The organism is Bacillota bacterium (assembly GCA_012839765.1).
Lineage (GTDB): Bacteria > Bacillota > Limnochordia > DUMW01 > DUMW01 > DUMW01.
The window spans coordinates 1-56,499 of record DUMW01000063.1; the positions used below are offsets into that span (position 1 = coordinate 1).

Sequence of the window (56,499 nt, forward strand, 5' to 3'; positions counted from 1 at the left end):
CCAGGATCAAACTCTCCGTTAAAATCTATCCTAAAGTGCCTTAGCACTTTAGCTCCAACTTCGAGTAAATCCTGCAAACTTGAATCTCAAGGCTTCTCGCTTTTCGTATACTGTTTAGTTGTCAAAGAACGTGTCGCCAGCGCCAACAGGCGCATCGGAGCGACGTTGTATAATCTATCACGTTTGCCTTGCTCATTCAAATCCAGTATTCCCGCGAAGACCATTGCTTATGTGCGCGTAACTCCATAATGCTCACTTTTCCTCCGGATAACTTTTGAAATCATTTATGATGAAGGGGTCTCTTCCCGGAGTCAATGGACGTCATGACCACTCGAAAGGTCTTAGGCTGTGCTGGGTTTCCCCACAGCTAGTATCCGGATGCAAGCTAGAGAATCCCATCGAGTAATAATATGGTGAAACCCATTTGCTCGGGCAAGGAACCAATGGCTAAACGAAAGTTCCCACTGGGCAATATTGATCTATGAAGGAAAACCTACTCGTAGGCAGGTTCTGCATTATTTGCTATAATAAATCTACCAAATAAAGCGGGTGATACCTTTGTTATTAATCAGCGCCTGTTTGGTGGGACTCAATTCCCGATATGACGGTACGAGCAAATGTTATGAGCAGGCACGTCAGCTCGTCTTGGAAGGGAAGGCAATTCCCGTTTGTCCTGAACAGTTGGGAGGCCTGCCCACACCCCGTCCCCCGGCAGAGATTCAACGGTTAGACGGCGATGCAGTCCTCCGGGGCATGGCGAAAGTGCTCACGAAGGCTGGACATGATGTAACCGACTCCTTCGTGCGAGGTGCTCTGGAGACCTTGAAACTGGCAAGACTGGCCGGGGTAACCCAGGCCATCCTCAAGGACGGCAGTCCTTCTTGCGGTTCTAGACTAATCTATGATGGTACCTTCAGCGGTACCAAAAAGCCAGGCAAAGGTGTCACCGCAGCCTTGCTGGCCAGCAGTGGGATCTTAGTTCTGACTGAATACGATGGATTTTGAGGGGTGCAAGCATTGGGTAAGTTCGACTGGTCCAGTATAGACTTGAAGAAGCTTGGAATCGTTCTGCTCATCCTGTTGGGCCTGATGGTCTCTTTATATCTTTTCGCTCGGCTGGTCAGTGCGGTGACCACAGAGATCGTCCCCGTGATTGTCACCCTGTTTCGCTATGTACTCGTTGCCATCACCCCCTTTGTCATCGCGTTAATCCTCGCAGAACTGTTGGATCCAGTCGTGGGGTTTTTCCAGACCAAACTGAGAATACCTCGCCCCCTTGCAGTCCTCGTGACTTTAGGTGCCGTGATCATAATCTTCGGCTGGCTTTTGGTCATGATGTTCAGCAAGTTGATGGCTGAACTCTGGGAATTGGTCAATCTCTTACCCCAATACCGGGTGGAAATTAGCAACTTCATCAACGACTTACTCATTCAATATGAAGAGTTCAGCAGCAACCTCCCCGGGCCTGTCAGTGCGAAGATCCAGGAAACGGTGGAAAGCTTCGGCCGCACCTTGGAAGGTACCGCCGCCCAATTGGTAAACAGTATCCTAAACGCCCTTTCTGGCCTGCCCTACTCCCTGTTCTTACTGGTGGTTGTCTGCCTGGGCACGTATATCATCAGCCGCGACAAAGACCACATTATTAACACCATCAGCGAGTTTACCCCAAGAAGATGGCGCAAGCCCATCAACCTGTTAAGGGACCGCATCACCATCGATATTATCGGTCTCATCAAGTCCCAACTGCTCTTTGTGACCATCTCCGTAGTCATCGCGGCAGTAGGGTATCTAGTCATCGGTAACCGCTATTGGCTCCTTTTGGCCTTAGTAACCGGTATCCTAGACATCATCCCTGTGGTGGGACCAGGCACCATCATGCTCCCTTGGGCCTTGTTTTCTTTTCTCATGGGACATCCCAAGGTAACCGTCATCCTTTTGCTAGTGTATGTCACCATCCTCATCGTCAGACAGGTACTACAACCCTACGTGATGGGCGATTCCATCGGCGTACACCCTTTGACTATGCTCTTTTCCATATATGTAGGAATTGTACTGGTGGGTGCTTGGGGCATCTTCGTAGGCCCGATCCTCGTGATCATTATCAAGGCTATCCTGAAAACCTGTGTGGCCTTAAGAAGCGGTGAGCTATAGACAAGAAGCTTTGACTCAAATATTTTGAAGGCGTCCGGCTGTGAAGAAAAGTCACGGGCCTGAAGTCTCGCCCTTCGCAGAAGCATTCCGCTCCTACGAAGGGGGAAAAGACCTTCGTTGCCGGCGTTTTCCCATTGACATACTAAGATAACGCTTTAGACACGTTCCGAGACATTTCACAAAAACAGGTTAAGCCACCACTGAATCAGGTTATCCCCCCAAAGGAGCACCACCAGGCCCCCTAAAGCAAGGAACGGACCAAAGGCAAGACGAGTGGTCAAAGTCTTCCTTCCTCCCCGGATTAACCTGGGTAGATTACTCAGCAAACCTAACAAAGAGGCCAAAAACAGGGCCAAGAGCGCATGTCCGGCACCGCTTATGATGCCAATGTACCCCAGCAACTTCGCATCACCCATCCCAATGGAGTGGGGATAGACCATGAGAACTAGGAAGATCACCCCAAAACCGACGAGCCCTCCGAGGAGGGCCAGGGGCAGTCGTTGGGGTTGCCGCAGAGCAAAGTAGAGCAACCCAAAAAAAGCCCCGCTGTAGGTTACTTTATTGGGAATTAGCCCCGTCTCCAGATCGATGGCCGCGGCTAACATCAGAAAAAAGCCATTGATGCCCAACCATAGGAAGACACTGAATTCACCGGTTAGCCACCAAGCAAGACACAGCCAGCCTGCGGAAAGCAGTTCCACAAGCAGATACCGGCGATGAATCGCAGCCCGGCAATATCGACACCGCCCCCGAAGGGCCAGGTAACTTAGGATGGGGATTAGATCAAATGGCCCCAGACGATGGTTGCAATGGGGACACGAGGAGGGTGGGAACACCAGCGAGATTCCCCGGGACAGCCGATAAATACAGGCATTAAGGAAACTACCGATGATCCCACCCAGGAAGAACAACAATACATATTCCATTGCCCTAGAACTCCATTCCCACATTAAACCCAAGACCGGTGGTCCGCTCTTTTTCTAAGGAAGTGGCAAGGGGATAGGACACATACCCCTCAAGGATTAGTCTGTCAGAAACAAAGCGCATCCCGGAACTGGTTAGAAGGGAGTAACCCTCTTCTTGTCCTTCGGAGAGATAATAGAGACTGAGTTCCGCCCAGACCGGTTCATAGGTCCGGCGGACACCGGCTCCTAGACCCCAACCGGACTCGTTGACATGGCCCAACAGAGCATAGGTCCAGGGATTAATCCGCTTTTCGACCCGCAGGTTGACATTCCCTGCCAACAGGTCACCCACTTCCACTAAGACCGCAGAGGTAGGCTCCGGCTGCGGAGGGACGATGGAGATCTCCTGTGGCGGGCTTTCCAAAAGGTCCCCATCGGTGACAATATGCGGCACCAAAAAGATTAGCATTTCTGTCTGCTGCACCTTATTGGTCCTTGTACGAAATAGCTCGCCGATCAAGGGCAGCTGGGACAACACAGGCACTCCCGAGCCCTCTAGGGTCTCTTCATCCTTGATGAGCCCGCCGATCATCAGAGGTTGTCCATCCTTCACCCGCACTTGGGTCTGGGCTTCCCGGGTCCGGGTCTGGGGAAAGCCTTGGGCGGTGGAACCGGTGATACTGCTGATTTGCGTATCCACCTGCAGAGTAATCGTGCCTTCGCTACTAATCCGGGGGGTAATCTCCAGCAACACACCGGACTGGAAGTATTCGATGGTCTCCCGCACCACTCCTTCATCCTCATCCTTGAGGACAACGGGTACCCGGTCACCAATAAAGATCCTAGCCTGCTCACCGTCTACCGCGGCAATCTTGGGATGAGCTAGCAACCGGGAATTCCCATGGGTCAGTAAAGCATCTAGGGCCACCTCCAAGCTAGGCCAATCAATACTCAACGCCAAGGGCTTGCCTCCCTCGTTGGTGTCAATCCGGGGAAGGGTCCAACTTAAGCCCAGCTTTGCCAGGTCTTCCCTGGTGACCTCTTGGATCCTCGCTTCCACCAGCACCTGGGCCCGGGGCTGATCCAACTGGGACAAGACGGCAGCCACTTCCTCCACCAAAGGTGCTGCTCCCCTGAGGAGCAAATAGCGATCTCCCAAGGTCTCCACCGCGATCTCCTCCGGGTACATGCTGCTCAACATCTCCCGGGCCATTCCCGCAGAGATTTCGTTGAGGAATACCACCCGATTGCTAGTTTCCTCCTCTGCCACCGGCCGGGGTCTGATGACCAGAATCTGATCCTCAAGGGTGTAATTGAACTGGAAAAATTCAGCCAACAGTTCTAAGGCCTTTTCGGGAGGCAGCTTGCTGAAGTCGGTGGTGATGCTCCCTTCGAGCTCCCCTACCATAAACAGAGTCCACCCCGCCTGTTCCGCCACCGCTTCCAAAGCACTCCGCACCGACACATTGTCCAGCAGTGCCCCAGCCCTTTGATCCACCTGTGCCCACAGCTCATCGATGGTAGAGATCTCCGCGGCCGACGCGTAAAGGATTAGTTTTCCTTCCACCTGTTGCACGTTGGTCTCACCAACCACAAGCTGTGCCAAAGCTTTGGCATCGGCCAGGGACAGATACTGGGGAGTACGTACATAATAGGTTTTGGCTACAAACTGCTCTGCTAGCCGCTCGGGACTGGCGATCACCAAAGTACCGTTTACCACCGCATATTCATATCCCGCAGTACGGGCCACCAGATCGATGGCCTCCAAGACCGGTACACCGGCCAGCTCCACGGTGACCGTGCCGGTGACGCTATGATCGGTAACCACATTGAGCTGGCCAATAGTCGCAAGGCTTTTGAATACCTGAAGCAGGTCAGCATCTTGAAAGGATAGGTTAATCACAGGCTCTTCGGCCAAGGCCGGAAACACACAGCTGACCAGGATAACAAGACAAAGTAATCCATGAAAAAGCGATTTCCTTTTCATTTAGAAACTACTCCCCCAGACGCTGTAACCCAAGCAGGTTTCACCGTCACAAAGTTTGACGTAGTCACTGGTAATCTCAACCACTGTATAATTGCCCACGGTCACCCCCGGCCACAGCAAAGTTTGCTTCCCTGCAATGTTGGCAATGGCAATACTGCCAGTCTCCGATGTAATGACTCCGGTAACCAGCAACTGAGGACGGTCGTACTGGCGGATAAACTGCCCGAGGCGCTCTATTTCGTTTTTTGGCCCCCTCACCACCAAAAGCCCCAGGTCGTCGTCAAAGACAGCGGTCAGGCGGGGTGCCAGCACCTCCAAAAAGGCCCGAAACTGGCTTACCTTGGCAAAGTTGAACTGGAAGGTTTCCACCCCTTCCGGAGCGGTAATGAGATCACCGGTATCCTGGGGATATACAAAAAGGATCTGATCGAGAATCTGATACTCCAACCCCACCCGTTGGGTCACCAACTTGATACCCTGGACAGGGTCCACATTAGCCAAATACATGGAAACCGTGCCGTCCACTCCACTATCCATTACCAGACTTAACCCTGCCTCCTTGGCCAGTGAATACAGTACCGCGAAGATGTTTTCATTCTCCCAGGTGAATTCACGACCCCGGGAATGATCGATCTCTTTCAGAACCGCCCGGATCAGAGCGATTTGGGACGGCTCTCCCCGGACAAGCAAGCTATTATTCTTGTCATCGGGATAAACCAACGCATCGATATTCAAATTCCGGAGGACTTCCACGGCCCTAGCGGGGTCGATATGTTCCAACGGCAGGGCAATCAGTTCTTCTGACGTAAATTCCTCCTGAATTCGGTTGGGACTGGCTACCACTAAAGTATTGTTCACCATCCGATAACTCAATCCATTGGTACGGGCAATGAGATCCACCGCCTCCAGCACATCCAGGCCGTTCAAGGAAAAAGAGACCGTTCCCCGAACCGATTCGTCCGCGATAATGTTAAACCCACCGATCTTGCCTAGGGCTTGGAATACATCCAGAAGATCCGCAGACTCAAAGTTCATGTTCACCAAAGTGGTCCCCAAAGCTATAGGACTTGCGATAAGTACCAAAACGAGGCCCAGTAAGAATACCTTCTTCTTCACGAGAAAAGCTCCTTTCACCTAATTCTTGTTATTACTTTGAATGAATATTACGGGTTCAGAGTCAATATGACCCAACCCGATATAATCCGGACCAATGGTGTGCACCACCAGTTCGCCCCAATAATCGCCCTCGCTGAGCATTTCAACCTTGTCTCTAGTTTCCACCAGGGCATACTTCTGGTCTTGACCGATGACCACCCCCACCAACCGAATGTTCTCACTCATTAATCTCTCCTCCATCTGCCCCAAAGACATCTTGGCTGCTAAACGCCCATCGGGGACAAAGGGATCGGAAACCTCCAGTTTCGGTAGATCGGACGTGGGAAACTGCCAATCAGACTCTTTATTGGAAACAGAGTATAAATCCAAGGTCAAACGACTATATATCCCGTCGGAAACACCTTCTATCCCCAGCTGCCAGGCTTCCATCCGCAAACTGGGAAACAGGTGGAACAGCTCCTGCACCACCTGCACACAGGAAGAAAAGTCGGTAATGTATTCCACGGTAATCTGGGTGCGGCTGTAGTTCTCTAGGTCCTCCCTGACACCGGAACGGAAATCGATCAGTTCAATCCCTGTTCCCTTCAGCCAGTATTCCATCCATCGGATCAAGACGGGGATTTCCTCCTCCTTGGGAAAAAGCTCGATCAACTCGTTGGCCTGCGCCTCAAGGAGCTGGAGCTCCTCCTGGAGCCTTGCCACCTGTTGCTTGGCCACCAAACGCATCGCCAACAGCTGCTCTTCCTGTTGCACCCTGGCCTCCAACTCCCGCAACTGGTTCCGCTGGATTACGGCCAGCACGGAGGAGAGCACCAACAAGCCCGTACAAAGGAGCAGGACCAACATCCAACCAAAACCTTCTGGAATGGTCAACTCCCGTTTTGCCAGTTCAATTCTCATGGCGACTACCCCTCCGTTTCTACGCTGTACCCGAATCGAAAGATGGTCTGTTGACCGATGGTCAGTTCCCTAATCTCTTCCAGCTTCACCTTGAACCCGCCAAAGGTAGTGGTCAGCGTCCTCCCCAGGGAGGTAACACTCTCAAAATCCAGGGAGACGCCCTCCAACAGGATTCTCCCGGGTCCCAGGGAAACATGCTGCAACCAGGTGCCCTCAGCACCAATGGGCAACCGCAACAAGAGTTCCTCCACCTGGGGGAAAGAAGTTCTGGTAGGATCTGAAAGCAACGAGCTGAGAACGGTAATGGTACCTTTCAATTCCTGATGCTGTGCTTGTAAGCTACTCAATTGTAGACCCACGTCCAACTGCCGGGACTGACTCTGGGTGACCTCCAACCTCGACCGCATCGTCTCCAGACTCCTGTTTAGCACCACCGTGTAGATGGTCATCCATAATACCAAGGGAATGGAAATGAGAGCAACAATCTTCACCCAGTTGACCTTTGGTTGTCCCGACACCCGTTCCTGCTCCGGCAATAGGTTGTTGGAAATGTTCATCTTTCTTTCACCCCCCGGTACGCCAAAGCTAAAGCTGGCACCAACATCGGCCCCCAGGAGTTTAGTTGTGCCTCTTGTCTAATCGAAATAAGCCCAAAGGGATCAAAGGGTCTCACCGGTAAACCCAGTTCGTTCTTAAGTAGCTGCGTGATTTCGGCAAAGAGAGCACCGCCACCGCAGACCAGAATTTCCTCCACTACGTCATTGATGGAATTGTGGCGCTGTTGCACCCTTTCATATTCCAGACTCTGCATGATCCCACTGATCATTTGGGAGATGACCTGTTGCATCTCCCCTCCATATATCCGTTCCGTATCCCACCCGTGGGACAACATCTGCATCGCCTCTTCGTAGCTAAGGCCCTCATCCTGGGCCAAGGCCTCAATCAGATGGCGACAACCCACAGGAATCAGGCGCCCTAGGCGATACCCTTCGGCATTGCAAACCAAAAGCTGCAGCGATTCGGAGCCAAGAATAATGTGACACAGGGGTCCGGGATTCTCAATAAGATAGGGCAGGGACAAAAGCCCCAGGTCAATGATCTCCAGGGCCAACCCCACCTGCTTACAAACGTTGATGTAACCGTAGATCTGGGATTTTCTCGCGGAGACCACCAAGATCTTCACCAGATCGCCGGTTTTGCCCTTGGTCAGGGGATGGAAATCAAAGACGATCTCTTCCAGGGGCAAATGTTCGTAAATTGCTAGATCCTTCAGCTCCCAGGCGATAGCTTGTCGTAACTCGTTCTTCCCCATCATCGGCAACTCTATCTGCCGCAAATCCAAACCCATTCCGCTAATGGCTACACAGACAAAATCCCGGCGAGCCTGACTCTTTTCAAATAATTCTGTGATGGCAACGCCTAAAGAATGGGGATCCGCCACCAGCCCCCTGTCCAAGGCACCGGGCGGCGTGGGATGCACAGCGCAGCTTGTCAACTCTGGCGGTCCTAGACGCTTTTTCTGCAACTGAACAAGTTTAAGGTAAGAATGTCCGATATCCAATCCCACTGCGGTACGAAGCATTTGTAACCTCCTCAGATCGCGGAAGTAATCTGGAACATGGGCAAAACCACCGAAACCGCGATGATCGCCACCACCACCGCCATCACCGCCAACATAATCGGTTCGATCATCGCGGAGATGTTCGTAGCCATGTGGTCCAATTCTTCTTCATAGAATTCCGCAACATACCCCAAAACTTCCCCCAAGGAACCACTTTCTTCCCCAATCTCAATCATTTCTTTCAACAATGGCGGAAAGGTCACCGCGGTACGCAAGGGAACCGCCAATCCCTGTCCCCGCTCGATGCCCTGTTTGGCCATGCGCACGTCCTTGGCTACGGCTTCGTTGGCAATAACCTTGATACTCGACTCCAGAGAGCTTACCATGGGGACGCCACTGTTGAGCATTAGCCCCAGGGTACGACAAAATCTACTAAAGATCATCCGGCTTAACATGTAGCCAAGAATGGGGATACGCAACAGGAAACCATGGATGCGTAGTCTCCCCGTGGGGGTCTTACTGTACCGCCAGAGGGCCAGCCAGAGCAGTACAAGACCAGCCACGATCACCAACGCCCACCGGGTCATCCAATCCCTAAAGGCCAGCACAAATCGGGTTAAGGCCGGCAACTGAACACCCATGCCGGCATAGATGGAGGCAAATCGCGGCAACACCACGAACAGGACGATGAAGATCATCACCACCGCAAAGATCGACACTACGGTAGGATACATCAACGCCTGCTGAATCTGATTGCGCATCTTGTTCTGGCTTTCAAAGTACCGGGACATGGTATCCAGAACTTCATCTAAAGTTCCGGCAATCTCGCCGGTCTCCAACATGCTGACGAAGATCGGAGGAAAAATGGTCTCTTCCCGGAAGGCATCGGCCAAGCCGGAGCCTGCACTAACCGCCCGCCGGGCCCGGATCAAGGCCTCCTTCAGGTGCTTGTCCATAGATAGATTCGCCAATAGCTCCAAAGTATCCACCATAGGGACGCCGGTCCTGACCAAAACCGCAAACTGCCGGCAAAACAAAGACAGAGCCTTGATCTTCAACCGTCGGGGACCACCAATTTCCCTGCTTAAGAAGGAACTCTTCAGCGGCGTTTCCTTAAGCTCGAGGATCAGATTCCCTTCACTTCTCAGGATACGGGCGGCCGCAGCCTGGTCATCGGCCTCGATGGTCCCAGTAAAGGTCCGCCCCTGCTGATTCCGCACCTTGTAGTTGAATACCTTAGGCATCAACCATCTCTCCCAACTGTAAAAGCTCCCTAGGGTCGATTAGTTGACGATCGATCAGGCTTTTGACGCTGCTGCGCAGCGTATGCATTCCATAGCGACTGCTGGTCTCAATCATCTGCTCCAATTGGTGGGTCTTGCCTTCCCTAATGAGATTTCGCACTGCCGGTATCCCGGTCATCACCTCGGTGGCCAACACTCGGCCCTGGCCGTCCTTCCGCAACAGCAGACGTTGGGAAATCACCGCCTGCAAAGAGGCCGCCAGTTGCACCCGGATCTGCTGCTGTCCATGGGGAGGGAAAGCGTCCACAATCCGGTCGATAGTCTGGGCACTACTTCTGGTATGTAGGGTAGACAGGACTAAATGGCCTGTTTCCGCGGCCTGCACCGCAATGGCCATGGTCTCCGGATCCCGCATCTCCCCCACCAGAATCACATCGGGATCACTTCGCAAGGCGGAACGCAGTCCTTCCGCAAAGGACCGGGTGTCGCTGCCAATCTCCCGCTGGTTGATCACGCACTTACCGTGGGTGTGGAGAAACTCGATGGGATCCTCCAAGGTCACCACCACTCCCTGGCGGGTCTGGTTGATCTCGTTGATCATCGCCGCCAAGGTGGTGGACTTACCGCTACCCGCTGGCCCCGTCACAAGGATCAGCCCTTCTTTCTTGGTGCACAGGCCTTTGACCACCTCGGGCAGTCCCAACTCCTCCAAGGACAGAATTTCAGGGGGAATCACCCGCACGGCAATGGCAACGGAACTCCTTTGCCGGTACATGTTAATTCGAAATCTCCCCAGTTCCGGGATTCCAAAGGAAAGATCAATCTCTCCCCGCTCTTTGAAGACTTCCTTCTGTTCGGGATTTAGGATGGTCTCCGCCACACCCGCGGTGTGGGCAGGACTCAGGGTAGGTTCATGGGGCATTACCCGAAGCCTACCATCAATCCGAACACAGGGAGGCATGCCCACTGTCAAATGTAAATCCGATGCACGCATTTCCACGGCTCTTTCCAGCAATCTATGGATCATAACCCTGCTCCTCCAAAAACCTTATCTCCTGAAACCAGTTCATCTAAGGTATAAACCGACCGGGCCGCTTCCAGCACTGTGGTTTCACCCTTCAACACTCGTTCAATGGCATTTTCCTTAATGGTCTTCATCCCTTGGGCCTTAGCCAACTTGGCGATCACTTGCTCATCGAGCCCCTTCTTAATCTGTTGGCGCAGCTCCTTGGTCATAATCAGCACTTCCTCGATGGGGATCCGCCCCGTAAATCCTGTATGGTTACAGGCGGGGCAGCCCACACTCTGGTATACCGTGGCCTCCTCCATCCCCAAGAAAAGCCGATCCGCCGGTTCCAGGTTCCTCGTGGCACGCTTACAGCGGTTACACAATTTGCGCACCAGCCGCTGGGACACTACCCCGATCAGGGTGGCAGACAACAAATAGGGTTCTATACCTAGATCCAAGAGTCGCACCACCGTTTGGGCGGCATCGTTGGTGTGTAGAGTGGAAAGGACCAAGTGACCGGTCAGGGAGGCCCGTACCGCCACACTGGCGGTCTCCGCATCCCGAATCTCCCCCACCATGACAATATCCGGGTCTTGGCGCAGTACCGCCCGTAAGCCATCGGCGAAATCGATGCCCCCTCGCCGGCGCACCTGCACTTGAGTAATTCCCGGCATCCGGTATTCCACCGGATCTTCCACCGTCACGATATTCACATCTGGCACATTGAGGCGTCGGATAAAGGAATACAGGGTAGTGGTCTTACCACTGCCCGTGGGTCCGGTGACCAGGATCAGCCCCTGGTTCTGACTAAGCATCTGCTCGATCCTGTACACCGAATCCTCTAGAAAACCAATCTCTTCCAGGGACACAGTGGCTAGATTGCGGTTTGGCAACCGCAGGACCACCTTTTCTCCGTTCACCGTGGGCAAGGTGGACACCCGCACGTCGATGGTGTTATTCTCCACCAGCACCCGCAGCCGTCCGTCCTGGGGCATCCGGCGATTAGTAATGTCCAGATTGGCCATCACCTTTAATCTGGAAACCAGGTCCGGATGCAGACGTTTGGGCAAGGTCATCACCTTCCGCAGTACTCCGTCAATCCGGAACCGGACTACCACCTCAGACTCCTCGGGCTGTAGGTGCACATCACTGGCGTTACTGGTCACCGCTTGGTGGATAATTAAATTGACGATTCTCACCCCGGGGACATGGCCTACGTCCATATCCGCCAGGTTCTGCTCAAAAAGTAGATCGGAGTCTTCCTCCTCGGACAGGTCCCCAATTACCTGATCCGCGGAATCCTGGAGATCTAAGTGTCGTTGGTAAGCCGCGTTAATGTCCGAGGGAGTACTGAGCAGTGGCTTCACCTCAAGACCGGTGAGCCTACGAACATCATCGATGACCTGCACGTCAAAGGGATCTACCATGGCCAGGTGCAGAACACGTCCCTCCACCTTGACGGGCAGCACCCTAAACCGTTTGAAAAACTGCTCCGGCAACAGGGATAGCAAAGTGGGATCCAAGGGTTCCTCGTTCAGGTTGGCAATGGGCAGACCGCTTTGCCGCGACAGTTCAAAGGCCAGTTGCTCCTCGGTGATGTAGCCCAGTTCCACCAGGGTTTCACCCAACCGCTTCCCCGTTTTCCGCTGGAGTTGAAGTGCTTCTGTCAGTTGTTCCTGGGTTACCAATCCCTTTGTCACTAACAAATCTCCAAGCCTGGTTACAGACCGCATAGCAACACCCCTGGGAAAAAATAAACCGACCAGAAGATTACCTTCGGCCGGTTTCACTACTAGCTCCCCCATGGTTTATCCAGTGACCACAGCTTACCTTGGGTTCATCGCTCCGAAGCAGCAACATCTCGGTTAGTTTATCTACCATTGTTCTCAGCGGTTGATGAGAATACAACATTGTATATTTAGATTTCGACCTGGAGTACGGATTTCCTTCATATTCCGCGATTTTCTTAGTCCAATTCCACCCGCCAGGATTCAGCATCCATCTCAAATCGGGCCCGCAGTTCCTCCCGCTTTTGCCGCCGCCGTTCGATCTCCTCCCAGGCTTTGTCCAGTTCCTCGGGAGGAACCACCTGCTCTAGGATTTCCTCCGCGGCCTTCAAAATGCTCTTCTGTAGCAGATTCCGGGTGGGATCGGTGAGGATATCCCTAATCACCGGATAGACCACGTCCCTGCCGCGGACTTTCAGGAAGTGCAGCGCCGCGATACGCACTGCCGCCACCTGGTCCCCGTTGGCCATGTTCTGGGCCCGCTGTACAATATCAGACCCCAGTCCGGGCAACAGGCAGAGGAAATAGAGGGCGATCTCTCGAATCACCGCGTTATCCTCCCGGAGGAAGGACATAAGAAGCTTGAGCAAAGGTTCCCGTTTGGCCTTCGTAAGGACGCTTGCCACCTCTTTACTGTTGTCGGAGGTAGGTTCAAACTCCACCACCCCATAGGCTGCAAAGCCCAACAAGGCCGTAGCTGCCTCCGTCCGAGTATGGTGATCCACCAGCACCAACCGGACCAGATCTCCTACGAACTTCTCGTTCCGGAGGTGCAGGGCCGCCTTCACGCCCAAAAGACGCATCTTTGGATCTTTGTCCCTCATCCAGCCCATGACCAAAGTCTCAGAATCGGCGCCCAAAGTCTCCAAAATGGCCCGGCGCGCCATATGACTGAGTTTTTCTGCCCGGTTTTCCTCCGCTTGCAGGTAAAACTTCACAAGCCTTGGCAGTAAGGGCTCATGCTTTAAACGCCGGCACAGGTGCAATGCAAATACCTGCAGGTTCTCGTCGGGTTGTTTTAGCGCATGCAGAATCGGCTCTTTCAGATCCTCCACTGAAAACTGACGAATATGGGCAATTAGTTCCCGGGCTAGGACGGTGTGATCCGTAAAGGATACAATCCGGAAAAAGGCCGTAAGGGCCCGGGGATCCCTTATCCCCCTTAAGACCTCACGGGTTGTTTTTCGGTCCTGGTCCATACACCACTTCAAATGCCTTTCAATGGCGCGCAAAGACCCCACCGCATTCCGTCTGCGGATCAGGATAATCTCATAGAAGCGGGATCGAATTTCCGGAGTCTGATCGGCCAACAATCGCAGAAAGATCTTCAGATTTCCTGGAAATAGGGCAATGTCTTCCAGTTCAGCGACACAATTATGGAAAACTTCGGTGTCTTCACCCCACTCCATCTGCAAGGTATTAAATAGGTCGATGATCCGACCCGTCACTTCATCCCTATTTAGTTCCACAGTCCTAACTCCTTTCGTAATAGGATACACGAATGCCCATAGAACACTTTCCAAAGCGCATTCAAAAAAGACACTTCGGCAATAAAAAAGCAGCCGGCTTCAGGTGCAGAAACCGGCTGCTTGAAGGTCGTTTTTAGTTCCTATCCACCGGTTCTCGCCTGAGCGATTACTTTTATAAACTCCCGCGCCCGTTCGGTGATCACCTGATAATTCCCCGAACTGATCGCTTTCTTATCTAATAATGAACCACCGACACCTACCGCTGCTGCCCCCGCCTTGATAAATGCCGCCGCATTATCCAGATCGATTCCCCCGGTGGGAATCACAGGGATCTGGGACAATGGTCCCTTTACGGCTTTAATATACTCAGGTCCTAAGACGTCTGCGGGAAATACCTTCACCATCATCGCACCAGCTTTGTAGGCCGTAAGCATCTCCGTAGGTGTCATAACCCCCGGAATCACCAACTTGTCATAGGTGTTTGCGATCTCAATTACTTCTAGATCCAAAGTAGGCGTAAAAATGAACTCCGCCCCCGCCAAGATGGCATTTCTAGCAGTTTGGGCATCCAGCACCGTCCCTGCCCCGATGACTGCACCGCTAGTATCCTGTGCCCGCACTTGTTCGATCATATGCATAATTCCCGGGCTATCTGCTGTAATCTCCAAGACTTTTACTCCCGCCGCCGTCAATGCCTGGGCTACCTGACAAACCTGGTTCACATCCAGCCCGCGCATGACAGCGACAACTCCGCTTTCTAGTATTTGGTTCATCTGCGCAAATCTATTCATCGTTTGAAAACCCACAGCTCCCTAATCGTGGTCTTTGGTCCATAATATCAATATCTGGGTATCAATGCAATATCTGGTTCTTAATACCAAAACTTATAAAGTAACAACAGATGGGGCTTAGCAATATAGCTGAATAATCGCAAGGGGAAGGGAAACTCTAGACTATGACTACAATAGAATTATACCATAATGCACCCCATTGTACAAACATCACTTTAAAGCAGCAAAGGCCGCCTCCGGAGTAGCAAGGATGCTCATCTTGTTCAAGGGCCAATAACGCCAGATGGCCCGGCCCACAATCAGGTCCTGGGGCACAAATCCCACATCCGCCGACCGACTATCTTTGCTATTGTTCCGATTGTCCCCCAAAACAAAGTAAGCATCGGCGGGAACCTCCGTTGGCGGCAGTTGCCCCCACATCCTTTCGGCTATATAAGGCTCATCAATGGGCTGTCCGTTCACCACCAGACGACCGTTTTCAATAGCCACCACATCACCGGGGATTCCAATGATACGTTTGACAAAATAATGATCCGGTGATGCTGGGTATCGAAAGACAACAATCTCTCCCCTCCGGGGAGGGCGAAATCGGTATGTAACCTGATCGATCAATAATCTTTCCCCGTCAGCCAAGGTGGGCAACATCGAAGGCCCATCCACGGTAAAGGCCCGGGCGATAAAGGTAATACACAAAAAGGCCAGGATACTCGCGGAAAGCAGGGTCTCCAAGACCTCTTGCCAAAGGGGTTTTGTCTGGTTGCTCTTTGCTCTTCCCACAGGTATTTTCACCTTACAGGCGCCACCTTCATTGCCAAGTTGGAAAAAACATAATAGAATGTAATTTGACATATTCGAGTCTCCGCAAACAGATTCCTGCTTGGGCAGCTTTTGTCAGCGCTGGAGGTACGAAGATGCTAAAGATCTTGTTTTTGGGAACAGGCACTTCCCACGGAATCCCCGTTATTGGCTGCAACTGTGCCGTATGTCAGTCACCGGACCCGAGAAATAAGCGGAACCGCTCCTCGGTCCTGCTCACCACGGACCACGCTAACATCCTCATCGACACCGCCACGGAACTCCGCCTACAAGCCCTTCGGTTCAACATAACCAAAGTAGATGCGGTGCTGTACACCCATTTTCACGCGGACCATGTCTTCGGTTTCGATGATCTGCGCCGGTTCAACGACGAGGGCACCAAAGCTATCCCGGTCTATGGCAATGCGGCCACCATCGCGGAACTGCGGGAATGCTTCTCCTATGCCTTCCGCAAAACCCAGGAGGGAGGAAAAAAGCCCGTAGTAACCACCCACATCATCGGGCCTACACCCACGGTCATTAACGGTCTACAGATCCAGCCTATCCCCATTCTCCACGGAAAATTGGAGATCTACGGCTACCGTTTCGGAAAGGTGGCTTATATCACCGACTGCAGCCATATCCCTTCTGAAAGTGAAGCACTGCTTCAGGGACTGGAGCTGCTCATCCTAGGGGTCCTGCGCTATCGTCCCCATCCCACCCACTTCAATTTGAGCCAGGCCCTGGAGGTCATCGCCCGGTTGAAACCCCAGCGCACCTTTTTTACCCACATCTGCCATGATTTCGATCACGAACAGGTGCAAAGGGAGCTGCCCCCCAACTGTTATCTGAGCTACGACGGATTGGAGCTCACCATTATCTAACAGGCTTGGCAGCAATCCCCACCGGAGAGTCAATTGACATCTTCCCCGGGGGTTAATATACTGTTTTAGGGGAACATATGTTTCCCAGAACATCTATTCGGAGGGTGGGAATGGTGAGATTCATCGCCTACGTCCAGGGAGTGCGTGAAATCCAAGGTACTGCCCCGTGGGATCTGTTTTATTCCTTTACCCCTCAGATTGAAGTGGTGGGAAGCCAGGCTGCCTTTTTGGATCTGACCGGGTGTGGGGTGTTGGCCAAGCTGCTGCAGCGGATCGATCCGCTACTTGCGGAACCTTGGGCCATGGGCATTGCCTCCACAAAGCTATTGGCCAAAGCTGTTCTCATGGCGCCCAGAGCCCCTTCCCACTCGGTGGATCTGGCCAAACAGCTGCAGCTGTCCAACCTGAGGCCCTGTACCTATCTGCTTCCTGCCCAGGAAGAAGCTTTCCTGGCCACCTTACCCGTCCAATGGTTGAATCTGTCCTCTGCTTTGCAGGAAGATTTGACCAAACTAGGCCTGTTTTGGGTTGCGGACATTCTGAAACTGACCAAACAGCAATTGATCTATCGCTTGGGGACCGATGGCGCAATAGTGTATCAACGGGCTTGCGGCCTGGACCGGGATCAGGTGAGGGGGAATTATCCGCCCCGCAGGATCACGGTGGAACGCAATATTGAGGAGATCTCCCAGCGGGAAGCCCTGGAAGAAATCCTTAGAGCGTGTGCTTGGGAGCTGGCCGCCACCCTGAAGCAAAGGGAAATGGCTGCCACCCGCTGTCAACTCAAGCTCACCACTGAAACAGGTCAGTGTTTGACCGCAGAACGGAAGCTTCCCTCCCCCAGTAATGAACCGGAGAGACTGCGAACACTGGTTCAAACCATGTTGGGCACTTTGTCCCTGGTGGAACCCCTAAACACTTTGGAGCTAATCGCACCGGAACCAGTACCGGTGGTCTACCGGCAGCTGAGTCTGTGGGAAAGGCCCAAGCCCAACCATAACAGGCTAGGCAAGCTCCTTTCCACTCTACAATACCGGTTTGCCGATGCTAAAACCTACCTGGGCTCCCAGATCCAGTTAGACCGTTATGAACAGATGCTAGCCCTTCATCGCCATGACTAGGATCCTAAAACAAAAAGTTCAGTTAAAAAGCAAGCCCTGGCGCATGATTTGGCGGAACACCACCTATTTGATCAAAGGCATTCAGGAAATCTGGGTCTACCGCGGTCGCTGGTGGCAAGGGGAGCCTGAGCGGATCTTTTACCTGGTGGAGCTAAAGGACGGTACTTTGTGCGAAATCTGCCGGGAATACCCCGGTGATGACTGGTTTTTGTATCGCCTTTACGATTAGGGAAGCATATCCTACTACAGCTCATGAAGGCAATGTTGGCACTAACTTTAGTTCAAGGGGATAAAGACGGTCCAAGACCGCGGCCCTTATGATTTCATCAAGGATTGAGGGGTCTGTGATGTTTGTCCACCTGCACGTACATAGCCCCTACTCCTTCTTGGATGGGGCATCCACCATCGAAAGCCTGCTTGCCCGGGCCACGCTCTTGGGGATGCGGGCCCTCGCGCTTACGGATCATAACAATGTCAGTGCCGCGGTGCAGTTTCATCGACTGGCGGAAAAGTATCAGCTGCAAGCCATCCAGGGGGCGGAAGTGACCATGGAAGACGGTTCCCACCTGGTCTTACTTGCCCAAAACCCCCAAGGATACGCCAACCTATGCCGGTTGCTGACCGCGGCCCATTTGCACGAACAGCGCCTGCCCTGGCAGATGTTGGAACGATTCACCCAGTCCTTGATTTGTCTATCGGGATGCAGCCAGGGCCTGATTCCCCGGTTGCTGTTGGCACATCGTTACGCGGAGGCAGAAAGGATCGCAATACGCCTCAGGGAGATCTTCGGGCCAGAGCGGTTTTTCATTGAACTGCAGAACCTGTTACTACCGAAAAACAAAATGTTGAACCGCCTTTTGGCGGAGCTGGCCGAAAAAAACCACATCCCCCTTGTGGCCACCAACAACGTCCACTTTACCACAAAGGAGGAATTCCCCTTACACGATGTCCTCACCTGTGTACGCCACAAATGTCAGCTGGAGGCTGTAAACCCCCACCGGCGATTCAATGCAGAGAATTACCTCAAGTCTCCGGAAGAAATGCAAGAATTGTTTAGGGAGTATCCCACAGCGCTGACAAACACCCTGAAAATCGCGGACCAATGTGAGCCGGCGCTAAAACTGGGGGTCGATCATCTACCGAAATACGGTGGGGCCACGGAGCCCATCAGGCTTTTGCGCTCTTTGACCTATCAAGGTGCAAGGCGGCGCTACCCCAAGATCACATCCCAGATAAAAGAACGCCTGGAGCACGAACTGACAATCATCCACAAACTTCAGGTAGCCGACTATTTCCTCATCGTTTGGGACATCGTCTGCTTTGCCCAGCGCAAGCAAATCCGCTTTTCGGGGCGGGGATCAGCCGCGGACAGTGCCGTTGCCTATTGCCTTGGCTTTACCAATGTGGACCCCATCAAACGGGGTCTGATGTTTGAACGGTTCCTTTCTTTGGAACGGGCAGAAAAACCGGACATCGATCTGGATTTCGATGCCCGCTACAAGGATCTCGTTGTGCAATACGTGAAGGAAAAGTACGGCAAGGAGCACACTGCAGCGGTCTGCACCTTTGCCACCTACCGGGCCCGCATGGCCATCAGGGACTTTGGCAAGGTCCTGGGCATCTCCCCGGAGGAAATCGACGATCTCACCCAGCGCATACCCCACATTCCCGCCGATGGTATCCACAAAGCCATCGCGCAGGTTCCGGAACTAAGGGACAGTGGGATTTACTTTCCCAAGTATGACCTGCTCTTTGCCCTCTGCGCCCAAGTGGCCGGGTTCCCCCGCCACATGGGGACCCACTTGGGGGGCATTGTCGTCTCCGATGTACCCCTGTACCAGCTGAGTCCTCTACAGCAAGCGGCCAAGGGAGAGCAAATCATCCAGTTTGACAAGGAAGATATTACGGATCTGGGGCTAATCAAAATCGATCTTCTGCCCCTGCGCACCTTGAGCGTCATCGAGGACACCATCCGCCTTGCCCGCAGGGAGAGAATTGAAATCAACTACGAAAGCATCCCCCACGACGATCCTTCCACCTATCGGCTGTTGCAATCGGGGAACACCGTAGGGGTCTTCCAATTGGAGAGTGCAGCCCAGCGTGCACTACAGCCAAGGCTCAAACCTACTTCCTTTGAAGATCTAGTGGCAAGTGTAGCCCTGATTCGACCCGGTCCCATCAAGGGGGATATGGTAGAACCCTTCTTAGAACGCCGCCATGGCAAAAGTCCCATCACTTACCTGCATCCAAAACTGAAGGAGATCCTGGACAAAACCTATGGTGTGGTGCTCTTCCAGGAGCAAGTCATTGAAATTGCCGTCAAGATCGCGGCTTTCACCCCGGGGGAGGCGGACCGCTTACGGAGGACCATCACCCATTATCGCTCCGAGCGGGAAATGGAGGAGTTGGGAAAACATTTCATAGAAAAGGCCATACAAAACGGAGTTTCCCTAAAAGATGCCAAGACCATTTTTTCGTACATCGCCGGATATGCAGGCTATGGTTTTTGTGAAGCCCATGCGGCCTCCTTCGCGGATATTGCCTATCGCAGTGCCTATCTGCTTTGCCACTATCCTGCGTATTACCTAGCCGGGATGTTGAATCACCAGCCCATGGGATATTATCCTCCCCACACTTTGTGTGTAGTAGCCCGCAACAAAGGCATCCAGATTTTAGGACCAGACATCAACCAAAGCCGGAGGGAATATACCGTGGAAGGGGGGCATATTCGGGTAGGGTTGAAGCAGATCAAAGGGATTTCTTCAAAGGAACTAACACGGATCGAACAATGCCAAGGGATTGCTCCCTTCACATCGGTACTTGATTTCCAAAGACGGGTAGCCCCATCACGGGAGACCCTGGAAAACCTCATCTTGGCCGGAGCCTTCGATAGACTCGCCCCCAACCGGCGAAGGCTGCTGTGGCAGGTCCCCAACATCTTGCACCTGAAGGCTACTCCGGAAGGCTTTACCGAGGAAATCGAAGATTTTCCCCTGCCACAGAAAATCTACCACGAATACCGGGTGCTGGGATTCAGCACTACCGGTCATCTGTTAACCCCCCTCCGCAAGACCCTCCAGGCCCAAGGAATGGTCACCAGCCAGCAGCTGGCCAGACTCCCCGAAGGGGAACGGGTAAAGGTGGCCGGCATCGTAGTAAGACCCCACCGTCCGCCCACCAAAAGCGGCAAAGTGGTAGTCTTTTTGACCATGGAGGATGAATTTGGCCTCATCGACGTGGTGGTCTTTGAGGAGGTTTATCAGAAGTATGGGGGGCTGATCTTCCTGCGTCCCGCCTTGATCGTGGCCGGCTCCATCCAAAGGACAAAGCATAGCTTGTCCCTCATCGCCACCCACATCCGGAAACTGAATCTTTCTACCCAAGAGTCCTAGGAAAAGTCAATCCCGCTTCACCGCCAGCTCCCGTCCGGTCTCCCCGTCAATGTAGATCAGATAACGCTGCTCTCCCAGCTTACCCCAAAACTCATAGGCTACCCTGGGGACCCCGTCCACAGGGAAGAAAACCTGTTTGTAGCCTTCGGGGACAAAAGCCGGATGGAGTCTTTCCCGGGCCGCAGTAAGGCCAATAAGGGTCGTTGTAGCCAGTTGTCCGGGGACCGAGGATAAATAGGCACTGGCATCATAACCGATAACCAGCCCCCGCTCCAATTCGATCCGGAGCTTGACCTGCCGTCCATAATCCACCACGCCCTCTATAACAGGGGCAAAACTGGCGATAAGATAATTTGCGGAGACATGGTCCACTGTCACATTCACCATGGGGGCCAGACCTTGTTCCCGGAGAAACTGTTGCCCCCGCTCCAAGGCTTCCTCTGGGGAAAGATTAGCTCGGGTGGGTACAAAATCACTGAGCATCCACAGGATCTGGCCACTGGACTTGGTCACCGCCACCGTCATCCTCTCTCCTGCGGTGCCTAGGGCGGGTACCATTTCAACTGTGTAGGTCTGTTCTGTATCTTTACTGCTTGGGGTAACGGTAATCAAGTGATCCTGTAACCGCCCGGCGCAAAAGGCCATGGCCACCCGGCGGGCAGTGGCAGGATCGATGGCCGCTTCCCCTGGAGATCGTGCTTCCACCGGGGAGGACAGTTCCCGGAGCAATTCCTCGATGGCCAGCAGACTGGTAGCCGCAGGATGGGCCTCAGCAGGGGTTTCCAGGGCAACGGTAAAGCCCCGCGCCCAGGAGGTATGGGGGTCCATGCTCTGTACCGCCAGTTGGGTCTCTTGTAGTTTGCGGTTCATCTCCCGCAGGTACTTCAAGAAGTTCGGGAGTTCACTGAAATCGGCATCTTGCGCCGGTTCCAAGATCCCCTGCCGGGCGTAGTCGGCACAGGTGCGCAAAAAAAGGGTAGTCTTCGTCAAGTTCAAGGGCAAAGTGGGTAAATGCTCCAGATGCAACCGGGCTGCAACGGCATGGTGATAGGCATTAAACAGATACTCAGTCCGGTTGGCGGGATCCATGGCCACCAGGACCTTGTCCAGTTCCGCTTCTAACCCGGCCAAATGATCCGCAAGCTCATAGAAGGCACAATAATAGTGGTCTTCAATCGGCTGCTCCTGGCCGGCAAGATATCGCTGACCCCCCCAGACCAAAAGGCCAACGGCTACAAGGAAGACCAAAAACCGAATCCCTTTCATTGCCCTCACCTATTTCGTAAACACATGTCGTCCGATGGTCTTGGTTTGCGGCCTTTGTTCCAGCCAGCGGCTCTTAGCAATGGCTGGATTGTAGAAGTACAGGGCCCCTTCCGAAGGATCCCAGCCGTTCATGGCATCGATCGCCGCCCTTCTTGCTTCTTCATTGGGTTCCAGGTTAATCTGCCCATCGGCCACCACACTGAAGGCCCCAGGTTGATAAATCACTCCGGAGATGGTATCGGGAAAGAGTGGGCTTTGCAGCCGGTTCAAAACAACGGCGGCCACCGCCACTTGTCCGACGTAAGGTTCCGCCCGCGCCTCCGCATAGACCAAGCGACTCAACAGGGCCAAGTCCGCCTCATCTATGGTCAATTTTTCTTCCTCCAACGGAGGCTCTTCCCGGGTAAGCTCCCGAAAAACACCAATCCCCACCAGACAACCGATTAGCAGAAGCAATAGCAAATTGGAGTGAAAAATCCTCTGCCACAGTGACCTCGTCATTGATCCGGTACAACCCTTCCAGTGAACTACTAACAGATAGTATGATCTTCTCCAAATCGATCCATGCACATGCGGCTACGGATACCGGTGAAACTGGCAGTAAAGGAAGGAGATCCCCGGTATAACGACGAATGTTGAGATGGTTATGATGCACAGTCAAAGGAGGACACACTGTTGAAGCCAATTTTGCACATATGCTCATTAATGTTAATCATAATTATGCTGACGATCACCACCATAGCTGCTTCCCCCTTTATCGATGGACCCGAAGAAGCAGCCGATTGTGATATATCTACCTTGTTGGATCGGGTGATCAACGCCTATACAGAGATCAATGAACTGCGGGCCACCATTCGGATCGAGATCATGGATCCCAATGCAGCCGGTTCCTTTTCAGACTACATCGTCGGTGAGGTGTTGTATCGCAAACCTGACATCCTCCGCTTGACCTACTTGGAACCAATGGAATGGGCTGATTACTTTATCCTCATCGATCGCAAGCAGGATACCATGAAGACTTATCAGCCGGTCACGGATCGGCTCTTTGTGGAGTCCCTCTCCGGTGCGGCCAAAAGCAACATCGGACTTTCCCTGGACAGTCTGCTGGTGCCCCCGGGGGAAGAGGATGTCATCCGTGTTACCCAGATGACCGACGTAAATACCCAGCAAAACCATTATGTAATCTACAACAAGACGGATCAGTATACCGATCTGGGCCTTCAGAAGTTCTGGCTAGATCCGGAAACCTATTTGATCAAGCAAGTGCATCTGTATGATCTGGAAGGCAAACTGTTGTTGCGGGGGATCATCCTGAAGATGGAGATCGATCCCAATATCAAGGATAGCGAACTGTTCTACATTCCACTGGAAGCAGAGATCTCATATCGATAACAAACAGGATGAGGGATTTGGATGGGATTACCTGAGTTAGCAGTTTCGAGGAAGGTCACGATGACAATGTTCATCGTGGCCGCACTTATCTTCGGTGTCATAGGCTTAAATCGGTTAGGGCTAGAGCTGTTACCGGACCTGAATATCCCAATGATGACCATCGCCACAGTCTATCCTCTGGCCAATCCCGAGACCGTAGAGATACAGATCACCAATCCCATTGAGCAAGCCATGGCTAAGATACCTAATGTTCGCAAGCTGGAGTCCATCAGCACCGAGAATATCTCGGTGGTCATGGTCCAGTTCAATTGGGGAACAGATCTAATAAAAATGGTGGATCAGGTGCGCATCAGCCTCGATCAACTGTCTTACCAATTGCCGGAGGAAAGTTCTAAGCCTGTCATCATGTTGGTGGACCCTAACCAGACTCCCTTAATGCTTTTGGGTGTCAGTGCCAATGTGGAACCCGGAGAACTGGCCCGACTGGTGGAAGAGTTCTTACCAGCCCTGGAACGGATTCCGGGAGTGGCCGCTGTATCCGTAAGTGGAGGTCTCCAGGAAGAGATAAAGGTTACCTATTATCCCGAGAAACTGCAGCAATATGGACTGACGGTAGATCAACTGAAGCTCCTTTTGCAGGCCCAGAATGTGGTCTTGCCCATTGGCGCCATTGAAAGGGACGATACCCGCTATCTGGCCACGGTAGGTAACCGTTACAAGACCATTGATGACTTACAGAACATGATCCTTGGAGAGCTAGATGCGGATCCGGCCCTGAACCAAGGCATTGGCCTTCTGGTGCCCAAGATGTTGCGCCTGCACCATGTGGCCGATGTAGAACTGGGCTATAAACCAGTGACCGGTTTCAGCCGGGTCGATAATCATCCGGCGATGATCATCAGCATCTACAAGCAGGCGGGCAGCAACACGGTGGAAGTAGCTACGGCCATCCATGAGGCGTTAGAAAGGATCCAACAGGCATCGGAAGAGCAACTAAGTTTTGCGGTATTACAAGATCAATCCTTCTTTATCCGGGAATCCATGTCCTGGTTGAGCTCCTCTTTGGTGGAGGGTGCCCTTTTGGCAGTGATAGTTCTGTTGGTATTCTTGCGGAGCATTGCCAGTATCGCCTGCATTGCCGTAGCCATCCCCCTTTCCATCCTGATCACCTTTTTCCTCATGTATTTGTCCGGTTATACGTTGAATCTCATGACCCTAGGGGGAATTGCCCTCGGGGTGGGGATGCTGGTGGACAATGCCATCGTGGTATTGGAGAATATCTATCGTCACCTACAACTGGGTAAAGGGCTAAAAGAGGCAGTAGTGCAAGGCACCACCCAAGTGGCCAGTGCGATCACCTCATCCACCCTCACCACTTTGGTAATCTTTGTTCCCGTGGTGTTCCTGGGCGGTCTCACTGGAGAGCTTTTTAGGGAACTGGGGATTACCATCTCCTATGCTCTGCTAGCATCTTTGCTGGTGGCCCTCACCATTATCCCTATGTTGGCCTCACAGTTTATTAGAGCCAACAAAAGAGGACAGCGGTATACCCGCAAACAATTGGATAAACTTAACGACTTGTATCGTTCTGCTTTGCAGTGGACCTTAAACCACAAGTCTTTGATCATTGGGCTTGTTATCGTACTCCTTTTGGGTAGCTCCCTGGTCCTGCTGTATCTGGATGTGGAGTTCCTGCCACCAATGGATCAGAGCATGATCAATGTCAATATCGAGTTACCACCGGGACACACTCTGGCCGACACCAATGAGTTGGTCCTTCAGGTGGAAGAAGCCCTTCGTACCATTCCGGAGGTGGAAAGCATCGCCTCTTTGGTCGGTTCCTGGGCCGATGATCTGTTGGCTGCGGCCCGGGGAGCGTCCATCAACACCGCGAAACTGACGGTGATCCTCAAAGAGAAGGAACAACGGACACGAAGCGCAGCACAGATTGCGGAGGAGATGAAGGCAGTCCTTGCTCCCTTTACAACGGCCCGGTTCGAAGTGATCCATGACATCGTGGGGGCCAGCATGGGTACAAAACAGGCCATCACCTTGAACATTTCCGGACCGGACTTTTCCCTGTTGACAGAACTGACAAGGGAAATACAACAGCGGCTGAAAGCCACACCGGGCTTTGGAAATATCGTCTCGTCCTTGGATAAAGCCCAGCCGGAGTTATTCTTTGAGGTGAATCCCTTCCGGGCCCTCTCCGGAGGTCTTACCGCCACCCATATCGCTCTGGCTATGCGGGATGCGGTGGGTGGAGCCGAAACCACCACCCTCCAAGTGGGTGGTCGGTCCTTGCCGGTGGTCCTGCGACCCAATTATGACCCCACGACAGACTTTGACGCCTTTACAAAACACCGCATCCCCTCGGCGCTTGATCTAGGGAACGGACAATCCTATGTATACTTTGATCGGGTGACAACCCTTACGGAAACCACGTCCACCCTGGATATTCACCATACGGACCGGGTGCGCGCAGCCACGATCACCACGGCCTTGGAGGGAATCGGGATGCGCCAGGCCCTCAAACTAGTGGATGAAGTGGTAGCTGACCTCAACTTACCACCGGGCTATGCCATCGAATACGGTGGTTCCTGGGAAATGATCCGTGAATCCCTAGATGAGCTGTTCTTGGCCCTTGCTTTGTCCGTAATCCTGGTCTACATGGTCATGGCTGCCCAGTTCGAGGCCTTTGTTCATCCTTTGATCATCATGCTTACCGTTCCCCTGGGAGCCATCGGTTCCTTCCTGGGACTAGCCATCTCCGGCAGTCGCATCGGCGTGCCGTCGATGCTCGGGCTGATCATCCTGGTGGGAGTAGCCGTCAACAACGGCATCGTTCTGATTGACCATATCAACTATCTGCGCCGGAAGGAAAGCTACTCCCTAACCGATAGCGTAATCCAGGGTTCCGCCAACCGATTACGGGCGGTGTTGATGACCACCCTTACCACGGTGTTGGCCTTGCTTCCCCTCAGTCTCGGTATTGGTTCCGGAGCGGAGGTACTCAAGCCCCTGGCCGTAACATTCTCCTCTGGCCTGTTCATTTCCACGCTAATGACACTTTTCGTCATCCCCACGGTATATCATCTGGTGGAAGGCGGGCTAGCCAAAGGGCGTGCAAGGTCAGAGCAACAAGGAGGAACCATCAATGTGGTCGAAAACTAAGACCTGCATTTTTCTCGCTGGACTGATTGTCCTTTACACCTTTCTCGGGGCCGTTGGTATGGCCCAGACTATCACCCAGGAGGATTCCGGCCTGATCATTAATGAACGGGAACTGAATCTGGGATTTTTGCGCCGAGCCGGCGACATTGGCGAATACTTGCTGGGGGTTTTGATTCACGGTCGCACCTCCGACGCCATTTTCCGTTTTCATGTCAGCAATCTACCGACCGCGGGCATCGAACCCACTGCCCCCGTAACGGGACTGCAGTTTAACTGGAACAAGATCATCGGGGTCACCAGTTATGTGGATCTCAAGGGAGATTTCCACATCCAGTGGAACCCCAATGAATATGGTGCCGTGGCCTCACCTTCCCTGTATCTGATCGGCGGCGCCGGCCAGGCAGCCTTCCGGAATTTCTCCGGGGCCATCCGGACCGGCTTCATTGAAGGGAAATTTCCTGTGGATTCGTTACCTGGCATCGGATCAGCCAACTGGAGTCTACCTCTATCGGAGTTTTTCGGTATCGGCAGTTCCGTGGGTCTGGTGGCTCCCAATTCAGATCCTTTCTTCTGGATGGATCTGGAGGGGCGTCTCCGGGTAGATCGTACCCTCACAAATCTAGCTAACATTAGTTGGCGCTTTAGCATGGGTGATACGGTTCAACAGGAATTGCGTGTTTTGGTGGGCTCCCAGTTCACCCTGACGACAGAGAATACCGTATCCCGGTTCACCGGCCGCATCGGCGTCCTAAACGTCGGGGACAAGCTGTACCCGGTACTACAAATGGACTATTCCCTGCGGCAAGGCCATGAGCAAAGATTTCATATCGGCCTAATGACCGCCGCGGGTCATCTGGCCAACAAGGGTATTGACCCCCAGCTGGGACAAGCTGCCGTCTCCTATGAACGAGCCCTCAGCGACCGGGAAACCATCAACCTGCTGTTTATCTCCTCCCTAGACCAATTGGGGAAGATTAATGTATTTCAGTTAGACCTCAAACGGTTGGATCTTGATACGAATTTGCGCTTGCAGCGCACCGAAGACGGTCAATTACGCACGACCCTGTCCGTAAGTTTCTAGCAGGTAAAGGAGCGCATGTCCCTTGCGAAGACTACTGGTCGTGATTGCTCTTGTCTGCAGCTTCACTATTTTTATGAGAGGGACTTTGGCGTGGGCTTTGGATCTATCTGCCATCACCCAACTGCCCTTCCTGGCTTCTGCACAGTTGGCGGTGGAATCCACCCCCTACGCGGGGATCACCTTCTACCGCCTAGAACAAACCACGCCTCGTCCCTTATTAATTCATATCCTAGAGGTAGATCTCACAAACCCTAGTATCAGTCTGGATCTCTTGCTGGGAAATCACGTCCTTACCAGTCCGCGGACCCTCACCAGCATGGTGGATCAGGAACAGGAAGTGATCGCGGCCACCAATAGTGACTTCTTCTACATTTCTTCTACCCAATCTCCGGTAGGACTAGCCATCAAAGAGGGAGTGGTATTAAAAGGGGATCATCCGGATCTCTTGCGACCCTGTCTCGGTTGGGATCAGGAAGGCCGGGGACACATCGGTTACTGGTCCTGGGAAGGGATCTTAAGACTTCCCACAAGCAACGAAAGTTTCCCCATCGCTGCCTTCAATGACATTTACCTTCCCAGCAACGGATTGGTCATGTACAACAGCTATTGGGGGACGCGGGTACCGCAGAACATTGTTCAACAGGCTGCATTGGCAGTTTCCATAAAAGAAGACACGGTCCAGGAAATCCGACAGAATCCCAACCAGATAACGATCAACCCCGATACAACCTATTTATTGGCCTTTGGCCCGATGGCATCCCAACTACTGACCTTGATTGCCCCGGGAAGCAAAGTAGAGATTGAGGAAGTCTTCTACGGTCCTGCGGGCCTTAAACTGGCCGTCTGCGGTTTTCCCATGCTGGTGGAGGAAGGAAGGATCCTGACGGATTTTCCCGATTGGCTCAACGGACCTAATCCCCGCACCGCGGCGGGATTGAATGAGGAGGGAACCGCTCTCACCCTGATGGTAGTGGATGGGCGCTCCCAGATCAGTCATGGAATGACCCTCGATGAACTGGCCCAGTTTTCTGCGGCCCTAGGTCTGTATTCGGCCCTCAACTTTGACGGAGGGGGTTCGTCTACCATGGTCATGCGTCAACCCCTGGGTCAGGCCATGGTCCTGAACAACCTGCCAGACAATGTTCAACGGGCCATTCCTATTGCGCTAGCCCTTAGGAGTGTCCCCGTCGTCATCGACTGGGCGGAGATTTGGTCCACCATTACCGCCAAATACTCCACCCACTCTCTACTTGATTTTACCGAGGAAGCCATCACCCTCAGCTTCGCCCCGAACAGTATCCAGGGAGAACTGCTCATCACCCAAGGGCCCGTTCTGGAAGATGGCACTACTGCCTTGGCGGCTCGCCTGGATTTCGTCCCCGAGGCCACCCTCCGACGCCGAGAGCTCTCCTTAGACCTGGCGGAACCGGTAGAGTTGCCGGAAAATGCCCGACAGCTGGGAGCATGGGTTTATGCAGAGATACCTGCGCCCTATGCCATCGAAGCCACGATCACGGATAAGGAGGGTACAGCTCATCGCCTGGTCCTGACGGAGACCATCGACTGGACCGGATGGCTCTACATCAGTGCCGAACTCCCCGATGCGGTACCGGCGACGACCTTCTCGTCACTGCACGTGATTATTCCCCCTTTGAAGCGAGGGGAGCTTACCAGGCTCTATTTCCAAACGATCATGGTGGGTGTGGATGATGAACAAAGACCCACGAAAAGATGGGAACTGGTTCCTTAGAGGAAGTCAATCCTGTAGGAAGACCCGCACCGTCATCTTGACCCAGTTTCCCAAAACATCAATGCCCGAAATCACTCCGAAAACGAGTTTGCCCGCGTCCATTAGCCGGGTGATGATCTGATTAACGTTCCTTGGCAGTACCCCACCTTATTTCCAGCCCCATCTTTGATCACAATGGCAAACTGGTCGTGGGCATTGTTTGTTCCCGGAAAAACCTCAGACGCACGTCGAGGGCCAGTCCTTCCACGATTTGCTCGATATTCTTTACGTAGGACGTGCCAGCCACATGGGTCTCCACCAGAAAAATGTCCCGGGAGAAGGGTTTTATCAACTGGTTTCCCCTGTTAAGCAGTCCGAGTTTGACAACCAAATCCTTATCCACAGGGACGAGATCGCTCATGTTACTCCACTCAATTCAGGTGTGTATTGGTGTTTAGAACCAGGGTGGTCAGATATTGCTGCAACTCTTCTAACATCTCCTGACCCCGTTGGATAGCCTCACGCAACTCTGCCTGCCGGCGTGCCACCAACAGGGGGCTTTTGAGGAGTTCCACCTGATCAAAGGGAAAGGTTTGCCGAATCTGCTCCATTTCTAAAAGCAGGTCCCCAATCTTCTTCCTCAAAAACTGCATCTTCTCTGTCAGCTCTTCCATGGCACTGGGCCGGCCATTGTTGGAAGACCCCCCCTGTAGCACCAGTTCCAACAGAACCCTAAGCATATCTACATTCCCGGTACGATAGGCCGCATTTACCTGATGCCAAAGGGCCCGCTGCTCCTCTCCCCTGTGGGGGTTGAGATCCGGATGCAGTTCCTTAACCAGGAGACGATAGATCCTTTTCAGCTCAGCCACTTCCTGCGGCCGAAGTTTGGGACATTTCTTGAGGTAATTGGCCAGGTCGATCTCCGCAGCTAACTGTTTCAGCCGTTCCCGATATTGCTCATACTCCCGATCCAACTGCCTTTCGATGGCAGCAAGATTGATCGCTACCCGTCGGTTTATGCAAGATTGTACCAGCTCGATTTTCCGCCTGGTCCGGGCAATACTGCACTCCACTTCATACAAGTCGTACTCCAACACCCCAATTTTCAGCATATACTCGGTCTGCCATCGATTTGCCTCATGATACACAAGATCCGCCCGTTGTTCGAAAACCTCCGCCAATTGTGCCTTCAGTTGAATGTACTCTTCCAGGAGCTTGGCATATTCCGGGTCGATGATCAGACTGGACATCTAACCCCCTCCCTTTGTAGCCGCGAACGAGACTATCGGCTTCTCCCCAACATCGTCCTATCTGCTGCGCTCTACCGTCCGACTACCCGTTACTGGGACAAGGTCCCGGCAAGGAGGGCTTGACCATCACATGTCGAATCCAAGACGCCCATCACCTAGCAAACTGTCCACTGGTCTTGGTTCATATTTTCCCTTTTCCTCATGGATACTCCTGCTTGTGCCCGTGAGAACTTCTTCCCGGAAAACACTGAAGCCCCATGTTAGACAACAACTATTCGGTGGACAAATGTGGGGAAACAATGGGTGCGGGTACAAAAAAAGAGAGGCGAAAGCCTCTCTTTGATTCGGAAGTTCGATTAACGCTTGGAGAACTGCGGTGCCCTACGAGCCTTCTTCAGACCGTACTTCTTCCGTTCCTTCATTCTTGGATCTCGAGTCAAGTAACCTGCCTTCTTCAACACAGGCCGGAATTCTGCATCGGCATCAATCAACGCCCGTGCCAAACCATGGCGCACAGCACCGGCTTGACCACTGAAACCACCGCCTGTGACGGTAACAAACACGTCATACTTCCCTTCGGTACCTGTGGCAACCAAAGGCTGACGAACGATTGTCTGCAGCACAGGACGTTTGAAGTATTCGTTAATATCCAGCCCATTGACAATGATCCTACCGCTACCTTCCTTCAGCCGTACCCGGGCTACAGAAGTCTTTCTGCGACCTGTCCCATAGTAATACTCCTTCACAATCGCCAAGTCGTACACCTCCCCCAAGTCAGATCTCTAACTCTTTCGGTTGCTGCGCCTGATGTGGATGCTCAGGTCCTGCATAAACCTTGAGCTTTCTGAACATCTTTCTGCCCAACCGATTGTGGGGAAGCATACCCCAGACAGCTGCTTTAACAACCCGCTCAGGATTCTTCTCCAACATTTCGGCAGCAGTTACTTTCTTCAGGCCGCCCGGATACCCAGTATGCCGGTAGTAAACCTTCTTTTCCCGTTTATTCCCAGTCAACACAACATCTTTCGCATTGATCACAATGACATGATCGCCCACATCCATATGGGGCGTATAAATCACCTTATGTTTTCCTTTAAGGACACTAGCTATTTTTGTGGCCAGCCGACCCAACGTCTTACCCTTCGCATCAACCACGTACCACTGTCTGACTATGTCAGCTGGTCTGGCCGTATAGGTCTTGCTCAACTTGGTGTCACCCCTCATGCCATACTAGGCTGCATCCGTCCAGACATGGGCGGGGCTAGGACCAAGTCCGGAACACAATGCACTGCCTGCTAAACCATCATTGCTCATTGTAATACACCGATGCGAGACTGTCAAGCTTATCCGACACCTAATCTGTAGGCTTTTCCACAGAGATCGTAACTTCTTTCCCAAAGTCGAAAGCTACCCCAACTCCACCGATGTCAAGGGGTCCTTTATGGAAACCGAAAGCCATCGGTAGGACTTGCATGGAAGGGTAACCTGCTTTTCCTTCTCTAGACGTTCATCGCCCCATCATGTAGACGGGTCGGTGAAAGGCACAGGGCACTATGGTTACGAATCGAAAGCACCCCTAATTGCATCAAGCAAAACTTAGCCACTATCTGCGATTAAAAGGGTCAGGACTCTTGGGATACCCCCAGACTTAACTTAGGACCAGGCGACTGATTTCCGCTTCTGACTGGCAGCTCAGAGGTACTGCCGCTGAGTCATTGCCTTCAGGCATGGTTTTCACTTCTTGGAAGGTTTAGGGCAAAGTGGCAAGGGAAATAGGGAACAACCGGTGGACTTCTTCGGCCGATGATCCCGCACTTGACTGCGGCCAGCGCATCTGGAGTACACTACAAGCATTGGAATAGAGAAAAATCTAATCCTCTGGTACATAGCCTTCCGGATAGTACACTTTCGCCAGATAGAGGCCATGGGCCGGTGCTGTCTTGCCGGCCAGGTTGCGGTCCCTTGCTTCAAGAATCTGCGGGACCTCCTCCGGGACACGACGCCCAAGACCTACCTCCACCAGGGTACCAACGATGTTCCGCGCCATTTTGTACAGGAAACCATTGGCGGTGATCGAAAAAACCACCAGAGGATAATCGCCGGGGAGGGTCGCCTCTTTCACATCTAGCTTTTCCACCCGCCTTACGAAATCTCGCACATTGCTGTTGCTTGCGCAAAAGGAGGTGAAGTCATGTTCCCCCAGAAGATGGGGAATCGCCGCTCGCACTGCAGCAAGATCCAGTGCCCTATGGAGCCGCCAGGCCCGATCGTCCCATAGGGCCGCCGGTTGAGAACTGTAATAGATCCAATAATCGTATGTCTTGGCAATGGCGGAAAAGCGGGCGTGAAAACCCAGTGGAGCTTCCCAGGACTTCCTTACCCGTAAAGAACGGGGCAATCTCCCGTTGAGGGCATAGGCAAAGCGTTCTGGGGGAATGGTGGAGCGGGTATGGAAGTTCACCACCTGTCCCCAGGCATGCACCCCCGAGTCAGTACGACCGGAACCAATCAACTGCACCTTCTCGCCCGTGAGTTGGGCCACGGACTCTGCAAGGGTACCCTGAACAGTAGGGCCCTTGGCTTGAACCTGAAAACCAAGGAAGTCTGTTCCACAGTATTCCACTAGCATAGCTATGTTCCGCATCTTACTCATCACCAGACGACTACAATTATCCCCAGGACAACCGTGGTGAGTCCCAGTGTAAGCCAGTCCACCGGTTTAAACACTAGGGGTTTAAACTTACTTCTTCCCTCACCGCCCACATAACCCCGGGCCTCCATAGCCACCGCCAGATCTTCGGCCCGACGAAAGGCACTAACAAATAGAGGAATTAGAATGGGCAACAGACTCTTTGCCCGTTGGAGCAAATTGCCCTCGGTAAAGCTAGCCCCCCGGGCCGTCTGAGCCTTCATGATTTTTTCCGCCTCCTCCATGAGGGTGGGAATGAATCTGAGGGCAATGGTCATCATCATCGCGAGCTCATGGGCAGGAACGCTAATGCGCTGGGCCGGGGCTAACAGGGCTTCAATCCCGTCGGTGAGAACCAGAGGGGAGGTAGTCAAGGTCAACAGGGAAGCACTTACCACCAGCAAAATCAAGCGCATTCCCATCTGGACTCCCCGAATCAAGCCCTCCTCGGTCACCTGCAAGGGTCCCACTTGCCACAGGACCGTGCCTTGACTAAAGAATACATGCAACACAAAGGTGAAGATCATGATGAACAACACCGGCTTCAGACCCCGCAGAATCCGGGTTAAGGGTATCCGTGCCAGGGCGATCACCAACCAGAGTAAGCCTGCTACACATAAATAGCCCCAGGGGGAATCGATCATGAACAGACCGATGATCACCATGAACATCGCACCCAGCTTCGTCCGCGGATCCAACCGGTGAATCACGGTCTCACCGGGGATGTATTGTCCTAAGGTGATGTTCCGAAAACTGAAGACCTGACTAATGGTGACCACCACCGTCTCTCGGGGAAACTTTAGCCAATGCTCTCATAATCTCTTTGGCACATTCTTCGGGAGTAAACAAACCGCTCCGAATGGGCCAACCAAGTTTCTGCAACCTGTAACCCAAGTCCACCGTTTGGGGAATATCCAGTCCTAAGCTGCGGATCTCTTCCACACGGGCAAAGACTTCCGCAGGGGGCCCCTCCATCACAATCCGACCGCGGTGGAGAACCACCAGGCGGCTAGCTAGCAGACCCAACTCCTCCATATTGTGGGATACGTACACAATTCCCAGATTCCGGGTCTCGTGCAGCTTCTTCAGCAATGTCAAAAGGTCCTGACGTCCCGCTGGATCCAATCCCGCGGTAGGCTCGTCCAGGACTAAGTAGTGGGGCTCTGTGGCCAACACCCCTGCAATGGCCACCCGCCTCTTTTGCCCTCCACTCAAGGCAAAGGGCGAGCGGTTCCAAAACTGGGGTTCAATACCCACCTGTTTGAGCCCGGTCTCCACCCGCCGCTTAATCTCACTAGGCTCCAAGCCCAAATTCTTGGGCCCGAAGGCCACATCTTCCCACACAGTCTCCTCAAAGAGCTGGTGCTCCGGATACTGGAAAACGACACCCACCTTTTGGCGGATCCTGGTGAGGCTTGTACCTTTCACCCACAGTTCTTCTCCGTCCACCGTCACGGTACCGGAAGTGGGTTTTAACAAGCCGTTGAAGTGTTGGATGAGGGTGGATTTCCCGGACCCCGTGGGTCCAAGGATCCCCAAAATCTCTCCTGGGTGCACGGTGAGGTTGATCTGGGACAACGCGGGAACTGCCCGTTCAGTACCGGCATCGTAGATATATTCTACATCTTTCAGCGATATCGACATAGGGCATTCACCATCTCTTCAACATCCAGTACCTCACCGATTGCAACACCCTGCTGCCGCAAAAGTTGCGCCACTTTCACCATGGGAGGGGGCGCCAATCCACAACTGGCCAGTAACCGGTCATCGTACAAGACCTCCCGGGGAGAGCCGTCACGGCAGATCTTACCCTGATCTAGCACAATAATCCGCTGAGCCCGGGCCGCTTCCTCCATGAAATGGGTGATAAGTACGATAGTAATCCCCTGGGCGTGCAACTCATCAAGGATCCGCAGCACATCGGCCCGACCACCGGGATCCAACATCGCCGTAGGCTCGTCTAATACAAGACACTGCGGCCGCATGGCCAGGATCCCCGCAATGGCGATCCGCTGCTTCTGTCCACCGGAAAGCTCATACAAAAGCCGATGCCGGAACTCCAACATGCCCACAGCCCGCAAGCTCTCCTCGATGCGCCGGCCGATCTCATCGGAAGGTAGTCCAAGGTTCTCTGGACCAAAGGCAATGTCCTCTTCAACGGTGGATGCAATCAATTGATTCTCCGGATTTTGAAAGACCATACCCACAGTGGAACGAATGTCCCGGACGGCCTGCGGATCCCGAGTGGAGCGGCCATCGATCCAGACCTCCCCACGGACAGGCACCAGAAGGGCGTTCAGATGACGGGCTAAGGTAGATTTTCCAGATCCATTTGAACCAATAATGGCAACATATTCACCGGCGTCTATCTCGAAGCTAAGATCGTCCAAGACAGGGGTAGGAGTAGATCCTGCACTGCCATCGGCATGCTCGTCATAATAGTATGTGACATGCGATACAGTGATAAAAGACCGGCTAATTTGCAACCACTCCTCAGAGGTAGAGAACGCAGAGGTATCCAATCCCTCTGCGGCTCTTCCCTTTGATTGATCTAATATCTAGTTGAAAGCTTAAGCGTCCACCAGCTCAATGATGGCCAGTTCCGCAGCATCGCCCCTTCTTATGCCAGTCCGGACAATTCGCGTATATCCACCCTGTCTATCTGCGTACTTCGCAGCTATTTCGTCAAACAGAATCCCTACCGCTTTGGGGTTTTGTAAGAAAGACGCAGCCTGCCGTCTGGCGCTCAGATCACCACGCTTGCCTAAGGTGATCATCTCTTCAACGAAGGGTTGAACCGCCTTTGCTTTCGTATGAGTGGTTTCCACTTTCTTATGCAAGATTACCGCTGAAGCAAGACTGCGAAACAGCGCCTTGCGATGGCTACTGGTGCGTCCCAATTTACCAGTGCGCACGTCAGTCCACCTCCAATCAATCCTCAGAAGACCGCAAGGATAGTCCTACGGCTTTCAGTTTGTCCTTCACTTCCTGCAACGACTTCTTTCCAAGGTTGCGAACCTTCATGATATCCTCTTCATCCTTGCGGACCAATTCGCCGATGGTGTTAATCCCTGCCCGCTTCAGGCAGTTGTAGGACCGAACAGATAGCTCCAATTCTTCGATGGGCTGTTCCAGTAGACGACTGAGTTCGTCGTCTTCCTTTTCCACCATGATCTCAATCTGCTCGGACTGGTCCGTCAGACTCATAAAAAGCTGCAGGTGTTCCACCAGGATCTTGGCCGCCCACCCTACCGCATCCTCAGGAGTTAAGCTACCATCAGTGGTGACTTCTAACACCAGTCGATCATAGTCAGTAACCTGGCCGACGCGGGTGTGTTCCACAGTATAGTTAACCCTCGTGACAGGGGAGAAAATTGAATCGATGGGAATCACACCAATAGGCTGTCCTTCCCGTTTGTTCTTTTCCGCGCTACGATACCCTCTGCCTTTTTCGATGGTCAACTCAACAGTCAACTTCCCATCGTCTTCAAGGGTGGCGAGATACAGCTCGGGGTTCAAAATCTCCACTTCGCTGCTCACGGAGATATCCCCAGCGGTAACTTCGCCCGGGCCCTCCGCATTGATGCGAGCCGTCACCGGACCGTCGGTGTGGAGTTTCACCAGGACTTGCTTCATATTCAGCACGAAGTCCGTAACGTCCTCGCGCACACCGGGAATGGTGGAAAACTCATGGAGCACACCGTCTATCTTAATGGAGGTCACTGCAGCCCCGGGCAAGGAAGACAGTAAAATGCGTCGCAGGGAATTACCTAGGGTGATCCCATAGCCGCGCTCTAAGGGCTCGACCGAGAATTTCGCGTAATTACCGTTTCCTTCCACCTTTTGGATCTTAGGCTTTTCGATTTCAATCATGGATACATCCCCCTCCTTCGGGCTGTACACCGCCACGGCTCACCACTTGGCCCTGCACGATCTCTCGCCTAACACCTTATCGTGAATAGTACTCAACGATCAAGTGCTCCTGGATCGGTACATCAATCTGTTCCCGAGTGGGGATCGCCAAGACCCTGCCTGCCATGTTGTCTGCATCCAGCTCTAACCATGCGGGTAATGCTCGGTCCGCTGCGGCCTCCAGATTGCCGCGGATCAACTCTACGTCTCGACTCTGTTCCCGCACTGCAATCACATCACCGGCTTTCAACTGGTAAGAGGGAATGTTTACCCGTCTACCATTGACGGTGAAGTGTCCATGCCGAACCAGTTGCCGAGCTTGGGCCCTGGATTCGCCAAAGCCTAAACGGTACACCACGTTATCCAACCTTAGTTCCAACAACTGCAGCAAATTTTCACCGGTAATCCCCCGACGGCGGCTCGCCTCCTCATAGTAGCGCTCGAACTGCCGCTCCAGGATACCATAGATGCGACGGCACTTCTGCTTCTCGCGCAAGTGCAATCCGTACTCGGTAACCTTCTTGGGGCTTCGACCGTGCTGGCCGGGAGCATAACTCCGCCGCTCAATACTGCATTTTGCTGTATAGCAACGGTCGCCCTTTAGAAACAGTTTCTCGCCCTCACGCCGGCAAAGCCGACAAACGGGTCCTGTATATCTTGCCATTAGTTTAAACCGCACCTCCTACTGTTTTGCGTTACACCCTTCTTCTCTTCGGAGGACGACAACCGTTATGCGGAATCGGTGTTACGTCCTTAATCACGGTAATATCTAGGCCGGTGGCTTGAAGCTGTCGAATCGCCGCTTCTCTTCCCGCTCCTGGTCCCTTCACATGCACTTCCACTTCCCGCAAGCCGTGTTCCATCGCGGCCTTCGCTGCTGCTTCCGCTGCCATGCCGGCGGCAAAGGGTGTACCCTTCCGGGAACCTTTAAAGCCAACATTGCCGGAGCTGGCCCAGGAAATCACGTTGCCTTCGGGATCGGTAATCGTCACAATTGTATTGTTAAAGGTCGAACGAATGTGCGCTAGACCGCGAACTATGTTCTTCCGTTCTCTGCGCCTCGTTCTCCTTGCACCCTTACCTCTCGCCATAGTGAACTCCCTCCTTACTTACTCCTCTCGACTTACTTCGAACGTCTGACTCCGACGGTCCGCTTCGGTCCCTTACGGGTCCGGGCATTGGTCCGAGTTCTCTGCCCCCGAACAGGTAGCCCTCTGCGATGCCGCAGACCACGATAACACCCAATATCCACCAACCGTTTGATATTCATGTTAACTTCCCGCCGGAGGTCGCCTTCCACTACCTCGTGGCCAATCAGCTCTCTTAGCTTGTTCACTTCATCGTCGGTCAGGTCACGTACCCGAGTATCAAAATCGATTCCTGCCATAGTCAGGAGCCGCCGGGATGTGCTTCTGCCGATGCCATAAATATACGTTAGACCAATTTCAACTCGCTTCTCCCTTGGTAGGTCCACACCTGCAATACGTGCCACGCACATTCACCTCCCACTGACAAACCTAGCCCTGTCTCTGTTTATGCTTTGGATTCTCACAAATCACACGAACCCGTCCATGGCGTTTGATCAACTTGCATTTCTCGCATATAGGTTTTACCGATGCGCGTACTTTCATGTTTATCCCTCCATTTCCGCCATCGTTAGGACTTGGTACGGTACACTATCCGGCCACGGGTCAAATCATAGGGACTCAACTCCACGGTGACCTTGTCGCCCGGTAAGATCTTGATAAAGTGCATCCGCATTTTTCCAGAAACATGGGCAAGAACTTTGTGCCCGTTATCTAATTCTACTCGAAACATCGCATTAGGCAAGGGCTCGATCACCGTACCCGTGACTTCGATGGTATCTTCTTTACTCACTAACTCCTCGCCTCCTCTTGCCCCGCATTTAATGAATCTAGAACCTCTGCGACTTCGGCATCGGTCACACTCTGAGGATCTTGGGATAGTTTTTCCGCAAGTTTCCGGTCTACATACCGATGAATCATCAAGTGCCTGAGGTTCTTCCGCTTGGGTTTACTCACCAAGCGGAGACTCCCGTCCGCTACATCTACGAACCGTTCATCCACCACACGCACCACGATATATTGTCGACCCCGATCCCTGCCTGCCATTGACGTGACCAGTTGCCCTAGACGTACTGTTTGCATTGGCTTCACTCCTAATAGCACCATTTACAGCCTCGTCAAGACCTCGGGGCCATCCCCTAGGATGGCCACAGTATCCTCGAAGTGGGCACACAGGCTTCCGTCCAGGGTGACCACGGTCCAGTTATCCTCGAGGATCCGTACCCGATAGTCTCCCATTGTCAACATCGGTTCAATTGCTAGGACAAGCCCTGGCTTTAACCGGGGTCCCCGGTTGGGTAATCCAAAATTGGGTACCTGAGGGTCTTCATGCATTTGTGTACCAATACCATGGCCCACAAAATCTCGCACAACGCCGTACCCAGCTGCCTCAGCAAAGGATTGAATGCTATGGGATATATCCCCCAACCGACCGCCGGGCACAGCCGCGGAAATACCTGCTTCCAGTGCTCCAGCGGTGGCTTCAATCAACCTCTGGGCCTCGGGCGAAATCTCCCCCACCCCGTAGGTACGAGTGGCATCCCCGTGATAGCCATCAATATAGGCGCCCACATCAATACTGATGATGTCGCCCTCTTTAAGACGCCTTTCACCGGGGATCCCATGCACCACCTCTTCGTTAATCGATGCACAGATACTCTTAGGGTAACCACGATACCCCTTAAAGGATGGGGCTGCACCACAGCTCCTAAGGTAATCCTCTGCCAGCTGATCTAGCTCCAGTGTCGAGACTCCGGGCCGAATGGCCTCCGCGATTTTGGCCTGAACCTCCGCCACAATACGCCCAGCTTTGCGCATGGCGGCAATGGCCCGGTCCGACTTCAGAACAATCATTTCATCCTCCACCTTAGCAACATTCATTACAGCGTTTGAGGTCGTTCAGGACTTTGCTGATCTCGGCAAACACCATCTCAACCTCTTGTTGTCCTTCTATATTGTACAACTTTTGCTGCGTGGTGTAATACTTCACCAGAGGCAACGTCTGCTCATAGTACACGGCCAGACGTTTCCGAGCGGTCTCCTCGGTATCATCACTGCGCCGTCCTAGTTTACCCCCACAGACTGTACAGTGGGTAAGGTCGGCGGCCTCTTGGTAAGTTGCCCCGCAGTCCTCACAGATTAGCCTGCCACTAATCCGTCGAACTACTTCCTCTTCATCAATCTCAATATTCAACACTGCATCCAAACAAGTCCTTAGTTCCGTCAACACCTGATCCAAAGCCTTGGCTTGCGCCAATGTCCGCGGAAATCCGTCGAGGACAAAGCCACGAAGACAATCTGGCTGTTGGACCCTCTGCTTTACCACTGCAACCGCGATCGCATCAGGAACCAGTCGTCCTTGATCAATGTGCTTTTTCGCTTCCCGACCGAGGGCGGTTTGGGCTTCGATTTCCTCCCGGAACATCTCGCCCGTGGAAATATGCGCTATTCCATACCGGTGAGCTATGAGCCGGGCCTGGGTCCCCTTCCCTGCCGCCGGCATCCCCAGTAGAACAATTCTCACCTTCCTGGCCCCCTCTACCCAATCAAAGGAATCAATTGCCCTCTTACGACATGAATCCCTCGTAATGCCTCATGACTAAGTGGGCTTCGATTTGCTTCATTGTGTCCAATGCCACGCCGACCATAATCAGCAAGCCGGTACCACCAAAGTAGAACAAGTTCATAGGGACCCTTGTGATGGTAGCCATCAAGTATGGTGATACGGCGATCACGGCCAAAAAGATCGCACCCACCAACGTAATCCTTGTGAGGACCCGCTCCAGGTACTGAGTTGTTGGCCATCCAGGTCGTAAACCGGGAATAAACCCACCGTGTTTCCGCATGTTGTCGGCGATATCCTTCGGGTCGAAGGTTACCGCGGTATAAAAATAGGTGAAAAAGATAGTCAGCGCCACATACAGAATATTATAACCGATCGTCCCTACGTCAAGCCAGCGCGTTAAACCTGACAGCGCAGGAATGAACTGGGCCAGGGTCAGCGGAAAAGTCAACACCGAGGAGGCAAAGATCACCGGCATCACCCCGGCTTGGTTTACCCGCAGGGGGATGTAGGTGCTTTGTCCGCCATAGACTCTGCGGCCCACCACTCGCTTGGCGTACTGCACAGGGATGCGACGTTGACCTTCCTGAATCAGGATCACACCGCCGATTACTACTACCGCAATCACCAAGAACGCGATAAAGCTTACCGGACTGAGTCCCCCTTGACCGATAGAACGAATGGTCAACCATGTGGACCCCGGTAGTCTTGCCACGATACCGGTGAAGATCAACAAGGACACGCCATTGCCGATACCGTTCTCCGTTATTTTCTCACCCAGCCACATCAAGAACACGGTCCCTGCCGTCAGGGTGACCACGATCAATAGGATCCCACCCAGGCCTGGAAAGGCAAGGACTCCATAGTTCCGAGCAAGCATCGTCGTCCCCAACGCCTGAAAGATGCCGAGCACCACGGTGCCGTACCGGGTGTAGTCCTGTAACTTCCGTCGTCCCTCAGGGCCTTCCTTCGCTAAGGCTTCCAGACTGGGTACCACCGCCGTTAAAAGCTGCAGGATAATCGATGCAGTAATGTAGGGACTAACCCCCATGGCGAACAAACTGAAACGCTCCAACGCTCCGCCGGCAAACATATCCAGGAAGCCGAAGATTCCGCCTCCGGCAATGTTTAACCCTTCGGCAAGAGCCCGCGCATCTACCCCGGGGACAGGTGCGTGGGTACCTATCCTAAACACCACCAGTAACGCGACGGTATATAATATTCGTTTCCTCAGCTCCGGGATCTTGAAAGCATTACGTAGGGCCGCTAGCATTTAAATCACCTGCGCCTTTCCACCTGCCGCCTCAATCTTCTCTACTGCGCTCTTGGAGAAACGGTGCGCCTTCACTACGAAGGGCTTCGTGACTTCGCCCTTACCTAATACCTTCACGCCATCGCCAATCTTCTTGATGACGCCTGTTTCCAGCAACAGTTCCGGTGTAACCTCGGTATTGGCCTCGAACACTGCGTCCAACCGATCCAGATTGACAACGGTGTACTCCGTACCAAAGGTGTTGGTAAACCCGCGCTTGGGCAGGCGGCGCTGCAATGGCATTTGGCCTCCCTCAAATCCAGGGCCCTTGGCACCCCCGGATCTGGCTTTCTGCCCTTTATGACCCCGGGTGGAGGTTTTACCTAGGCCAGAGCCAATCCCGCGACCAACCCGTTTCGCTTTCTTTCTTGCCCCTGGGTTCGGTTTCAGATCATGAATCTGCACAAACTGCACCCCCTCGTACATGTAACGTTGTTCCCTACTCTTCTACCTCAACCAAATGCTGTACCTTCGCCACCATGCCACGTACAGCCGGATTGTCGGGCTTGACCACGGTCATCCCGAGCTTACGTAATCCCAAGGCTTCCAGGGTAGCTTTCTGGTCCCTACTCCTGCCTGCACCACTCTTTACCAGAGTAATCTTCAGTTGCTTACTCATCCCACATGCTACCTCCCATCACTTCTGCCGTTACTCCTCAACCAACGAGGAAACCTCGGCCACATCCTTGCCTCTTATCCGAGCAACCTCTTCGGCTGTACGCAGGTTCTTCAGGGCTTCCATGGTAGCTTTCACTACGTTCACCGCGTTGCTGGATCCCAGAGACTTGGTGAGAATGTCCCGAATCCCCGCGGCTTCCAGTACCGCACGGACAGGGCCACCGGCAATCACCCCTGTTCCTTCGGCGGCAGGTTTCAAAAGCACACATGCCCCAGCGTACCGTTGGACAATCTCATGGGGAATGGTGGTCCCCACGATGGGCACCTCGATCATATTCTTCCTTGCTTTCTCGGAACCTTTCCGGATGGCCATCGAGACCTCCTTCGCCTTACCCATGGCTGCCCCAACCCGGCCCTTGCCGTCGCCAACAACCACGAGGGCGTTGAACCTCCGGTTCCGACCGCCTTTTACCGTCTTAGACACGGGATTTATCGCCACTACCCGTTCATCCAAATCCACCGCTTCCATGTTCCGCTGTCTCCGCATAGCTTAACCTCCCTTCCCCTAGCTTAGAACTCTAGCCCACCTGACCGCGCTGCGTCGGCCAAGCTGGCTACTACCCCATGGTATTTGTATCCGGCTCGGTCAAATACAACCTTGGTAATTCCCTTCTCCAGGGCCCGTTTCGCCACAAGCTGACCAACTTCCTTGGCTGCTTCGGTCCTGGTGCCCAGGTCGCGACCCCGCAGTTCCGGATCCAAGCTAGAGGCGGCGGCTAATGTCCGACCGCTCGTATCATCAATGACTTGGGCATACACATGCTTAAGACTCCTAAATACCACCAGCCGCGGTCTTTCAGGAGTTCCGCTTATTTTCTTCCGAACCCGGGCCTGGCGGCGTTTCTTAGCTAGCAACTTTTCGCTGGTAGACACCTTCTTCACCTCTCTCCTAAGACGAACACACCGCTAACAACACTGGCCTATTACACCTTACCGGCCTTGCCAGCCTTCCGGCGCACATGTTCGTTGACGTACCGAATCCCCTTGCCCAGATAGGGTTCCGGTGGCCTCACAGCCCGAATGTTCGCTGCCACCTGCCCAACGACTTCTTTATCGATACCGCGAACGATGATCTGCGTCGGTTTGGGCACGTCAAGCTCGATGCCTTCCGGCGCCTTGAATTCCACCGGGTGGGAATAACCAACAGCCAAGTTGATCCCTGAACCTTGCTTGGTAGCACGATACCCCACACCGACAATCTCCAGTTGCTTTTCGTAACCCTTGGTCACTCCGTCCACCATATTGGCGATCAACGTCCGGGTTAACCCATGCAAAGCCCGATGTCTCTTTTCGTCGCTAGGGCGCCGGACCACCACTTGATTCTCCTCGACGGAGATGCTCATTTCCGGGTGCAAATCCTTCACCAGGGTTCCCTTGGGACCCTTCACTGTCACCCGCGTTCCCTCTACGGTTACCGACACACCCGCTGGGATCTCAATTGGTTGTTTACCGATCCTCGACATCGCAGCAATTCACCCCACTTTCTACCAAATGTAACAAAGCACTTCTCCACCCACACCACGTTTCCGGGCTGCCTTATCGGTCATGACACCCTGCGATGTGGAAAGCACGGCGATCCCTAAGCCTCCCAAAACCCTTGGGATCTCGTCCTTCTTGGCGTACACGCGCAGTCCCGGTTTGCTAATTCTCTTGAGTCCCCGCATGACTCGTTCTTTGTTCTGACCGTACCGCAAGAAGACCCGGATCACACCCTGCTTATCATCTTTGTACACCTTGTAATCCCGGATGTAGCCCTCTTCCTTCAAAATCCGGGCGATCTCAATCTTGATCTTGGACGCGGGGATATCTACTTTATCATGATAAGCGGAATTAGCATTCCTAATCCTTGTTAGCATATCTGCAATCGGATCGGTTAAAGCCATCACGCTACCCCCTCTCTAATCTGCACTACAAGCCCGCTACTACCAGCTAGCTTTGACCACGCCTGGTAACTCCCCACGGTGAGCGAGGTTGCGAAAACAAATTCGGCAGAGTTTGAATCGGCGAAGGTATCCCCTAGGCCGGCCGCAAACCTGACACCGGTTGACCCTGCGGGTAGCAAATTTCGCCGGACGCTTGCTCTTTGCAATCATCGACTTCTTGGCCATGACTCTCCTCCTTATTGTCTAAAGGGAAGTCCTAAACTCTTCAGCAACTCGTACGCCTCTTCATCGGTCTTCGCCGAGGTATGGAAGCTGATGTTCATACCCCGCACCTGATCGATGTCGTCATAGCTAATCTCCGGAAAGATGAGTTGCTCCGAAAGCCCTAAGTTATAGTTACCTCGCCCGTCAAATCCCTTTGGCGACAAACCGTTGAAATCCCGGATCCGCGGCAGCGTAGCCCGTACGAGTTTTTCAACAAAGTTGTACATCCGCTGACCACGCAGAGTCACTTTGCAACCGATGGCCATTCCCTTCCGCAGCTTAAAGTTGGAAATGGACTTCCTCGCCCGGGTGATCACTGGTTTTTGCCCCGTGATCATGGACAACTCCTTCACGGCATTATCCAGAATCTTGCTGTCCGCCACAGCTTCACCGACGCCCATGTTGACCGTAACCTTAACCAGTTTAGGTACTTCCATAACCGACTCATACTGAAATCTATCCATCAACGCAGGTACGATTTCGCTTTTGTACCGCTGATACAGCTCTGACATTCGAACACGTCCCCCCTCTCATGCCGGTACGCTAGTCAATCTGTTTCCCGCACTTCTTACATACCCGGACCGGAAAACCATCATCGTTGCGTTCCTTGGCAGTCCGCGTCGGCTGATCACAGTGCGGACAAACCACTTGGACCTTCGATGCATCAAGCTTGCCAGGCTGCTCGATGATCCCCCCCTGGGGTAACTCTTGGGATGGTCTGGTGTGCTTCTTTTGCAACCGCACGCCTTCCACCACAACTTTACCGGTCTTCGGCAATACCTCGAGGACCCGGCCCCGTTTCCCTCTATCTACACCACTAAGCACAATCACGGTGTCATTTTTCTTCACATGAAGCTTCGGTGCCACCGTCATCCCTCCTCCCGGAACGAAATCGTCACAATACCTCCGGTGCCAAGGAAACAATCTTCATAAACTGCTTATCCCGAAGTTCTCTGGCCACAGGACCGAAAATCCGTGTGCCCCTTGGCTCCTTTTGGGGATTGATGACCACTGCAGCGTTATCGTCAAACCTAATATAAGAACCGTCCGGCCGCCGGATGCGCTTCTTCGTGCGAACAATAACCGCCGAAACGACGTCTCCTTTGCGTACCACACCACCTGGGGTAGCCTCTTTTACCGTGGCGATAATGATATCTCCCACACTGGCGTACCGACGCTTTGAACCGCCAAGCACCCGGATACATAGAAGCTTCCTCGCACCGGAGTTATCAGCAACATTCAAGACTGATTCTTGTTGAATCATGGCCTACCCCTCCTTTCCCGCTCTAATCCCTTACTTCGCCTTCTCCAGGATTTTCACAACTCGCCATCTCTTTTCCCGACTCAAAGGCCGCGTCTCCATGATCAGAACCCGATCGCCAACGTTGCACTCGTTGAGCTGATCATGGGCCTTGTACTTCTTACTGCGGCGCATGCGTTTGCCGTAAAGAGGATGCCGAGTGACCCGGTCGACCTGCACAACCACCGTCTTATCCATTTTATCGCTGACCACTATGCCAGTCCGCGTCTTTCGGTTGTTGCGTTCCTGCATGCACACCCCTCCTAGCTACCCCTCGCGGGCCTCGTCATATTCTAATTCCTAGTTCCCGTTCCCGCAAGATTGTTTTGATCCGGGCAATGTCCTTACGCACCTGCCGCACTCGCATCGGGTTATCCAATTGACCAATGGTCAGCTGGAACCGAAGGTTAAAGAGTTCTTCCTTCAACTCGTCCAGTTGGCGGTGCAGTTCCTCGTTGCTCATCTCCCGTAACTCCTTAGCTTTCATCTGCATCACCACCACCTACACCCGCCCTCTTAACAAACTTGCATTTGATGGGCAATTTATGTGCGGCTAGCGTCATGGCTTCCCGCGCCAATTCCTCGGATACACCGGACATCTCAAACATGATCCGTCCCGGCTTTACCACTGCAACCCAATACTCCGGGGCACCTTTACCTTTACCCATACGGGTTTCCGCCGGCTGCGCCGTTACCGGTTTGTCCGGGAAGATCTTAATCCAGACTTTACCGCCCCGCCGAATGTGTCTGGTCAAGGCCACACGCGCGGCTTCGATCTGGGCGTTGGTGATCCAACCGGGTTCCTGGGCTTGCAATCCGTATTCACCTAACGTAAGGGTGTTCCCGCGGTACGCCTTACCTTTCATCCGTCCCCGCTGAACCTTACGATACTTTACCCTCTTGGGAATCAACATGATTATTCTCCCCCTTCAACCGCGGCCTTCCCTGTGGTCTCGGGCAATACCTCTCCCTTGTAGATCCAGACCTTGACCCCAATCTGGCCATAGGTGGTCTGGGCCTCGGCAAAACCGTAGTCAATGTCGGCCCGCAGCGTATGCAGAGGGATCTTTCCTTCGGAACTCCATTCGGTGCGCGCAATCTCGGCACCGCCAAGGCGTCCACTAACACTGACCTTGATTCCCTCGGCTCCCAACCGGAGCGCCCGCTGCTGAGCCTGGCGCATCGCCCTGCGGAAGGACACACGCCGCTCCAACTGATAGGCAATACTCTCTGCCACTAACTGGGCATCGAGCTCAGGATATTTCACTTCGACAATGTTCACCTGTACCCGTTTTCCGGTACGAGCTTCCAACTCGTTCCGTAAGGCATCAACTTCCTGGCCGCCTTTTCCGATGACCATACCGGGCCGGGCGGTGTGAATGGTAATCCGAACTTGGTTAGCCGCCCGCTCGATCTCAATCCGGGAAACGCCAGCGGAATAGAAACGCTTCTTAACGAACCGCCGAATCTTCAGATCCTCGTGCAGCAGCTCGGCGTATTCCCGCTTTCCGGCGTACCAACGGCCATCCCAGTCTCGAATAATGCCTAATCTAAGACCGTGCGGATGCACTTTCTGGCCCACTACGCTACTCCTCCCTTTCCTCTAAAATCACCGTAACATGACTGGTACGTTTGATAATCTTATCCGCGCTTCCTCGGGCCCTAGGCCGCCACCGCTTCCATCGGGGACCTTCATCCACCAAGGCAGCAGCTACGTAGAGGAGATCGGGATCCATATCGTGATTGTTCTCTGCATTCGCAGCAGCTGATTTCAAAACCTTCTCCAGGATTCGCCCACCGCGCTGCGGAGTAAACTGCAAAATTGCCATGGCTTCATCAAGACTCTTCCCGCGAATCTGATTGGCCACCAACCGCAGCTTCCGTGGGGAGATCCGAACGTGGCGCGCTATTGCTCTTGCTTGCACCTGACTACCTCCTTCCCTAATGAAGCAGCACACTACTTCAACGCTGTCGAGCGTTCAGTATGGGAACCGTGCCCACGAAATGTCCGGGTTGGCACAAACTCGCCTAACTTGTGGCCCACCATATCCTCGGTAATATAGATCGGCACGTGTTTCCGTCCGTCATACACAGCAATGGTATGGCCCACCAGTTGCGGGAAGATGGTGGAACGACGAGACCAGGTCTTGATTACCCGTTTCTCACCCTTCTCGTTCAGTTCCTCTACCTTTTTCAACAAATGATCATCAATGAACGGGCCCTTTTTTAGAGATCTGCTCATCTTGTCAAGCCCCCTTCCCAATCGTACCCATTGGTCGCTGCCTACTGGCCGCGCCTGCTGCGCACGATATATTTATCCGATGGCTTCTTCTTCCGCGTCCGATAACCCAGGGTAGGTTTGCCCCAGGGAGTAACCGGTGCCCGGCCAATGGGGGACCGTCCTTCTCCACCACCATGGGGGTGATCCACGGGGTTCATCGCCACACCGCGTACCTTCGGCCGGCGTCCCAGCCAACGTATCCTTCCGGACTTACCCCAGGTAATGTTCTCATGTTCCACGTTGCCCACCTGGCCAATGGTGGCTCGACAGGTCAACAGTACCATTCTAAACTCTCCCGACGGCAAGCGCAAGGTGGCATATTTGCCTTCCTTCGCCATCAGCTGCGCGCTGGCACCAGCAGACCGGGCCAGCTGTCCACCCCGACCCGGATACAACTCCACATTGTGCACCACGGTACCCACGGGGATGTTGGCTAAGGGCAGGCAGTTGCCCACTTTGATGTCAGCATCGGGACCGGAGACTACTTCATCGCCCACTGCAAGACCTAGCGGTGCCAAGATATACCGTTTCTCTCCGTCGGCGTAGTTCAGCAAAGCGATGAATGCGGTTCGATTCGGATCGTACTCAATTGCTGCTACCTTCGCCGGAACACCGTCTTTATTCCGTTTAAAATCAATCAGGCGATAATTGCGCTTATGGCCACCTCCACGGTGCCGCGCCGTAATCCTGCCTTTGTTGTTCCGACCACCAGTCCTATTCAGCGGGACAACGAGGGATTTCTCCGGCTCGGTCTTAGTAATCTGCTCAAAGGTGTAAGCGGTCATATCCCGCCGTCCCGGGGTGATCGGTTTAAAGGACTTGATCGCCATTCCTAACCCTCCTTAACTTCCCGCCAGCAAACCAAAGCCATATTACAGGCTCTCAAACATTTCGATGGTGTTGCCGGGGGCCAACTTCACGATGGCCTTCTTTCTAGCCTTGGTGTAACCTTCGGTCCTACCACGCCGGACCAGTTTGCCCGGTAGGCTAACCGTGCTCACCTTTTCTACCTTTACATCAAACAATGCTTCCACCGCCTGGCGAATCTGTGTCTTGTTCGCCCGGCGATCCACTTCGAAGACGTATTTATTATCTTCCCGGAGCAAGGTACTCTTCTCGGAGATGATCGGTCGAATAATGACATCCCGCAGATCCATCAGCCCAGCACCTCCTCCAACTTTTTCACAGCAGCACTGGTCATGACCACATACTTGGCTACCAACAGCGGATAAACATGCAAATCACTGGCCATTAAGCAACTGGCCTTCGGAATGTTGCGGGTAGCCAAAAGCACATTGCGGTCATATTCCGCCGTTACAAATAAAACCGAACTACCTTCTATCCCCAGTTTCTTCAGAAGTTGCACCGCTTGCTTCGTTTTTGGTTCAGTAATGCCAAAATCGTCCACCACGATCAACTGTTCGGCGGCCACCTTGGCGCTCAACGCGCTCTTCAGAGCAGTGCGCCGCGCCTTCTTCGGTAGCTGATAGCTATAGTCCCTCGGTTTAGGTCCGAAGGTAACACCGCCACCAACCCAAATGGGTGAACGGATACTGCCATGCCGGGCTCGCCCGGTACCCTTCTGCCGCCAAGGTTTCCGGCCGCCACCACTGACCTCTCCTCGGGTCTTGGTGGAAACCGTGCCTTGCCTGCATCGGGCCAGATGGGCCACCACAGCGTCATGCATCAGGCCCGTGTTAATCTCCGTCCCAAAAACTTCCGGACGCAACTCCAATGTCTCTACCTGTTGCCCTTCGGCATTCAATACGGTTACCTGTGGCATCGTCCAACCTCCTCTTCGCCACTAACTTGCTTTGATCAGGACCATAGCACCCCGCACACCGGGCACGGCCCCCTTGACCAACAGCAAGTTCCGTTCTTGATCGACCCTGACGACCTCAAGGTTCTTGACGGTTACCCGCTCATTACCCATTCGTCCGGGAAGTTTGCGTCCTTTGAAAACTCTAGGTATACCGGTGGCACCTAGGGATCCTACCCGCCGGTGGTATTTTGAGCCATGGGCTGAGGGGCCGCGGCCAAATCCGTGACGCTTGATTGCGCCGGCAAAGCCCTTCCCCTTCGACCGACCCACGACGTCAACCAGTTGGCCCGGTTCGAAGATCTCTACGGTCACCGTTGCACCCACTTCGTACTTTTCCAGTTCCTCCGGCTCGACTCTAAATTCCCGCAGGTATTTACAGGCACCCACACCGGCCTTCTTAAAGTGACCAGCAAGGGGCTTGTTTGGTCGCTTTTCCTCTCCAAAACCCAGCTGAACTGCGGTATAGCCGTCCCGTTCCTGGGTCTTCTTCTGTACCACCACACAGGGACCGGCCTCGAGCACCGTCACCGGAATCATCCGACCGTTCTCATCGAAGACCTGGGTCATACCCAGCTTGCGACCCACTAATCCAATCGCCATTACTGCACCTCCTCCTCTTCACACCGACTGACTTACAGCTTGATCTCAATATCGACACCCGCTGGCAGATCCAAACGCATCAGCGCGTCGACTGTCTTCGGTGTTGGATCGAGGATATCGATCAGTCGTTTGTGCGTTCTCATCTCGAACTGTTCTCGGGAATCCTTGTGAATATGGGTGGATCTCAGTACCGTCACCACATGACGCTCCGTGGGCAACGGTACTGGACCCGACACCCCCGCGCCCGTACGACGGGCGGTGTCCACAATCTTCTCCGCTGAGCTATCCAAGACCTTGTGATCAAAGGCCTTCAGACGAATTCTAATCTTCTGCTTAGCCACTGTTCAACTTCCTCCTTGACGCCCGATTATTCTTACCCCTGACGAGGGGTTTACGGACATGCTCTCCGGAAATTACCCGGCGCGCCGGCAACCTCCCGGTTCATCGCTCTTCCTTACATCGTCGGTCAGCTGATTAATTACTTAATAACCTTCGAAACAACACCGGCACCAACAGTGCGGCCACCTTCGCGAATAGCAAAGCGCAGTCCCTCTTCCATCGCGATGGGGGTGATCAGCTTCACATTGATGGTGACCCGGTCACCAGGCATGACCATCTCAACGCCCTCGGGCAGGGTCAGATCCCCGGTCACGTCGGTAGTTCTGAAATAGAACTGGGGCCGGTAGCCGCTGAAGAAGGGAGTGTGCCGTCCGCCTTCTTCCTTGCTCAATACGTAAACCTCACCCTCAAACTCAGTATGGGGGGTGATGGAACCAGGCTTAGCCAAGACTTGACCCCGCTCGATCTCATCCCGGTCAACACCACGCAACAGGACACCCACGTTGTCTCCCGCCTCGGCCTGATCCAAAAGCTTGCGGAACATTTCTACACCAGTGGCAACGGTCTTCCGAGCCTTGTCCATCAGACCAACGATCTCAACCTCGTCACCAACCTTGACGGTACCCCGCTCCACACGACCAGTGGCCACGGTACCCCGTCCGGTGATGCTGAACACGTCTTCCACAGGCATGAGGAAGGGCTTGTCAACTTCCCGGGTTGGGGTGGGGATATACTCGTCCACCTGCTCCATCAGCTCGACGATCTTCCCACACCATTCACACTCGCCGCAGCCGCACTCCAGAGCCTTCAGAGCAGATCCCGCTACAACCGGAACCTCATCCCCAGGGAACTCGTATTCACTCAGAAGATCCCGCACTTCCATCTCCACAAGCTCCATAAGCTCCTCGTCGTCTACCATGTCGGCCTTGTTCAGGAATACCACGATGTTGGGCACGCCAACCTGACGGGCCAAAAGGATGTGCTCCCGGGTCTGGGGCATCGGACCATCAGCCGCGGATACCACAAGGATCGCGCCGTCCATCTGGGCTGCACCGGTAATCATGTTCTTAACGTAGTCAGCGTGACCAGGGCAATCCACGTGAGCATAGTGCCGCTTCTCGGTCTCATACTCCACGTGGGAGGTGTTGATGGTAATACCACGCTGCTTCTCTTCAGGGGCATTGTCGATCTCGTCGAACCGCTTCGCCGCGGCGCCACCCTTCTTCGCCAATACGTTGGTGATCGCTGCAGTCAAAGTGGTCTTGCCATGGTCTACGTGACCGATGGTACCAATATTCACGTGTGGTTTGGTTCTTTCAAATTTTGCCTTAGCCAATTTAGCTGCCTCCTTGATTGAATTCGCTGTTAGGAGTATTTCTCCATGATTGTATCCCTAACGCTGCTGGGTACTTCAGCGTAACTATGGAACTGCATAACATGGGTGGCGCGTCCTTGGGTCAGGGACCTGACGTCGGTGGCATAACCAAACATCTCCCCTAAGGGCACTAGGGCCCGGACCACCTGGGTGTTGCCCCGGTGTTCCATTCCCTCGACTCGACCCCGGCGAGCATTGATATCTCCACAGATATCCCCGACAAACTCCTCTGGTGTAACGATCTCCACTTGCATCACCGGTTCCAGGAGCACAGGCTTAGCCCGACGCAGCGCTTCTTTGAGCGCTACGGACCCGGCAATCTTGAAAGCCAATTCCGAAGAATCCACTTCGTGGTAGGAACCGTCCACCAGGGTCACTTTCACGTCCACCACGGGAAACCCCGCGAGAACACCCGACATGAGTGCTTCCTTGATTCCGGCTTCCACCGCAGGAATGAACTCCTTCGGGATTACACCGCCCACAATCTTGTTCTCGAAGATGAAGTCAGAGCCTCGCTCCAAGGGCTCCACCTCAATGACCACATGGCCATACTGCCCACGTCCACCGGACTGCCGGACAAAGCGTCCCTCGGCCCTGGCCGGCTCGGTGATGGTTTCCCGATAGGCCACCTGAGGCTTACCCACGTTTCCTTCCACCTTGAATTCCCTAACCAAGCGATCAACGATAATCTCTAAATGTAGCTCTCCCATACCGGAAATAATGGTCTGCCCTGTCTCTTCGTCGGTTCGCACTTGGAAAGTGGGATCCTCCTCGGATAACTTGGCAAGGGCGATAGCCAATTTGTCTTGGTCTGCTTTACTCTTCGGCTCGATGGAGCGATTGATCACCGGTTCCGGAAACTCAACGGATTCCAGAACTATGGGATGATCGATATCGCATAGAGTATCACCAGTTTGAGTAAACTTCAATCCCACTGCGGCCACGATGTCTCCCGCGGATACCTCCGTCACATCCTCCCGATGATTAGCATGCATCCTCAGAAGCCGGCTGATCCGCTCGCGTTTACCCTTACTGGAATTCATCACATAACTGCCCGTAGACAGCGTCCCTGAATACACCCTGAAGTACGCCAGTCTGCCGACGTAAGGGTCGTTCATGATCTTGAAGGCTAACGCTGAAAACGGCTCATCGTCCGCAGGCCGCCTCTCCACCGTTTCCTTGGTGTCAGGGGTGATCCCGGTAACCGCTGGTAGATCCACAGGTGATGGTAAGTAGTCCACCACCGCATCCAGCAGGGATTGCACACCCTTGTTCCGGAAGGATGACCCACAGAGCACCGGGACCATCTGGGCGGATAGAGTAGCCTTGCGGATGGCCTGTTTCAGCTGTTCTTCCGTCAGCTCTGCTCCCTCAAGGTAGACAGCCATCAACTCATCGTCCAATTCCGCCAGAGCCTCGATCAGCTGTTCCCGGTACATTTGCGCTGCATCTAGATAATCCGCCGGTATCTCACCCACATGACGTTGCGTACCCAGATCGTCTGCGTAGGTGATAGACACCATGCTGACCAGATCAATAAGACCCTTAAATGTATCCTCGGCACCCACTGGAAGCTGGATCGGCACCGCGTTGGCACCCAGCCGGGTCCGGATCATCTCCACAACCCGTTCGAAATCGGCGCCCACCCGGTCCATCTTATTGATGTAAGCGATCCGAGGAACTCCATAGCGATCCGCTTGACGCCAGACTGTCTCCGATTGGGGCTCAACGCCACCTACCGCGCAAAACACCGCCACCGCGCCGTCGAGCACGCGCAGGGAGCGCTCCACCTCAACGGTAAAGTCCACGTGTCCGGGCGTATCGATAATGTTAATATAATGATCCCGCCACACACAGGTGGTAGCAGCAGAGGTGATGGTGATCCCCCGCTCCTTCTCCTGCACCATCCAGTCCATGGTGGCGGCACCTTCATGCACTTCGCCCAGTCGGTGTAGACGGCCGGTATAGAACAAGATCCGCTCGGTGGTAGTTGTCTTCCCGGCGTCGATATGGGCCATGATTCCAATATTCCTCGTTTTCTCCAGTGGAACTCGCGTAAACAATAACTTTTCCCTCCTCGGGCCCAATGCCCGGAATTACCAGCGATAATGGGCGAAGGCCTTGTTGGCTTCCGCCATACGATGCATTTCTTCCTTCTTCCGCACCGCACCGCCGGTATTGTTTGCGGCGTCGAGAATCTCCGCGGCCAAGCGCTCAATCATGGTCCGCTCGGACCGCTGTCTTGCCTGATCCACAACCCAACGGAAAGCCAGGGAAGCACGGCGCTCGGGCCTTACTTCCATGGGCACCTGGTAGGTGGCTCCTCCCACCCGCCGGGGACGCACTTCCAGGACAGGCTGGATGTTCTTCATGGCAGTCTCCAGCACTTCCAAGGGGTCCTGGTTGGTCCTTTCCCTGATCAGGTCAAGGCTGCCGTAGACGATTCGCTCCGCCAAATTGCGCTTCCCGTCCAACATCACTTTGTTGATGAGACGGGTCACTGTCTTGCTGTTATAAACGGGATCTGCTAGTACATCCCGCTTTGGCAACTTACCTCTTCTCGGCATTCATTAACCCTCCTGCCATTATTCGGGCTTTTTCGCACCGTATTTCGACCGACCTTGGCGCCGGTTGTTCACACCCTCTGCATCTAGTGTTCCCCGGATGACGTGATAGCGCACACCCGGCAGGTCCTTAATTCGGCCACCGCGAATCAAAACCACGGAGTGCTCCTGCAGGTTGTGACCCTCACCGGGGATATAGCTGGTAACTTCGATGCCGTTGGTAAGACGCACACGAGCTACCTTTCGTAGCGCCGAGTTAGGCTTCCTTGGCGTAATGGCAGAAACACGGGTACAAACACCGCGTTTTTGCGGGGCACCTCCGGTCTCTTTATATTCATTCCGAATACTGTTGTAGATATACTGCAGAGCTGGCGCGCCACTCTTCTTCTTGACACTCTTACGCCCTCTACGCACTAACTGATTGATTGTTGGCATCTTATCCCTCCTTTCCGTCGTAAATTGCCGCAGTGGAAGCTCCTACCTCGATCCCGCACAGAGTACCCAGTTCCTTCATGGTCTCCACCATGACAATCTCCACATTCTTCTGTCGGCACAATTCCATGAGCGGTCCTGTCAATCGTTCGTCGGCGTCCTTTGCCACATAAACAACCTCCGCGCGGTTCTCCTTGACAACTTGCGTAGTTTGCTTCAGGCCAACAACCCGCTTTCCCTGTTCCAGGCGGTGTGGCATGCATCCTCACTCCCACATTGAACAAGCGGCCATGGGCCGCTTTTTGTCATGTCATTGCGCCTTCACCTATGCCCCGACACATACTTTGACATTTTAGCACCACCTGCTTAGATGTGTCAAGACTTACTGGAAGC

At 53.6% G+C, this 56,499-nt stretch carries 69 protein-coding genes and 1 riboswitch; of the genes, 10 read left to right on the top strand and 59 right to left on the bottom strand.

What is annotated here, in order from left to right; translation table 11 throughout:
* The first annotated feature begins 558 nt into the window (after positions 1-558).
* A complete protein-coding gene (locus GXX57_06015) occupies positions 559-1,005 on the top strand; it encodes a DUF523 domain-containing protein (GenBank protein ID HHV44202.1) in 447 nt (148 codons plus the stop codon).
* A gap of 12 nt (positions 1,006-1,017) precedes the next feature.
* Positions 1,018-2,151, top strand: coding sequence for a sporulation integral membrane protein YtvI (gene ytvI, locus GXX57_06020; GenBank protein ID HHV44203.1), 1,134 nt, complete (start codon positions 1,018-1,020; stop codon positions 2,149-2,151).
* A gap of 176 nt (positions 2,152-2,327) precedes the next feature.
* On the opposite strand, the gene GXX57_06025 is transcribed toward ytvI, so the two are convergent.
* The 12 genes from GXX57_06025 to lepB all read right to left on the bottom strand — a co-directional run bounded on the left by GXX57_06025 (position 2,328) and on the right by lepB (position 15,769).
* Positions 2,328-3,077, bottom strand: coding sequence for a prepilin peptidase (locus GXX57_06025; GenBank protein HHV44204.1), 750 nt, complete (start codon positions 3,075-3,077; stop codon positions 2,328-2,330).
* 4 nt (positions 3,078-3,081) lie between these two features.
* The gene (locus GXX57_06030; protein HHV44205.1) at positions 3,082-5,043 is read right to left on the bottom strand and encodes a type II secretion system protein GspD; all 1,962 of its coding nucleotides are present in this window, start codon (positions 5,041-5,043) and stop codon (positions 3,082-3,084) included.
* The gene (locus tag GXX57_06035; GenBank protein ID HHV44206.1) at positions 5,044-6,159 is read right to left on the bottom strand and encodes a hypothetical protein; all 1,116 of its coding nucleotides are present in this window, start codon (positions 6,157-6,159) and stop codon (positions 5,044-5,046) included.
* 18 nt (positions 6,160-6,177) lie between these two features.
* Complete coding sequence (pilO, locus tag GXX57_06040) at positions 6,178-7,059, bottom strand: type 4a pilus biogenesis protein PilO (GenBank protein HHV44207.1); 882 nt, start codon at positions 7,057-7,059, stop codon at positions 6,178-6,180.
* 5 nt (positions 7,060-7,064) lie between these two features.
* A complete protein-coding gene (locus GXX57_06045; protein HHV44208.1) occupies positions 7,065-7,616 on the bottom strand; it encodes a PilN domain-containing protein in 552 nt (183 codons plus the stop codon).
* Positions 7,613-8,641, bottom strand: coding sequence for a pilus assembly protein PilM (locus GXX57_06050; protein ID HHV44209.1), 1,029 nt, complete (start codon positions 8,639-8,641; stop codon positions 7,613-7,615). Before GXX57_06050 ends, GXX57_06045 begins: the two co-directional genes overlap by 4 nt.
* A gap of 11 nt (positions 8,642-8,652) precedes the next feature.
* Positions 8,653-9,864 (bottom strand): type II secretion system F family protein, encoded by a 1,212-nt coding sequence (locus tag GXX57_06055; protein HHV44210.1) that lies wholly within the window; start codon positions 9,862-9,864, stop codon positions 8,653-8,655.
* Positions 9,857-10,891: a type IV pilus twitching motility protein PilT gene (locus GXX57_06060; GenBank protein HHV44211.1), complete on the bottom strand. Its 1,035-nt coding sequence runs from the start codon at positions 10,889-10,891 to the stop codon at positions 9,857-9,859. Before GXX57_06060 ends, GXX57_06055 begins: the two co-directional genes overlap by 8 nt.
* A complete protein-coding gene (gene tadA / locus GXX57_06065; protein HHV44212.1) occupies positions 10,888-12,573 on the bottom strand; it encodes a Flp pilus assembly complex ATPase component TadA in 1,686 nt (561 codons plus the stop codon). Before tadA ends, GXX57_06060 begins: the two co-directional genes overlap by 4 nt.
* A gap of 71 nt (positions 12,574-12,644) precedes the next feature.
* Positions 12,645-12,729: riboswitch (cyclic di-GMP riboswitch) on the bottom strand.
* 110 nt (positions 12,730-12,839) lie between these two features.
* On the bottom strand, positions 12,840-14,129 hold the full coding sequence (locus GXX57_06070) for a hypothetical protein (protein ID HHV44213.1): 1,290 nt from the start codon (positions 14,127-14,129) through the stop codon (positions 12,840-12,842).
* 140 nt (positions 14,130-14,269) lie between these two features.
* The gene (gene eda / locus GXX57_06075) at positions 14,270-14,902 is read right to left on the bottom strand and encodes a bifunctional 4-hydroxy-2-oxoglutarate aldolase/2-dehydro-3-deoxy-phosphogluconate aldolase (protein ID HHV44214.1); all 633 of its coding nucleotides are present in this window, start codon (positions 14,900-14,902) and stop codon (positions 14,270-14,272) included.
* Positions 14,903-15,130: 228 nt separating this feature from the next.
* On the bottom strand, positions 15,131-15,769 hold the full coding sequence (lepB, locus tag GXX57_06080; GenBank protein ID HHV44215.1) for a signal peptidase I: 639 nt from the start codon (positions 15,767-15,769) through the stop codon (positions 15,131-15,133).
* Between the two features lie 62 nt (positions 15,770-15,831).
* Here lepB and GXX57_06085 point away from each other — a divergent pair, with 62 nt between their 5' ends.
* The 4 genes from GXX57_06085 to GXX57_06100 all read left to right on the top strand — a co-directional run bounded on the left by GXX57_06085 (position 15,832) and on the right by GXX57_06100 (position 21,112).
* Positions 15,832-16,599: an MBL fold metallo-hydrolase gene (locus GXX57_06085; protein ID HHV44216.1), complete on the top strand. Its 768-nt coding sequence runs from the start codon at positions 15,832-15,834 to the stop codon at positions 16,597-16,599.
* 110 nt (positions 16,600-16,709) lie between these two features.
* Positions 16,710-17,720, top strand: coding sequence for a hypothetical protein (locus GXX57_06090; GenBank protein ID HHV44217.1), 1,011 nt, complete (start codon positions 16,710-16,712; stop codon positions 17,718-17,720).
* Between the two features lie 43 nt (positions 17,721-17,763).
* A complete protein-coding gene (locus tag GXX57_06095) occupies positions 17,764-17,949 on the top strand; it encodes a hypothetical protein (protein ID HHV44218.1) in 186 nt (61 codons plus the stop codon).
* An 88-nt stretch (positions 17,950-18,037) separates the two neighbouring features.
* On the top strand, positions 18,038-21,112 hold the full coding sequence (locus tag GXX57_06100; GenBank protein ID HHV44219.1) for a DNA polymerase III subunit alpha: 3,075 nt from the start codon (positions 18,038-18,040) through the stop codon (positions 21,110-21,112).
* A gap of 6 nt (positions 21,113-21,118) precedes the next feature.
* On the opposite strand, the gene GXX57_06105 is transcribed toward GXX57_06100, so the two are convergent.
* Both GXX57_06105 and GXX57_06110 read right to left on the bottom strand, forming a co-directional pair.
* On the bottom strand, positions 21,119-22,378 hold the full coding sequence (locus tag GXX57_06105) for a hypothetical protein (GenBank protein HHV44220.1): 1,260 nt from the start codon (positions 22,376-22,378) through the stop codon (positions 21,119-21,121).
* Between the two features lie 9 nt (positions 22,379-22,387).
* The gene (locus GXX57_06110) at positions 22,388-22,879 is read right to left on the bottom strand and encodes a hypothetical protein (GenBank protein HHV44221.1); all 492 of its coding nucleotides are present in this window, start codon (positions 22,877-22,879) and stop codon (positions 22,388-22,390) included.
* A 204-nt stretch (positions 22,880-23,083) separates the two neighbouring features.
* Between GXX57_06110 and GXX57_06115 the strand changes: the two genes are divergently transcribed.
* From GXX57_06115 to GXX57_06130, 4 genes are read left to right on the top strand one after another with little or no spacing between them, the layout of a single operon-like run.
* Entirely contained in the window at positions 23,084-23,770 is a 687-nt protein-coding gene (locus tag GXX57_06115; GenBank protein ID HHV44222.1) for a hypothetical protein, read from the top strand.
* Between the two features lie 60 nt (positions 23,771-23,830).
* Positions 23,831-26,944 (top strand): efflux RND transporter permease subunit, encoded by a 3,114-nt coding sequence (locus GXX57_06120; GenBank protein HHV44223.1) that lies wholly within the window; start codon positions 23,831-23,833, stop codon positions 26,942-26,944.
* Entirely contained in the window at positions 26,928-28,025 is a 1,098-nt protein-coding gene (locus GXX57_06125) for a hypothetical protein (GenBank protein HHV44224.1), read from the top strand. The genes GXX57_06120 and GXX57_06125 overlap by 17 nt, the downstream gene beginning before the upstream one ends.
* A 22-nt stretch (positions 28,026-28,047) precedes the next feature.
* A complete protein-coding gene (locus GXX57_06130; protein ID HHV44225.1) occupies positions 28,048-29,775 on the top strand; it encodes a phosphodiester glycosidase family protein in 1,728 nt (575 codons plus the stop codon).
* Between the two features lie 169 nt (positions 29,776-29,944).
* Here GXX57_06130 and GXX57_06135 read toward each other — a convergent pair whose 3' ends face one another.
* The 45 genes from GXX57_06135 to GXX57_06355 all read right to left on the bottom strand — a co-directional run bounded on the left by GXX57_06135 (position 29,945) and on the right by GXX57_06355 (position 56,365).
* Positions 29,945-30,175, bottom strand: a complete 231-nt coding sequence (locus GXX57_06135) for a hypothetical protein (GenBank protein HHV44226.1) — start codon at positions 30,173-30,175, stop codon at positions 29,945-29,947.
* Between the two features lie 10 nt (positions 30,176-30,185).
* Positions 30,186-31,007, bottom strand: a complete 822-nt coding sequence (locus tag GXX57_06140; GenBank protein HHV44227.1) for a J domain-containing protein — start codon at positions 31,005-31,007, stop codon at positions 30,186-30,188.
* Positions 31,008-31,363: 356 nt separating this feature from the next.
* Complete coding sequence (gene rpsI / locus GXX57_06145; GenBank protein HHV44228.1) at positions 31,364-31,762, bottom strand: 30S ribosomal protein S9; 399 nt, start codon at positions 31,760-31,762, stop codon at positions 31,364-31,366.
* Positions 31,763-31,781: 19 nt separating this feature from the next.
* Positions 31,782-32,231, bottom strand: coding sequence for a 50S ribosomal protein L13 (rplM, locus tag GXX57_06150; GenBank protein ID HHV44229.1), 450 nt, complete (start codon positions 32,229-32,231; stop codon positions 31,782-31,784).
* Positions 32,232-32,877: 646 nt separating this feature from the next.
* The gene (gene truA / locus GXX57_06155; GenBank protein HHV44230.1) at positions 32,878-33,651 is read right to left on the bottom strand and encodes a tRNA pseudouridine(38-40) synthase TruA; all 774 of its coding nucleotides are present in this window, start codon (positions 33,649-33,651) and stop codon (positions 32,878-32,880) included.
* 8 nt (positions 33,652-33,659) lie between these two features.
* Positions 33,660-34,367 (bottom strand): energy-coupling factor transporter transmembrane protein EcfT, encoded by a 708-nt coding sequence (locus tag GXX57_06160; protein ID HHV44231.1) that lies wholly within the window; start codon positions 34,365-34,367, stop codon positions 33,660-33,662.
* Between the two features lie 94 nt (positions 34,368-34,461).
* Positions 34,462-35,340 carry an energy-coupling factor transporter ATPase gene (locus tag GXX57_06165; protein HHV44232.1) on the bottom strand — a complete coding sequence of 293 codons (879 nt, stop codon included), beginning with the start codon at positions 35,338-35,340 and terminating at the stop codon, positions 34,462-34,464.
* Positions 35,325-36,161: an energy-coupling factor transporter ATPase gene (locus GXX57_06170; protein ID HHV44233.1), complete on the bottom strand. Its 837-nt coding sequence runs from the start codon at positions 36,159-36,161 to the stop codon at positions 35,325-35,327. The genes GXX57_06165 and GXX57_06170 overlap by 16 nt, the downstream gene beginning before the upstream one ends.
* A 105-nt stretch (positions 36,162-36,266) precedes the next feature.
* Positions 36,267-36,611, bottom strand: a complete 345-nt coding sequence (rplQ, locus tag GXX57_06175) for a 50S ribosomal protein L17 (protein ID HHV44234.1) — start codon at positions 36,609-36,611, stop codon at positions 36,267-36,269.
* Between the two features lie 16 nt (positions 36,612-36,627).
* The gene (locus GXX57_06180; protein HHV44235.1) at positions 36,628-37,569 is read right to left on the bottom strand and encodes a DNA-directed RNA polymerase subunit alpha; all 942 of its coding nucleotides are present in this window, start codon (positions 37,567-37,569) and stop codon (positions 36,628-36,630) included.
* A gap of 76 nt (positions 37,570-37,645) precedes the next feature.
* On the bottom strand, positions 37,646-38,272 hold the full coding sequence (gene rpsD / locus GXX57_06185) for a 30S ribosomal protein S4 (protein ID HHV44236.1): 627 nt from the start codon (positions 38,270-38,272) through the stop codon (positions 37,646-37,648).
* A 31-nt stretch (positions 38,273-38,303) separates the two neighbouring features.
* Complete coding sequence (gene rpsK, locus GXX57_06190) at positions 38,304-38,699, bottom strand: 30S ribosomal protein S11 (protein ID HHV44237.1); 396 nt, start codon at positions 38,697-38,699, stop codon at positions 38,304-38,306.
* 32 nt (positions 38,700-38,731) lie between these two features.
* A complete protein-coding gene (gene rpsM / locus GXX57_06195) occupies positions 38,732-39,100 on the bottom strand; it encodes a 30S ribosomal protein S13 (protein ID HHV44238.1) in 369 nt (122 codons plus the stop codon).
* A 25-nt stretch (positions 39,101-39,125) separates the two neighbouring features.
* Entirely contained in the window at positions 39,126-39,239 is a 114-nt protein-coding gene (gene rpmJ / locus GXX57_06200) for a 50S ribosomal protein L36 (GenBank protein ID HHV44239.1), read from the bottom strand.
* Positions 39,240-39,264: 25 nt separating this feature from the next.
* Positions 39,265-39,486, bottom strand: a complete 222-nt coding sequence (gene infA / locus GXX57_06205; protein HHV44240.1) for a translation initiation factor IF-1 — start codon at positions 39,484-39,486, stop codon at positions 39,265-39,267.
* Positions 39,486-39,776 (bottom strand): RNA-binding protein, encoded by a 291-nt coding sequence (locus tag GXX57_06210; protein HHV44241.1) that lies wholly within the window; start codon positions 39,774-39,776, stop codon positions 39,486-39,488. Before GXX57_06210 ends, infA begins: the two co-directional genes overlap by 1 nt.
* A 24-nt stretch (positions 39,777-39,800) precedes the next feature.
* The gene (map, locus tag GXX57_06215; protein HHV44242.1) at positions 39,801-40,547 is read right to left on the bottom strand and encodes a type I methionyl aminopeptidase; all 747 of its coding nucleotides are present in this window, start codon (positions 40,545-40,547) and stop codon (positions 39,801-39,803) included.
* Between the two features lie 13 nt (positions 40,548-40,560).
* Positions 40,561-41,217: an adenylate kinase gene (locus GXX57_06220; protein HHV44243.1), complete on the bottom strand. Its 657-nt coding sequence runs from the start codon at positions 41,215-41,217 to the stop codon at positions 40,561-40,563.
* A 43-nt stretch (positions 41,218-41,260) separates the two neighbouring features.
* Positions 41,261-42,529 carry a preprotein translocase subunit SecY gene (gene secY, locus GXX57_06225; protein ID HHV44244.1) on the bottom strand — a complete coding sequence of 423 codons (1,269 nt, stop codon included), beginning with the start codon at positions 42,527-42,529 and terminating at the stop codon, positions 41,261-41,263.
* Positions 42,530-42,973 (bottom strand): 50S ribosomal protein L15, encoded by a 444-nt coding sequence (gene rplO / locus GXX57_06230; protein HHV44245.1) that lies wholly within the window; start codon positions 42,971-42,973, stop codon positions 42,530-42,532. It lies immediately after the preceding gene.
* A gap of 34 nt (positions 42,974-43,007) precedes the next feature.
* A complete protein-coding gene (gene rpmD, locus GXX57_06235; protein HHV44246.1) occupies positions 43,008-43,187 on the bottom strand; it encodes a 50S ribosomal protein L30 in 180 nt (59 codons plus the stop codon).
* 30 nt (positions 43,188-43,217) lie between these two features.
* A complete protein-coding gene (gene rpsE / locus GXX57_06240; GenBank protein HHV44247.1) occupies positions 43,218-43,733 on the bottom strand; it encodes a 30S ribosomal protein S5 in 516 nt (171 codons plus the stop codon).
* Between the two features lie 23 nt (positions 43,734-43,756).
* On the bottom strand, positions 43,757-44,128 hold the full coding sequence (rplR, locus tag GXX57_06245) for a 50S ribosomal protein L18 (protein ID HHV44248.1): 372 nt from the start codon (positions 44,126-44,128) through the stop codon (positions 43,757-43,759).
* Between the two features lie 41 nt (positions 44,129-44,169).
* Positions 44,170-44,709 (bottom strand): 50S ribosomal protein L6, encoded by a 540-nt coding sequence (rplF, locus tag GXX57_06250; protein HHV44249.1) that lies wholly within the window; start codon positions 44,707-44,709, stop codon positions 44,170-44,172.
* A 21-nt stretch (positions 44,710-44,730) separates the two neighbouring features.
* Positions 44,731-45,129, bottom strand: coding sequence for a 30S ribosomal protein S8 (rpsH, locus tag GXX57_06255; GenBank protein ID HHV44250.1), 399 nt, complete (start codon positions 45,127-45,129; stop codon positions 44,731-44,733).
* Between the two features lie 39 nt (positions 45,130-45,168).
* A complete protein-coding gene (locus GXX57_06260; GenBank protein ID HHV44251.1) occupies positions 45,169-45,354 on the bottom strand; it encodes a type Z 30S ribosomal protein S14 in 186 nt (61 codons plus the stop codon).
* Between the two features lie 11 nt (positions 45,355-45,365).
* Entirely contained in the window at positions 45,366-45,905 is a 540-nt protein-coding gene (rplE, locus tag GXX57_06265) for a 50S ribosomal protein L5 (GenBank protein HHV44252.1), read from the bottom strand.
* A 31-nt stretch (positions 45,906-45,936) separates the two neighbouring features.
* The gene (locus tag GXX57_06270) at positions 45,937-46,266 is read right to left on the bottom strand and encodes a 50S ribosomal protein L24 (GenBank protein ID HHV44253.1); all 330 of its coding nucleotides are present in this window, start codon (positions 46,264-46,266) and stop codon (positions 45,937-45,939) included.
* Between the two features lie 22 nt (positions 46,267-46,288).
* Positions 46,289-46,657, bottom strand: a complete 369-nt coding sequence (gene rplN, locus GXX57_06275; protein ID HHV44254.1) for a 50S ribosomal protein L14 — start codon at positions 46,655-46,657, stop codon at positions 46,289-46,291.
* Positions 46,658-46,687: 30 nt separating this feature from the next.
* The gene (rpsQ, locus tag GXX57_06280) at positions 46,688-46,945 is read right to left on the bottom strand and encodes a 30S ribosomal protein S17 (protein ID HHV44255.1); all 258 of its coding nucleotides are present in this window, start codon (positions 46,943-46,945) and stop codon (positions 46,688-46,690) included.
* A gap of 34 nt (positions 46,946-46,979) precedes the next feature.
* Positions 46,980-47,180 (bottom strand): 50S ribosomal protein L29, encoded by a 201-nt coding sequence (gene rpmC, locus GXX57_06285; GenBank protein HHV44256.1) that lies wholly within the window; start codon positions 47,178-47,180, stop codon positions 46,980-46,982.
* Positions 47,170-47,607 (bottom strand): 50S ribosomal protein L16, encoded by a 438-nt coding sequence (gene rplP / locus GXX57_06290; protein HHV44257.1) that lies wholly within the window; start codon positions 47,605-47,607, stop codon positions 47,170-47,172. Before rplP ends, rpmC begins: the two co-directional genes overlap by 11 nt.
* Positions 47,608-47,609: 2 nt before the next feature.
* Positions 47,610-48,275 (bottom strand): 30S ribosomal protein S3, encoded by a 666-nt coding sequence (gene rpsC, locus GXX57_06295; protein ID HHV44258.1) that lies wholly within the window; start codon positions 48,273-48,275, stop codon positions 47,610-47,612.
* Positions 48,276-48,279: 4 nt separating this feature from the next.
* Positions 48,280-48,618 carry a 50S ribosomal protein L22 gene (rplV, locus tag GXX57_06300; protein ID HHV44259.1) on the bottom strand — a complete coding sequence of 113 codons (339 nt, stop codon included), beginning with the start codon at positions 48,616-48,618 and terminating at the stop codon, positions 48,280-48,282.
* Positions 48,619-48,650: 32 nt separating this feature from the next.
* Entirely contained in the window at positions 48,651-48,935 is a 285-nt protein-coding gene (gene rpsS / locus GXX57_06305) for a 30S ribosomal protein S19 (GenBank protein HHV44260.1), read from the bottom strand.
* A gap of 41 nt (positions 48,936-48,976) precedes the next feature.
* Positions 48,977-49,804, bottom strand: a complete 828-nt coding sequence (gene rplB, locus GXX57_06310) for a 50S ribosomal protein L2 (protein HHV44261.1) — start codon at positions 49,802-49,804, stop codon at positions 48,977-48,979.
* A 42-nt stretch (positions 49,805-49,846) separates the two neighbouring features.
* On the bottom strand, positions 49,847-50,131 hold the full coding sequence (gene rplW, locus GXX57_06315; GenBank protein ID HHV44262.1) for a 50S ribosomal protein L23: 285 nt from the start codon (positions 50,129-50,131) through the stop codon (positions 49,847-49,849).
* Positions 50,131-50,757: a 50S ribosomal protein L4 gene (gene rplD, locus GXX57_06320; GenBank protein HHV44263.1), complete on the bottom strand. Its 627-nt coding sequence runs from the start codon at positions 50,755-50,757 to the stop codon at positions 50,131-50,133. Before rplD ends, rplW begins: the two co-directional genes overlap by 1 nt.
* Positions 50,758-50,778: 21 nt before the next feature.
* Positions 50,779-51,396: a 50S ribosomal protein L3 gene (gene rplC / locus GXX57_06325; protein HHV44264.1), complete on the bottom strand. Its 618-nt coding sequence runs from the start codon at positions 51,394-51,396 to the stop codon at positions 50,779-50,781.
* Positions 51,397-51,428: 32 nt separating this feature from the next.
* Entirely contained in the window at positions 51,429-51,737 is a 309-nt protein-coding gene (gene rpsJ, locus GXX57_06330; protein ID HHV44265.1) for a 30S ribosomal protein S10, read from the bottom strand.
* A gap of 137 nt (positions 51,738-51,874) precedes the next feature.
* Entirely contained in the window at positions 51,875-53,071 is a 1,197-nt protein-coding gene (gene tuf, locus GXX57_06335) for an elongation factor Tu (GenBank protein HHV44266.1), read from the bottom strand.
* A gap of 29 nt (positions 53,072-53,100) precedes the next feature.
* Positions 53,101-55,173: an elongation factor G gene (gene fusA / locus GXX57_06340; protein ID HHV44267.1), complete on the bottom strand. Its 2,073-nt coding sequence runs from the start codon at positions 55,171-55,173 to the stop codon at positions 53,101-53,103.
* Positions 55,174-55,206: 33 nt separating this feature from the next.
* Positions 55,207-55,677: a 30S ribosomal protein S7 gene (gene rpsG, locus GXX57_06345; GenBank protein HHV44268.1), complete on the bottom strand. Its 471-nt coding sequence runs from the start codon at positions 55,675-55,677 to the stop codon at positions 55,207-55,209.
* Positions 55,678-55,695: 18 nt separating this feature from the next.
* Entirely contained in the window at positions 55,696-56,109 is a 414-nt protein-coding gene (gene rpsL, locus GXX57_06350) for a 30S ribosomal protein S12 (GenBank protein HHV44269.1), read from the bottom strand.
* Between the two features lies 1 nt (position 56,110).
* Positions 56,111-56,365, bottom strand: coding sequence for a 50S ribosomal protein L7ae-like protein (locus GXX57_06355; GenBank protein ID HHV44270.1), 255 nt, complete (start codon positions 56,363-56,365; stop codon positions 56,111-56,113).
* Positions 56,366-56,499 lie beyond the last annotated feature (134 nt).

Excerpts from the sequence above, each read along its gene's own strand:
- GXX57_06095 (HHV44218.1), top strand. The coding sequence starts at position 17,764 with ATGATTTGGCGGAACACCACCTATTTGATCAAAGGCATTCAGGAAATC.
- GXX57_06355 (HHV44270.1), bottom strand. The coding sequence starts at position 56,365 with ATGCCACACCGCCTGGAACAGGGAAAGCGGGTTGTTGGCCTGAAGCAA.
- GXX57_06270 (HHV44253.1), bottom strand. The coding sequence starts at position 46,266 with ATGACGGTGGCACCGAAGCTTCATGTGAAGAAAAATGACACCGTGATT.
- truA (HHV44230.1), bottom strand. The coding sequence starts at position 33,651 with ATGCGGAACATAGCTATGCTAGTGGAATACTGTGGAACAGACTTCCTT.
- rpmC (HHV44256.1), bottom strand. The coding sequence starts at position 47,180 with ATGAAAGCTAAGGAGTTACGGGAGATGAGCAACGAGGAACTGCACCGC.
- GXX57_06025 (HHV44204.1), bottom strand. The coding sequence starts at position 3,077 with ATGGAATATGTATTGTTGTTCTTCCTGGGTGGGATCATCGGTAGTTTC.
- rpmD (HHV44246.1), bottom strand. The coding sequence starts at position 43,187 with ATGAGTAAGCAACTGAAGATTACTCTGGTAAAGAGTGGTGCAGGCAGG.
- GXX57_06180 (HHV44235.1), bottom strand. The coding sequence starts at position 37,569 with ATGATTGAAATCGAAAAGCCTAAGATCCAAAAGGTGGAAGGAAACGGT.
- rplE (HHV44252.1), bottom strand. The coding sequence starts at position 45,905 with ATGTCAGAGCTGTATCAGCGGTACAAAAGCGAAATCGTACCTGCGTTG.
- map (HHV44242.1), bottom strand. The coding sequence starts at position 40,547 with ATGATTGTTCTGAAGTCGGACCGGGCCATTGCCGCCATGCGCAAAGCT.
- secY (HHV44244.1), bottom strand. The coding sequence starts at position 42,529 with ATGCTAGCGGCCCTACGTAATGCTTTCAAGATCCCGGAGCTGAGGAAA.
- rpsQ (HHV44255.1), bottom strand. The coding sequence starts at position 46,945 with ATGCAGGAACGCAACAACCGAAAGACGCGGACTGGCATAGTGGTCAGC.
- GXX57_06110 (HHV44221.1), bottom strand. The coding sequence starts at position 22,879 with ATGACGAGGTCACTGTGGCAGAGGATTTTTCACTCCAATTTGCTATTG.
- GXX57_06120 (HHV44223.1), top strand. The coding sequence starts at position 23,831 with ATGACAATGTTCATCGTGGCCGCACTTATCTTCGGTGTCATAGGCTTA.
- GXX57_06160 (HHV44231.1), bottom strand. The coding sequence starts at position 34,367 with ATGTTCATGGTGATCATCGGTCTGTTCATGATCGATTCCCCCTGGGGC.
- rplD (HHV44263.1), bottom strand. The coding sequence starts at position 50,757 with ATGCCACAGGTAACCGTATTGAATGCCGAAGGGCAACAGGTAGAGACA.
- GXX57_06090 (HHV44217.1), top strand. The coding sequence starts at position 16,710 with ATGGTGAGATTCATCGCCTACGTCCAGGGAGTGCGTGAAATCCAAGGT.
- GXX57_06260 (HHV44251.1), bottom strand. The coding sequence starts at position 45,354 with ATGGCCAAGAAGTCGATGATTGCAAAGAGCAAGCGTCCGGCGAAATTT.
- pilO (HHV44207.1), bottom strand. The coding sequence starts at position 7,059 with ATGAGAATTGAACTGGCAAAACGGGAGTTGACCATTCCAGAAGGTTTT.
- GXX57_06050 (HHV44209.1), bottom strand. The coding sequence starts at position 8,641 with ATGCTTCGTACCGCAGTGGGATTGGATATCGGACATTCTTACCTTAAA.
- rpsD (HHV44236.1), bottom strand. The coding sequence starts at position 38,272 with ATGGCAAGATATACAGGACCCGTTTGTCGGCTTTGCCGGCGTGAGGGC.
- rpsH (HHV44250.1), bottom strand. The coding sequence starts at position 45,129 with ATGGCTTTAACCGATCCGATTGCAGATATGCTAACAAGGATTAGGAAT.
- GXX57_06140 (HHV44227.1), bottom strand. The coding sequence starts at position 31,007 with ATGTCCAGTCTGATCATCGACCCGGAATATGCCAAGCTCCTGGAAGAG.
- rplB (HHV44261.1), bottom strand. The coding sequence starts at position 49,804 with ATGGCGATCAAGTCCTTTAAACCGATCACCCCGGGACGGCGGGATATG.
- GXX57_06085 (HHV44216.1), top strand. The coding sequence starts at position 15,832 with ATGCTAAAGATCTTGTTTTTGGGAACAGGCACTTCCCACGGAATCCCC.
- rpsK (HHV44237.1), bottom strand. The coding sequence starts at position 38,699 with ATGGCGAGAGGTAAGGGTGCAAGGAGAACGAGGCGCAGAGAACGGAAG.
- rplW (HHV44262.1), bottom strand. The coding sequence starts at position 50,131 with ATGGATCTGCGGGATGTCATTATTCGACCGATCATCTCCGAGAAGAGT.
- GXX57_06060 (HHV44211.1), bottom strand. The coding sequence starts at position 10,891 with ATGATCCATAGATTGCTGGAAAGAGCCGTGGAAATGCGTGCATCGGAT.
- GXX57_06125 (HHV44224.1), top strand. The coding sequence starts at position 26,928 with ATGTGGTCGAAAACTAAGACCTGCATTTTTCTCGCTGGACTGATTGTC.
- rplP (HHV44257.1), bottom strand. The coding sequence starts at position 47,607 with ATGTTGATTCCCAAGAGGGTAAAGTATCGTAAGGTTCAGCGGGGACGG.
- GXX57_06030 (HHV44205.1), bottom strand. The coding sequence starts at position 5,043 with ATGAAAAGGAAATCGCTTTTTCATGGATTACTTTGTCTTGTTATCCTG.
- rpsS (HHV44260.1), bottom strand. The coding sequence starts at position 48,935 with ATGAGCAGATCTCTAAAAAAGGGCCCGTTCATTGATGATCATTTGTTG.
- rpsE (HHV44247.1), bottom strand. The coding sequence starts at position 43,733 with ATGCGGAGACAGCGGAACATGGAAGCGGTGGATTTGGATGAACGGGTA.
- GXX57_06135 (HHV44226.1), bottom strand. The coding sequence starts at position 30,175 with ATGAGCGATCTCGTCCCTGTGGATAAGGATTTGGTTGTCAAACTCGGA.
- GXX57_06210 (HHV44241.1), bottom strand. The coding sequence starts at position 39,776 with ATGCAAACAGTACGTCTAGGGCAACTGGTCACGTCAATGGCAGGCAGG.
- GXX57_06165 (HHV44232.1), bottom strand. The coding sequence starts at position 35,340 with ATGTCGATATCGCTGAAAGATGTAGAATATATCTACGATGCCGGTACT.
- rpsG (HHV44268.1), bottom strand. The coding sequence starts at position 55,677 with ATGCCGAGAAGAGGTAAGTTGCCAAAGCGGGATGTACTAGCAGATCCC.
- eda (HHV44214.1), bottom strand. The coding sequence starts at position 14,902 with ATGAACCAAATACTAGAAAGCGGAGTTGTCGCTGTCATGCGCGGGCTG.
- GXX57_06115 (HHV44222.1), top strand. The coding sequence starts at position 23,084 with ATGTTAATCATAATTATGCTGACGATCACCACCATAGCTGCTTCCCCC.
- rplM (HHV44229.1), bottom strand. The coding sequence starts at position 32,231 with ATGAGGGGTGACACCAAGTTGAGCAAGACCTATACGGCCAGACCAGCT.
- rpsL (HHV44269.1), bottom strand. The coding sequence starts at position 56,109 with ATGCCAACAATCAATCAGTTAGTGCGTAGAGGGCGTAAGAGTGTCAAG.
- rplF (HHV44249.1), bottom strand. The coding sequence starts at position 44,709 with ATGTCGAGGATCGGTAAACAACCAATTGAGATCCCAGCGGGTGTGTCG.
- GXX57_06100 (HHV44219.1), top strand. The coding sequence starts at position 18,038 with ATGATTTCATCAAGGATTGAGGGGTCTGTGATGTTTGTCCACCTGCAC.
- rpmJ (HHV44239.1), bottom strand. The coding sequence starts at position 39,239 with ATGAAAGTACGCGCATCGGTAAAACCTATATGCGAGAAATGCAAGTTG.
- GXX57_06045 (HHV44208.1), bottom strand. The coding sequence starts at position 7,616 with ATGAACATTTCCAACAACCTATTGCCGGAGCAGGAACGGGTGTCGGGA.
- rplN (HHV44254.1), bottom strand. The coding sequence starts at position 46,657 with ATGATTCAACAAGAATCAGTCTTGAATGTTGCTGATAACTCCGGTGCG.
- GXX57_06105 (HHV44220.1), bottom strand. The coding sequence starts at position 22,378 with ATGAAAGGGATTCGGTTTTTGGTCTTCCTTGTAGCCGTTGGCCTTTTG.
- rplC (HHV44264.1), bottom strand. The coding sequence starts at position 51,396 with ATGGCGATTGGATTAGTGGGTCGCAAGCTGGGTATGACCCAGGTCTTC.
- lepB (HHV44215.1), bottom strand. The coding sequence starts at position 15,769 with ATGTCAAATTACATTCTATTATGTTTTTTCCAACTTGGCAATGAAGGT.
- GXX57_06055 (HHV44210.1), bottom strand. The coding sequence starts at position 9,864 with ATGCCTAAGGTATTCAACTACAAGGTGCGGAATCAGCAGGGGCGGACC.